Source organism: Serratia fonticola (assembly GCF_001006005.1).
Classification (GTDB): domain Bacteria; phylum Pseudomonadota; class Gammaproteobacteria; order Enterobacterales; family Enterobacteriaceae; genus Chania; species Chania fonticola.
This window is the reverse complement of record NZ_CP011254.1, coordinates 2,706,238-2,763,908: the sequence shown is the minus strand read 5'-3', so window position 1 is coordinate 2,763,908 and position 57,671 is coordinate 2,706,238. Positions and strand designations below refer to the sequence as shown.

Below are 57,671 nucleotides of genomic sequence, written 5' to 3'. Positions count from 1 at the left end.
GCCCAGGCGCTGAGTGAAGATCTTGGGGGAACCGTAGATGCCGAGCGCGATATCACCGCACAACTGCTACCCGCAGATAAGCAGGCCAATGCCACGGTGATCACCCGTGAACCCGGCGTTTTCTGTGGCCGCCGCTGGTTGGAAGAGGTGTTTATCCAACTGGGTGGACAGGTGAAGATCGAGTGGTTGGTGGAAGATGGCGATAAGCTGGTGCCCAACCAGCCGCTATGCCACCTGAGCGGCCCTGCGCGTATATTGCTGACGGGCGAACGTACCGCGCTGAACTTTGTGCAAACGCTGTCCGGCGTAGCCACGGCGGTAAGCCGCTATGTAGCGTTGCTGCAAGGCACACAAACCCGGCTGCTGGACACCCGCAAGACACTGCCTGGCCTACGCACCGCGCTGAAATATGCCGTGCTGTGCGGCGGTGGCAGCAATCACCGTCTGGGCCTCTCGGATGCTTTCCTGATCAAGGAAAACCACATCATTGCTTCTGGCTCGATCAAAAACGCGGTAGAGAAAGCCTTCTGGCTGCATGCCGACGTGCCGGTAGAGGTGGAGGTCGAATCGCTGGATGAGCTGCAACAGGCGCTGGATGCCGGTGCCGATATTGTGATGCTGGATAATTTCAGCGTCGAGATGATGCGTGATGCCGTTGCCCTGGCCCAGGGACGCACGCAGTTGGAAGTTTCCGGTAACGTCACCGATCAAACCCTGCGCGAGTTTGCCGAAACCGGGGTGGATTATATCTCTGTCGGGGCGCTGACCAAACACGTTACCGCGCTCGATCTGTCAATGCGTTTTCACTGATCCTGGTATTGGCAACGCCTCTTCCTGGGGCGTTGTTGAACCAGGAAAATCAAGAGTCACGTCATAACGTGTTGCATTCTACGCCCAAATTATACAGCCCTCCGAGCTTATCACCTGCCGCCGCAATCTACTGAACCGCTCCTGACCAAAACGGAAGTATAACTAATTTGCATCGCCTATAAATTAATATTATCTCCCCAAAATCAAAGAATGATCCTATAGTGCCAATCATTGATAAAGCAGAAATATCCTAGTCATTAATCAAGTCACTACCCTATATCTTTTTGATGTTTGCTGAATATTTTGATCATGGATTGAACTCATTCCAAATAACCTTTTTTGAGGGTTATTTGTATAAAGCTCAGTAATAAACGCAGGAGACGTTTCTTAACGATAAGGACGTCAAAAACATTTAATAAGGGAAAAACATGAAAAAGATCCTTCTGTCTGTAGTCGCTGCTGCCATTCTGTCATCCACCGTGGCTAACGCCGCCCCCGGCATCAACAAAAAAATCTCTATCGTTGCCACCATTAACGATGCGATTTTTGTTTCTAAACCGGATGGCAGCACCTGGTACGACACAGAGGAACTGTTCGCCAGCGATCGCTACCAGACTACTTTTGCTTCTAACGATCTGCCGGTGCGTATTTATAGCACCACGGACAAAGTTGATGTGACCATGGTTCAACCTTTGACCGTGACCCGTGCAGATAGCGCGCAGTTAGACGGCGTAAAAGTGACTCTAGGCGGCATGGAGTTGAGCACTGCAACTGCTGCAGAACTCACTCAGACCACTCCAGTAACAGGCGGTTTTGATAACACCTATACCCTGAAGATCACTGCTGATGCGCCAACCAACGTTGCTGCTGGCACGACTACCAATGGTGACTACCAGGGCGATTTGGTGATGCTGTTCGAACCAATGCCATAAGATCCAACCTTTGGTAAGCTGATTATATTTGACCTGATCGTTAGCCAATAAATGGATGAGAACCAGGCTATAATATAGAAGTAAAAATAGGGTTAAAACTCTAACCCTATTATTCAATCGTTATCACTCCTATTGTTTCACCATGGTGATTACGGTTTGGCATCCGTTACCCTGTTATAAAAGCATAAAAAACCATTCAATAACGGGTTGCTTAATTTAACCGGACATTTTGGTTAAGCAATTATTCGCGGCACTTTTTAATCTACTTATGGAACGGACTCTCCATGGCCAAAGCTATCCCAGGATGGGCAACCGGATTATTGCTGTTGGCCCCATCAGCAGCAACCTATGCAGATAATGCCCAAATTGAATACCAGGTTCCCGCGGGTTTTTCTGAAGCTGAGCAGGATAAATCCATGCAGTTTCTCGCCACGCTGGATGGCAAGCCCTTACCAGGTGCGATCAGTTGGTCCGCACAAAAAAGCCGCCTGACTTTTGATGAAGCACTGTTCCTCCAGAACGGTATCACAACGAAGCAGATAGACTTGTTGAATAAAGTGTTGATGAAAATACCCTACTCCCTCTGCCCTGGTGGCTGCGACTATAGCATCAGCGGTCAGACAGTTTCTCTGGATAAGGTCAAGCAGTCGATCAGCATCGCCGATGGCAAGCAGCGTTACGTGCAGCCACAGACCATGATGGGATTCATTCATAACCAGTCGCTAGATGTGCGCACCGCGTCCAACAACTACCACTCGGTTGCGGCAACGGGTCAGGCCTATCTTGGCATGCCATTCCAGAGCTATGGCTACCTGAATTGGTATTACAACGAGAGCAAAAGCTACGATACCCAGACTAACGATCAGGGTGTCAGTACCTGGTATCTGCAGAAAAACTTCTCCAGTACTTACCTGCGCAGTGGCCGCCAGGACAGCCGGGATTTTGCGGCCGGCAGCGTCAGCACCACTATCAGCCCGAGCTTTGACCAGTTTATCACCCTCGGCAGCCAGGATAACCTCAAACGCGATAACCAGTCGGCTGGCAAGATGGTGTTGTTCGCCACCAGCGATGGTGACTACGAGTTCTACCGCGACGGACGCCTGATCCGCCGCTTACCTGCCACAATTGGCCGCAACGAGATTGACTACAACCAGTTGCCGGGCGGCTTCTACAATGTGGAAATCCGTCTGATCAACCGGAGTGGTCAAGTGGTTAGCCGCGAAAACCAACAGATTGCCAACCTGAACTATGGGGCGAATGCTGGCTGGTTCGTGACCTTGGGTAAGGAGCTGGATACCCAGGAAAATCTGGCAAGCGCCGGAGCCAACTTCAGCACCAACTGGTTTGCCATGAGTAGTGCATTACTCAAGGGGACGGGTAGAAAATGGGCAATGGAACACAATGTCACCCGCCCCATGCAGGTTGGTGATGTGGATATTACCCCTACCGCAGGCGTCATGGCGGGCGAGAAGAGCGTCGGCGGCTATGCCAGCCTGAGCATTGGCAGCCCTCTATTAGGCTACCTGAGTGCCTCGCAGTACCAGAATACAACGGTATCCGAGTTCTATCGGGGCAATGACAGCACCACGCTGTCATACAGCCGGCAGTTCGGGGCGACGCGTATGGCTTATCACTACAGCCCTTTCGCGCGCAGCGAACGTCACCAGTTACAAAGCACCTGGAACTGGCGCGGTAACGGAGTCTGGGCGGTGATTTCTACCGGTTTACAGAAGGGGGGGTTTGATACCAGCAACAACAACTACGGGCTGTTTCTGAATACCACCATCATGTTGGACCGTAACACAGGTACGTTTAATGCCGCTTATAACAATGGCAAATTGCACACTGGCGGTAGCTATAGCCGTGAGTTTGAAGACGTTAACGGCACAACCTACGCCGGATTGGACTTCAGTGAAATCGGCCGTACCAACGCCATTGGCGTCAACGCCCGCCGCAGCGGCTCGCGTGGTGACGTATCCGGCCGCATCGGTGTAGACGATCGCATCACCAACACCAGCTTTAACTACAACGGCATGCTGGCAGCAAGCCGCGACGGTATTGCCCTGGGGCGTACCAGCCCGAGCGGTGCCGCAATGCTGGTGACTACGCCTGCGTTAGGCGATGTGAAGTACGGTTTCAAGGTCGAAGGTTCTCCGGTTGCTGGTGGCAGCACTTATGCGGTGCCACTGGCCAGTTATCAGGACGTGGCCTTCGCCCGCGCGCAGTCGGTGGATGCCAATACGGATATGAACATTCGCCTGCCTGCCAACGTCCTTCGTGCCCATCCAGGGCAAGTCTACCCGGTGATGGCCGAGGTCGAAATGAACCTGCTGTATAACGGTTTTCTAGAGGACAACCATGGGTTACCGGTGAGTGGTACGTTGCAAGAAACCGGCGACACCGTCTACCCGAACGGCCTGTTCTCAGTCGCGACATCGATGATGCTGCAGGTGGTCACCGTCAATGGCAAACAGGGGCGTTATCAGTGCGATCTGAGTCAACGCCAGAATAACAACCGTTACCTCTGCCAGCACCTGTAAGGGTTGGCGATTAACGCATGGAATAGAGTAGAAAAATGAAACCTATAATCAGCCCCCTGCACATCACTCTGGCAAGTGCCCTGCTGGCTATGAGTGGGTTAACTCTGGCCGATGGCCAACTGATGGTGATGCCCGCACGCAGCACAGTTGAAGGCACTCAGAATCGTACCGTTCAGGTCAGCAATCTTGGAGATAAACCCCTTTATCTGAAAATCGATATGGTGCGCATTGAAAACCCCGGTGAGAAACCGGAGCGTAAAACACCGATTGGCGAGCTCAGCGTGCCGGAAATGATGGCCAATCCGGCCAAATTGACGTTAGGCCCAGGCCAAAAGCGTGATATCAATCTGGTGGTGTTGAAGGTACCAGCGAAAGAGACCCTCTATCGCTTATACATCGTGCCAATCAACAGCATCAAGGTAGTGGGTGAGAATAGCCAAGAGAAAATCAAGGCACCGATCACCTTTGGCATAGCCTATGGGGTACTGGTAAGCCACTTACCCTCCTCCGGCTCGCAAACCCACGGCTGGGCTCACCAATGCCAAGCCAACGGGCTGCAACTGACCTCCACTGGCAACATGCATACACTGTTTAGCGGTTTGCAGGTGGTCCCGGCAGACAGCATGCCTGGTGAACAAAAAATCTTCCCGGGATTACCGCGGGTATTCCCAGTGAAAGCCCTGAAAGGCCAAGCCGATGGTAAACCCTTTGATCTGCGCTGCCCGTAAGGCCGCCTCAGCGCTGGTGCTCTGTACGCTCCCCTGGGGAATGGCGCAGGCGCTGATTGATATCAGACCGAAAATCGTCGAAATGAAAGGCGAAGAGGCAGTGGTGAGCGTGATCAATACCGGCGATAAATCTGAGTTTGTCGAAGTTGGTCTGTTCGAACTGGTTAACCCCGGCGTACCGCCAGAACAGGAACAGCGGATACCTTTGGGTATCATCAAAACGCCTTACCTGTATGCCGCACCGTTCAAGCTGACGCTGGGCCCACGCCAGGAAAAACGGGTGCATTTGAAAACGTTGAAACAACCGGCTCAAGAAAAGGTGTATCGGCTCTCAGTTATTCCGCAGCAGAAGCTCAACATCAGCGGCCCCCGTGGAAATGTGATGGTGGTCAATTTGGGGTATATGGGCCTGGTGCGCCAATTGCCCGCCAATCCTACCGCCACCTGGCAGCACCGCTGCGGATCGGAAGGAATAGAGTTGGCAGCGACCGGCAACGTACGGGTTGAGTTCAGTGAACTGAAGCAGGATGGCAAGGCCGTGGACAGCTTTAACGTCTACCCTGGCACGCCGCGTCATATAGCTGGCAAAACATTACGCGGCAAGGCGCAGGACAACACTTTTACCCTGCAGTGTGGCGCATAAAAAGGAATGAGCACCATGAAGCTATGGCAACAGATGATAGCGGCGGCGTTGTTGCTGCCAGGCATTGCGGCAAATGCAGCCGACTCCCCCTTGGGTGGGGTGCCGATCACCATCAACCTGACCAACCTGCCACAAATTACGGTAGAAAAACCAGAGGGTGGTTGGTATGACACACTGGCGCTGGACAACAGCAGTGGTAGAGACGTCACCCTTTATCAAGCTCAAGTGCCGGTAAAGGTCAGTATCCGTAATGAAAGCGATTTCAGCGTGACGCTGGTTAACCCGTTGATCCTGACCCACAGTACGAACCCCTCGCTGACGTTCAGCACCGCACTGGTCGAATTTGGCAGTAGTACCACTACGCTGCAGGCACTAAGTGCTACGCCGATAGATTTCAGCAACTCGATCCCCCTGGGAGATACCTCAGTAGGGAATTATCTACTGTCGGTGTCAGCCCATCAACCTCCTGGTGTTCGGGGTGATATCACTGGCGACTATGTGGGTGAACTGATGTTGCTGTTTGAAGTCAATATATAGCGTTTATCCCTTGTGATGACGGCGTTTTGAACCAGATTTATTTTATTAAGGAATTATGATGAACAGACGTTTCCCAGGGTTCGCTTTTTCAGGGATACTCCTGCTGTGTTGCGCTACTCAACCCACAATTGCTGGCACTTTTTACCGACTGACCCCAAGCAATTGCTCTATTACCAGTACGGGGAGTAACAATGAATGGAAAGTCAGCTTTACTATTCAGAGTACAATGGGCGCAAGTGGTGCAAGCATTGGTAATAACTCTGTCAATAATTTTACAATTTCTGTGCCAACAGCAGCAAACGGTACAATAAGCCGTACCGGTAACCGGTTTGTAGTACCACCGCCGGCATCAAATTTTAATCTCTCTGCCGGACTGGCCATAACTAGCAATAGCCCGAACGCTAGTTCTATTACCATCGGTTCAAGCAATGCCTCTACTCCTGCAATAATTACATCGGGTGGCACCGTGACCTTTATCGTCTCACCAACAGAGGCGAATAATGCCTACCCAGCGGCCTTAATCTCGACAACCTCCCTGTCGGATAATGGCAGCAACGTATCGGGTGGCTATTACTGGTTTATCCCTACCATCACAACCAGTGCCTGTACACCATCTGCTGGCAATACACCACCCGCGGTAGTTCCCCCAATATCGGAATTAAATCCGATAGACCCCGAGTTTACAATGAATTCGGCTGAGTGGATGTTACAAACAACCGACTTGGTTGACTTACCCGATGTCACCTCTGCAAGCACTGGTTACCCAGTAACGATTAACAATATTAACAACAACAATTTATGCGTGCGATACGTGACGGCGGGAGTCACCAACAAGCAATATGCGTTGGCAGTCACCAATAGCGCTAGTTCACCAGGGGGGCGTAATCTGTTTGCGCTATCGGGCCCTGATAGCAGCCAATTATTCTATAATTTGCAGTTAGCGAGTAATGACGGCAATGCCGTTAACAACTTTAACTTCCCAACAGCAGGCACCCAAAATTATATCACTTTAGGACAAACGAATAATTACTCATCCGATCACAGCGAAATGTGTTGGACACCCAAAATAAACCTATTCAAAAATTCGTCAACCCAGCAAGGCCTTCACTCTGACACATTAAATTTTGTTATTACCCCAAAAGCATAAATGAGATAAGTCGTACGAGTAGGTGGTGTAATTCCCAGGAGATACCATGCTGAATAAAAAAGTAATCATTCAATGCCCCTGCCATTTTACCCGCAAGGGGATTGAAAGCGTTTTACAAAACATACAGCTTATGGTTGAACTCGACGTCATTGCCAGTTTAGCCAAGCTCAACCAGTGTATCAAGCAGTTAAATACAGGGACTGTACCAGATATCTTAATAATGACCTTGAGTAGCATGGTGAACAATCCATCATCCACCCTAAGCCTACTCGGTGAATATTGCCAAGTGAACCCAAGGGTAAAAACCATTCTCATTAATGATCTGGTCTCTTTCGGTGTTATGGGACGCTATATTTGCGAATTCAAGAATGTCTGGGCCATATTGGATACTTCAAGATCGGTGGAAGCACTGGAATTTCAACTACTCGATACTTTCCAGCCTTTCACAGGACGTTCCCCGCTACGGCATGCCACGACATCTTCTCTCTCGCCACGTGAAATAGCGGTATTACAGAGGCTACTAGATGAGAAAAAAATAGTTGATATTGCTAATGAGTTGCGTATCAGCCCAAAGACCGTAAGCAGTCATAAACGCTCAGCGCTGTTTAAGTTAGGCATCCGTTCATTACAACCACTGATGATCCAAAGCTACAGTAGAAAGGCTATAATCAACGTATTTTTATCAAATTACATAGAAAAATAAATTTAAATTCATGACGTAGCCTTATACTTTAAAATAAAAAACATGATATAACCATTAGCGGAAAGACTATAATTACAGCTATAAACCCTAGAATATTAAACATAATGAAATGCGGATGAACCCATTAAAAAATCTTATGGAGCATGGTGTTCACATGACTTATTTCTCTTCATTTTAATAAAGTTTTCAATAAATAAAAAGAGGTAATATGAGATACCTACCTAAACTGCAACAACTTCAAACGTTTCAAGCCATCCTTCTGCATGGCAGTATCCGCACTGCCGCCAAAGCTCTGGGTCAGTCACAACCAGGAGTGACACGCAGCCTGCAGGAGTTGGAGCAAATATTAGGTATCTCCCTGATAACAAGAGGAAGTACTGGTGTAGTCCTTACCGATATAGGGAGGCTATTTAATTCACGTATTGAGTTAGTATTAAATGAGTTAGATCGTGCGTTGGATGAAATCGAACATCACACTAGCTCTACATCCGGCCCCGTGACCATCGGGCTATCACTGTTACCTATTTTAACTATACTTCCTGGTGCAATAAAGCGTTTTAAAGTAAAACATACCAAGTCATGTGTGACCAATGTAGAGGGACAAATATCCGAACTATTACCCGGCCTGCGCAATGGCAAGCTGGATTTTATCATCTGTGCTCATGCTCCTTTAGAATATCTGGGGGGATTGATCCAAGAACCTTTAATGAGTACTCAATACTTTATCTATGCTCGTAAAGGGCATCCATTAGCGAATTGCAACTCATTAGTCGAACTACAGGATGCCGACTGGTTTTTGCCCGTAACAAAAATAGGATATTACGATAAATTAGATCAATTTTTGTTTAAGTCCAGTAATAGTCAACATAAATCGATCATGCGCGGAACGGGGTGTGCCGCGCTGCAAATGGTGATGAATGCTGATTATTTGACCATCGCCACCAGCCAGATGATTCACAACAGCCATTTAAAGCAGGATTTTTGTATTATTCCGGTAAAAGAAATACTGCCTACTGCCAAGTTTTGTCTTATCTACTCATCCGAACGCCCTTTAACTCTGGCCGCTAAAAATTTGATGCATGAATTCCGTTTGGAGAGTCAGTATTATGATTGGAGTGAGCCTATAATGCCCTAACGGTTCCCTAGGTTTATTACGCAAAATCCTTGCTTATACCAGAGACAATACCGTAATTATCAAACACCCTATCCTTCTCTACCATTGATACTATATGAGGATCGCCTACGGTGATAATAGGGTCTAAACCAGTCATCCACCTTTCGGGTTGATAAATTCAGCAATAATACCAAAGGCTTGGGGTCAGTTCCCCAACCATCTGGACTCCGTCATGGGGCAGCCAACTGTCGGTAAAGACGCTTTGTATCGCGATCAGTTGGGCATAGTGGCGGATCCCCAGCTTGTGCATGGCTATGCCCTTCTGTGTGGAGATGGTTTTGATACTGCGCTTCGTCAGCGCGGCAATTTCGGCGGGAGTCATCCCCTGTATCAGGTACTCGACCACTTGCCGCTCACCCATAGACAACGTTTCCTCATCACACCCCGGTAAAGTGCAGCCAGCCCGGCTATCCTCCCCCAACAGAATCTGACGCAATTGCGCATGCCATAAGACTAACGGTTGCCCCAGATCCACGATATGTCTCACCCCCAGACGGCGCAACCGAGTCACCAGATAAGGAATGGGGTCATCCAGAATAACCATCAGCGCGACGCCGGGAAAAGAGATACGCGCCTGCTGAATAAAGCGCAAGGCTAGCAATAAGTCTGCCTGTTGCCCAACGTGCAATGACATCACCAGCACATCCACCGGCTGTTCATCCAGATACCATTGTGCTTCAGCGGCTTTCTGGCAGTGCCAGACCCGCGATAGCGAATGGGTGTTGAGCAACGCCCAAATCCCAGCCTGAAAGAAACGGCACGGTGAAACTACTGCCACGCGGTACCGCTTCTGGTTAATCATGTCGTGACATACCAGGGGGAATTCGGCGTATTGTAGGGTGTGTCAGTGACCTGACTGCGTAAATGCTGGAATAGTTCCGCGTCATTGCGAACCCCCAACTTGCGCATGCTATTGCACTTATGTGCGCTGATGGTTTTAACACTGCGATGCAGTAAATCAGCCACGTCAGAAACGCTCATTCCTTGCTGCAAGTACTCCAGTACCTTATGTTCCGCCTGCGTCAACACCACCAAACTGTCCTGCACTTGCGCAGGAGTGGCACTGTGCAGCAGGTACATTGCCATACTGGGGCTACAAACCTTGGCACCGGTCAGCGCCTGTGCCATATCACGGCGAGTCTGCTCCTGCGACTCCTGGCGGGCAAGCAGGCTGATGTGCGGCCGGAGATTCAAACGCGTCAACAACGCAATGTCCCGGCAATAGGTGCACACCACAATGCGCAGCGCGGGCGCACGTTCAGAGAGCATCAGCAACTGTTGCGTGTCGCGAGCAATCTCCTGCGGCGAGCCACTGAGCACCACCGCCAACAGGTCAATTTGTGGCGGCGCCCATTGCGCCAGCAATTGCTCAAGCGAAGAGACCATCACCACCAGATGCATAGGGGGATCAAGGTTCTGAATAAAATGTGCCATCCCTGCCTGAAGCAAGGGTATAGGGGCAACAACGGCTAATTTGACAACCGATAAAGGCGTATTCATGAGCGACTCCTAGATCAGTAATCCATTACGCGCTAGATAATCTCCACGAGTATAGAGATCGCTATCACTATGGAAGCCGAGCTTAATCATGGCACGGCGTTTATGGGTGCTGATGGTGCGCACATCCCGAGCTAGCACCCGCGCCGTGTCGGTCACGGTTCTGCCAGCAAACAGGCACTCCAGTACGTCCATCTCACGTCCGGTTAGCGATAATGACGGCGCGCCATTGCCAATCAGGTTCACCGCTGACGGGCTAAGACTGGACAAACCCGCCATCGCGCAGAGGACGCCTTGTGTCAGTGATGACAAGGGATCCTGTTTAAGGTAGATACCGCTGACCCTCAACGTTCTCAACTGTGCAAGCAGGTGCGGTTCCTGCAAAGAGGTGGCAACGATAAGCGGCACCCGTGCCCAGTACTGACGTAAATGGCTAATCATTCGCAGCCCCTCCAATACCGATTCACCTTCGCCACACAGCTCGGTGATCACTACATCCACCTTGCCTTGCTGCATCGCCACTGGCAGATCGCACACCTTTTCTACGTGCACACAATCCATGACCTGAAACTGTGGTGGCTGGAATGCAGAGCAGATCCCGGCACGCGTTATCGGGCAAGCATCCATGAGCAATACCCGGTCGATGCGGCATGCCGTCTGCATTTTCGGTAGGGGTGTGTTGTTCCATACGGTTGATGTCATCATGATAATAGTTCCGTTATTAATGACTCAGCTTGTCCTGATAGGTGCTGGCACCCAAAATAGACTTGGGTGCCGATGTTAAAGCTTGCTACGCCAATACACACAGCGGCCAGGGAAACCAACGCCGGCCGTCTAAACTTGACCGTGTTTTACCCGCCGCGATAACTGACTTGGCTCATCAGTTATAGGTAAAGTCGACTGACATTACCGAAGCAATATTACCCGGCGTAACCACCCCTTTGGCATAAGCACTGGCTCTCAATGCGAATGTGGCCGTGGTTCCTACCACTGTCGTTTCCATGGTAGACCCCGGGTTTTGCAAGGTATACGGGGACACATCTTGCGCCACTTCTACCGCCACGTTATCTGCCATCCCCGTACCGCTAGTCGTCGCGTAACGCCCGCCAGCCGCGGTATCCGCCGTACCGCTAAACGAGGCGGTAACTTTGCTGGTTGTCGTCGGACAGTCCTTCACTACCAGCTTGAATGGCACCGCCGTGGAGGTGTTTCCTGCCGTCGCCAGGTCCTTCGCCTGAATACTGGTCCCCAGATTGACGTTCAAGTCTGAGTTGGTGGTATCTACCGTGCAGGGCGAAGCCACTACAACGCCGGTAATATTAACTTGAGTTGGAGCTGCCACTACTTGATTAACACCGGCCCCCAAAACCAATAAGGCCAGCAGCGTACGTTGAGTTTGTTTTTTCATGATGTTTCCTTACTGTTCCCGTCTATATTCCAGGCAGGGAATTCCTGCCTGATTTCCTTGAGTTAAAAAAACCTAGTTAATTTCGGCATTAATGGTGGCCACGGCATTAAACCGTCCCAGCGCCGGGGTATTACCCGTCACGTTCATTGGTGCCAGCGTCATAGAACTGGTACCAGTTTGTGCAGAATAGTCGAAGGTGACGGGCAGATTTCCATTGACCGGCGACACGATATTATTGTTTGCGTCGCGTACCCGGACCCCGATATCAGTATTATCGTAGGACTTCAATGCGGTTGGATCTCCACTCGCGGGCTCTCCACTAAAGGATAAGCTGACGACAACACCGTTAGAAATATTGTTACAGGCCAGCGTCATATTAACGACTTTGGGGGTAAACCCATTGGCAATGTCACCCTTGGTTTTGATGTCATTTGACATGATATTATCGAAATTGACATTAATGACCTGCCCGGCATTAATTTCACAAGATTGTGGTACCGTTACCGATCCGCTCATATAGATAGATGACATCGGCACCCCACCAAATGACTTATCGACTTTTGAACCATAAAGGTCCAGGATCTTAGTGTTTGGGATGACGACCTGCCCCACAAATGGCCTGGTAAAGTACAAAGACACAAAACCACTACTACCGGACGTCCAGTTGGTCATACCCTTGCAAGCGCTGGGATACAGGTTGCTTACGCTAGCGAATGGGGTAGCAATATTTTCCTGCTTACCCCCTCCGACCCACAATTCAGTGGCAACTTCCAAATATCTATTTATTGAATAAAAATGTAAGCCATCATAGTCCCTTGTAAAGGTCAGATTGCTGGGCACCTCTGCCTTATAGAAGGTTATGGGCGAGTCTGTACAATCACAATTGGCAGCATAATCACCACCTAAATTCCACTGATAGGTCTGCTTATAATACATGCCAGCCGAGTTATCCCCTGGATTTTCGAACTGTTTGACAAAGGGGAAGTTATATATCTTCGTGCCACCTACCGTGGTACACCACCCGGTTGCCGCAAAGCTTGATACGGAAAACAGGCACAGCAGGCCGCCCAATGTTAATTTAACTAACCTGATTAACTTCATCATCGTTCCTTACCGGCACTGCGCATTCAGCATCTGAATGCCAGCACTTTCCGTTGTCTGTTTTGTCAGTGAGTAACTCACCTGACACTGTTGGTCTGAACCGCTGCCCCACTTCACATTCAGGCTGCCGCTGTCTGCCATACCGGTCAGATAAACCTGGCCACCGTCCCCGACGATAAATCCCTGTGCAGTTTTCTGTGCCGGATCGCTCACTGTGGCACCGAACGGTACCGGTGCGCCACCCTGGCGTAACAGAGTCATCAGTATTCGCTGGCCCACGTTAGCCTGGAAGCTGGCTCGAACTACAGCACCGCGGGTTGGCACCACGTTCTGAGAGGTCAACTCCACCTCTACGTCATCCGCCATAGTCTCGGTGTTCAACTGCACCTGATTCTTGCGATAAGGGCTGACGTACGGCACGATGGCATAACCACGCCAGTCGGTTTTAACCCCGGTCTGGTTGTTAACCCCCGTGCCACCGGCTCCTGGTGCTTTCACCAGCGCAATGGTTTCCCCCAACGGCTGACCGAAGGTCACCCCGTCCTGGTGCGCTATAATGCCGCCCTGCAGGCCGTAGTTCAGTCGTTGACTGTTGCGATCGTAGGCATAACCCGCCAACACTTCCCCATAGGTACCGCGATAGTCGGCATTCAGGTTGCCGCCGTTGCCGATGCCCTTGTTGCCATAGCTTTGCTGTACGCCCCAACTCAGGTTGTTGTCCGCTAACGCCGTACCGTTCAGGCCGACAGAGTTGTTAGTGGACCCCTTCTGGCTGGTATTCAGGTTGTAGCTGGCATAAGTCCTGCTCAACCAACGATCCAGCGGCATGCTGACGTTAAGCGCAAAGATCTGATCGCGGTCATAAATGGCGCCACTGCTGTTGCCACTGGCCGTCGAGTTTTCGTTATAGCTGTAGCTCAACCCGTAGCTGATACCGTTCCAGCTGTTGTTATAGCCGACACCAATCGAGCGTAAGGTACGATCGCTGTTCCAGTAGTCTTCGCTGACCCAGTTTAATGACAGGGTTCCCGCCGCATCTCCCAGGTTCTGGCTGATGGTCAACTCGCTGCGGTTGCGCTTGCGGTCGGTGAGCCGGTAACTACTACCGTCACGGTAGGTGTCCAATACTTCCTGCAAACTGTAGTAGCCCGCGGTTGAGTAACGGTATCCGGCAATCGAGAAGTTGGTACCCGTCTGTATCAGGTTCTTGCTGTAACGAACTCGCCATGATTGGCCATCGGTTTTAGGTTGGTCTTGCATCGTAGACCATGCCTGGGTCACGTCTGCCGATATGGCACCGATGTCACCCATGTTCTTGCCCAGCCCCAAGGCCACAGACTGGTACTTACTGGCAAACTGGCCACCGCCGTAGGCAGTAAAGCCATTGGACAGACCATAAATCGCTGTACCCTGGCTAAACAGGGTCTTGTCTATGCTGTTGTCATAAGAACGGTACTGCCCGCTGGTGACTGAGTACTTCAAACGACCTTGACGCTGCAGCACGGGCAGCGAGGCAAACGGCACCACCATCTGCTGTTGGCTACCGTCGGCTTCCCTAATGGTCACCAGCAGGTCACCGCTGCCCCCGGTAGGGAACATGTCATTGATTTCAAACGCACCTGGCGCCACGTAGGTCTGGTAAATCACATAACCGTTCTGGCGGATAGTCACCTGCGCATTGGTTCGTGCAATACCCCGTACCATTGGCGCATAGCCCTTCAGGCTGTCCGGTATCATTTCGTCGTCCGAGGCCAACTGCCCACCACGGAACGGTACGCTGTCGAACACGTCCGAAGGTGAACTGCTATCCCCCAGCGTCATCTGACTTTTCAGCGCGATAATGTCACGCTGGGCATAGGTATAGATGGTGTCCCATTTATCCTGGCCGTCACTGCTTCGGCTCCAGGTCGTGTAGTTACGCAACCGCCACGCCCCGAGGTTGACACCTGGCCGCAGGTTGACGAACTGGCTGTTGCTGTCTTGGTTATTACCATTACGTGCATAAGTGTTGGCTCCGCTCATGCTGTAGTTGAGCAGCAATGCCGGAATACCTTGATCCCACTGGCTTTCAGGAACGTAACCACGTGCTTTCTGTGAGAGGGCTGCCTGAGGAATACTGATCAGTAATTGCTGTTCGCTGAAACGGAACTTGGCGCTGGCCTGGGGAATGGCACTGATGTTGGCGCATTGTGACTTGGCATCACCGAGCCCTGGGAATAAATCGGTTTTCACCCCCAAGGCATTAAGTTGCTCTACGCTCAGACAAGGTTGCAGATGCTCTTTGCCATCAGCCCCTTTTTGCATACTGAACGTCACATCCCGTGTGTCCTGCTGTTCGTTATTGAGATAGATATCGACCCGATAGGTGCCTGGTGCCTGACCTATGCCTTCCTCAAAAACCGTTAAATCTGTCGCGCCCTGGTTTGGGTTATCCATTTGCAGCAGTGCAGGGTTAAAATAGTCACGCGCCTGTACGCTAAAGGATAGGGTTCCCATCAATGCTAGCTGGGTAGCAATCAAATAAGCCAGCCTGCTGATGCGTGGCGAATGCCCGGCCTGGCTTTTATTGTTATTCATCCGTTTTACTCCATTGCCTGCAGGGTAAAATCCCCCCCTGTGTCCTGTGCCCCACGGCCTGTGGGGATGCCTATTCAATCAACGCTATACCTTGCAACCTGCTACAACGCTGCGAGTTGCTCTTTGCTTACCGCCCCGTAGTCATTGATAATCTTCCAACTAAGCGGGCCGCCGCTCACTCCGGTTGGCAGTGCAAAGCTTGCCGTACTCATCGGAGCCACATAGGTCACATCGCTCAATTTCTTGCCTGCAACCTTCACCTCATAGAAATTCATATAAAACGGCGTCGGGTTGGTCACCTGCAGGTTATTACCACTGCGTTGCCAGGTCAGTTTCTCTGTGACTTGCTCCGGCGTGCCTTTGATGCCCTCCGGGCGGTAAATCAGCTTGATGCGCGTCTTCACTGCAATTTGCAGCGTATTGCGGACTTCAGCTTTGCTGGCTGCGGGGATGGACTTGATGTTCATCCAATACAACGATTCTTTATCTGAGGGCAGATTGCCCCCGGCACGCACCACGCGCAGGACGTTTTTCTGGTCGCCATCCAGGCGGAACAGCGGCGGGGTCACCACAAAGGGGGCTTTCTCAGCGCCACCTGCGGTGGTCTCTACCCAAGTCTGGATGAGGTACGGCCCCTTGTCCGGGTTACTGACGCTCAGTGAAGACTCCTTTTTACCGCCTTCATAAATCAGGCGCGTACCGCCCACAACCACACCGGCCTGAGCAGCACAGCTCATCATCAGCAAGCTCGTCAGCACTGTGGCAGGAATAAATTTCATACAAACACCCCGTGAAATGAGACATAAAGGCCAGCTCAACTACCGCTGGCCTGAAATCAGAACAACTAATCTCTACGTCGAATTGGTAAAGTCTTAGTTGTAGTTAAGGGTGAAGCTAGCGGTGGAGTTCGCAACACCAGAAGTGATGGTGGCGGAGGTAGAGATATAACGTGCAACGAAGTTCAGATCGTTATTACCCGCAGCCAGTGGATATGCTTTAGATGCGGTAAACAATGGAACTACAGTGTTAGCGTCATCGCTCAGCTGAATACCAACACCTGTTGCGCCACCAGCAGCCAGTGCCAGAACGGTGTTGTCACCAGACACAGCGATACCGTCAAATTTGACTGCAGCTTGAGTTGCCGCAGCCGGGCAACCTGTCAATTTGATGGTGAAATTGGTAGCAGAAGATTTAACACCCGCAGTCGGAACGCCACCCACGTTGAAAGAAGTGGTAGCGACTTCACCCAGATTCACTTGCAGTGGGCTGCCTGGGTTGTTAGTCACAACACAAGCGTCGTCGGTGATTTTACCTACGAAATCCACTTGACCATCAGCAGCAGCAGCAGCGGTAACGGCAAACACAGAAGAGGCCAATACGGCAACAGCAATCAGATTCTTTTTCATACAACACTTTCCTTTAATGTAATGCACCCATGTGCATAGCAAAATTATTTGACATAGCCTTATGTCGTTCCCTGTTTATTTAGTTCCTAGCGATAACCTCGCCCGTTAAATAACTGCCTAGGCCGTTAAGCCTTGTCTAACCGACGAGTCATTTTGAACTAAAGTGTACCGTCCAAATATTTATGCTGAAAATTCTTAGTCACCAGCATTAAACTTCAACTGGCGAACAATTAATGAACAACCATAAAGCGTTAAGACTATCTTCAATGCCAAGGGGGATTTTTTAGACCAGTCAGGAGTGGGCTTGAACAGCCACTTATGGGGGAGAGCGCAATGATGAATAGCTGTCCAGAAATCAACTTAACTTACTGATGTTAATCATTATTTAAAAATTAGGAATGTTGCCACAACAAATTTGTTGACTCGCAAAAAGATAATCCTTAGAGTGCGTGACAGTTTAGTTCAAAGTGTACCGGGTGAATTAAATTATTACATTTTGTTTACCAGACTTCTTTAAATCTCCGCGCATTGCTGGCCGTATAAAGTACGGTGTGCTGAATATTCTTATGCCCAAGAAAATCCTGAATCAATCGAGTATCTATCCCGCGGTCTGCCAGCGCGAATCCACAACCATGTCGCAGCATGTGAGGATGGGCGTTAACCTCCAGACCAGCCAACTCGCTGTAATGACGCATTAACCAGTAGATACGCTGGCGGGATAGATGATTACCCTTCTCGGAAAGGAATAACCAGTCGCTTTCGGCACCTCGATAAGTGCGTCTGACTTTTAACCAGGCGCGTAACGCTTTATGTTCTTTGGCATATAAAGGATGAATGGTGGAAAAGCCGTTTTTCAGGCGATGGATATAAATGCTTTTGCCCTCCAAATCGATATCGGAAAGGCGCCAGCGGTTGATCTCACTGACACGACATCCGTGGATAAAACACATCCAAATCAAACAGTAATCGCGTTCAGCGTGTTTACCCTGCTGAGTAGCTCCTAGCAGACGCGCAACTTCGGAAGGAGTCAGATGCTTGCGATTATTCATAGTGCCTCACTGTGACTTTACTAAAAAATGTGCAGGGCTATTCATCCTTTTACATACCTACAAGATTCATAGGATCGCTGATGCAAGGGTTGCGACAGCTTCAACCTATCCCAGATCAGTATAGCGGAGAGGAAAAAAGACAACAGCCATGGAATTGCTAAGGATATCCGACAAAAAAAAAGAAATGCCATAGAAAAGCCAGTGATCTATGATTTAAAGGATTATCCTTTCTTAAGTAAGAGATAAATCCTAAAAAATTAAATCACAATATAATGAAACACCCCATTAATAATGAGTGCAGTAAACAATACTGGATTTATACATTACTCTTCATGACATTCTTATCCATGAACGCATGATAAATTAGAGGTGGCTATATATCTAATGTTAAACTCAACCAAGATTGGATGAGTCTAACAATCATAGATTAAATAAACTGTTTTTAAGCAGATTTTAATTATATTCTAATCGAGCGAAAGCGCCCCGCGTTACTGGCAGTATAAATTACCGTATTCTGAATATTTTTATGACCCAGATAATCTTGGATTAAACGAGTATCAATGCCGTCATCAGCCAGCGCATAACCACAGGCGTGGCGTAACATATGCGGATGCACGGGGACATTCAGTCCAGCAAGTTCACCGTACTCACGGAACAGGCGATGCATCTGCTGGCGAGAAAGTCGCCCCCCCTGGCGTGACAGAAACAGAAAATCACTGTCTGCTTCAAGATATTGTGGGCGCAGGGCCAGCCAACTGACCAGTGCGGAGTGCTCACGCGGCTGAATCGGATGTTGGACGGAAAAGCCGTTTTTCAGGCGATTGACATACAATTTTTTGCTGAGTAAATCCAGATCCTGCAGGCGCAGATTACAGAGCTCGGAGACGCGCAATCCATGAATGAAGCAAACCAGCAACATACATTTATCACGGACGGTATTCTTATGATCAGGAATTGCATCAAGTAAACGCTGTACTTCATCCATGCTCAAAAACTTACGATTGGTGTTAGCCGACATGCGGTATTTCCCTATACACGTTTTTTTTCAGATATTGGATTTAACGCTATAAGAAAATTCTGGTCAAGCTACAACCTGATGCTCAGCATAACTTTGTGGAATAAATCGAATTTCAGCGGTTTTAGTGCCATTTATTCATTTCCCCCTGTGGTAATAACGTGTGGGAAAGTCTATTTTTTGAACAGGAGATCTTAGCAACGGTGCTTTATTAACCGTGCAGATCGTAAGCTAGACTCACCATTTGATAGAAGGAGGGGCGATCGTGGATGCTCTGAGGTGAGGCAATAGGGGGTTATCGAAAGCACTTGGGGTATGCAGAGATACCCCAATAGAAGAGTAAACCAGGCTTGCCTTAGACGGTCAAACCCCCGTCAAGGATCAGGCTTTGGCCCGTCATATAACGGCTGTCATCACCGATGAGAAACGCGGTGGTACGCGCCACTTCGCTGGCTTTGCCCAGGCGGCGCAGAGGAATTTGCTTGCGCAGCGCCTTCAGCGCCTCCGGCGGAATGGCCTGCGTCATCTCGCTTTCGATAATCCCGGGCAGCAGGCAGTTCACCCGGATACCAAAACGGGCCACTTCCAGCGCCAGAGATTTCCCCATGCCGATCATCGCCGCCTTACTGGCCCCATAGGCCGTTTGCCCGGTATTGCCCTTGATGCCCGTCACTGAAGACATCAGCACCATCGCCCCCTCCCCCTGTGCCATCATGGCGGGCAGCAGGTGCCGGTTCCAGTAGAAGATGGCGTTGAGGTTGGTGTCGATCACCTGCCGCCAGCGCTCACCTGTTTGCTGGATATGCAAATCATCCAGCGTGATCCCGGCGTTGTGGATCACCGCAAAAGGCGCTCCGAGGCGTGTCAGCAACTGTGGAGCCACTAGGTTCACCGCCTGCTCGTCACTGCCGTCACAGACGCAGCTTTCCACCCAACCCGGCAAACCCGCGCAGGTTGCAATCACCGCCGCGCTGGCCGACTGGCCGCTACGGCAAGTGAACACCACGTTCCACTGCTTGGCCAGTTCTTCCACTAACGCGCGGCCAATCCCCCGGCTACCCCCGGTCACTAATACCCATTGTTTAGTCATAGGATTACTTTTGCGTGTCAGCCAGGCTTTGACAGAGCTCACCCAGCGTCATATTCGGCTGATTGATGAACATTTCGGCGTTGAGCGTGACTCCGAACTCACGCTTGGCCAGCACCATCAGCTCCACATAGTCCAGGCTGTCCAGCTTCAACTGCTGCAGAGGCATCTCTGGGGCCAGATCGGCCATCTCAAGATCTTTGGCATCACAAATCATTTCAGTAACGATGTCGTAAACCTGTTGGTAATTTCCCATGGTAATATCCCTATGTTTAGTTGTCGGCCATTGGCCATGTTTTTAAGGTCACCGAGGTGACAAGCAACGCTTGCCACTGCGTTCTGGCCTCGATCACCGCGCGTAACACAAATCCGCTGCTTCGGTCCCCGATCACCAGCATCGGCTGAATGCGGTAGTACAGCCGATCTTCGGGTGCAAATAGCGTTTCGGGGTTGAATAATCGGGCGCTGAAGTGGGTCTCATGGTGCGTCTGTACCACCGGGAGCTGGGCAAACACCTCAATCAACGTAGCGACCTGCAGTTCCGGCAGCGCCGTCGTCAGCGCCGCCAAGGTTTCCGGGGATTTCACCAGCAATTGGAACAGCAGGGCGTCAAAGAAACTCCACGCCTGAGTGGCCTCCGACGCCTGTCCCGGGAACCGCTGGCTGAGAGCCATCACCTCGTTAACGGTCAGCGCATGCTCATACTCAGAAGCTACCGGCTCTAACGACTGAGCCGGAGCCAGTTTGCTGTTGAAACAGCTTTCCTGCGTGACACTGTCCAGCAACTTGCCGGTGATCTGCTTGCCGCTGCCCGCTATCTGCAAGTGATACGGCGTCTGGCACAGCACCGGTCGGCGCATGCGAGCGCTGAAAACATAAAAGTCATGCTCCAGCGGAGTCGCAAGCAACACCTCACTCAGATGACGTTTCATGTCCAGCATCGCACGCATCCCGTGGACACTTAGCTGATCGGCCCCCATTTTGCGCACGTGCTGCAGATCAAAATGGATCGGGTTGTAGTCGCCGGAAAAGGCGGCCCACTCTTCAGCATCACGCAGGGTATAGTTGAGGATCATGCTCATGCCTGCCCGATAACCAACGCCGCGTTAGCACCACCGAAACCAAAGCTCAGATTCAAGATGTTCTGTAACCGGGCCGGGCGATGCCCTTCGCTGATGTAGTCCAGATCGCACTCCGGATCGGCATTTTTCAGGTGACAGGTGGCTGGCATCAGCTGATGCTGCAACGCTTGCAGACAGATGATGGATTCAAAGCTGCCTGCCGCCGCAATCAGATGCCCGGAGTAAGACTTGGTGCTGGAAAGCGGGGTGCTATAGGCCGCCTCGCCGAAGGCCAGCTTGATCGCTTGGGTTTCATTCAGATCGTTGAGAGGCGTAGACGTGCCATGCGCATTGATATAGTCAATCTCCTCCGCCGTTACCCCGGCCTGGCGCAAGGCATGCTGGATGGTTTTCACCCGGGCAATCTTGTCTTCCGCCGGTGCGGTAAAGTCGAAGGCATCGGAGTAATTGCCATAGCCCTTGATTTCCCCCAGGATGGTTGCCCCACGCGCCAGTGCGGCTTCGCGCTCTTCCAGGCACAACACGGCAGCACCTTCGGACAGGACAAAGCCGTTGCGATCGAGGCTGAATGGGCAGCAGGCCTTGCTGGCATCATCCTGCTCACTCGCCAAGGCGCGCAGGATATCGATGTTCCATACGGCGGCATCGGTACACAGCGACTCGCCAGCCCCGGCCAGCATCATCGAGGCACGGCCACTGCGGATCACCTCAAACGCATCGCCGATGGCGATCGTCCCGGTGGCACAGGCCGCAATCGGGCTATTTTGATAACCGCGCAGGCCCCAGTACAGGCTACAGGCCGCCGTTGCCGCATTCGGCATAGACAGGAAACAGCCAAACGGTGAGCCTAACCCCGTGCGCAGATAGCCTTCGTAATTAATATGGGTTTCATCCTGACCCGCCCAGCCGCTGCCGATGATGGTGCCGCACTCAAGCAGATCGTAATAGGCCGCCGGGCTCTCCCCGTGGAAGGCCATCTCCATCGCTTCGCGGGCCGCCCCCAACGCCAGGCGGGCAAAACGTGGCAGGCGGCGACGGATCGCCGCAGGAACGCCTTTCAGGCTGGGTTCATCGTCGATCACCCCGAAGAAACGTGACTGGATCCCTACGGCGGACCGATCGAAATAGCGGTAGCCCAACTGATAATCCATAATCGCCGCCCAGCTTTGCTCGGCATTCATCCCCAATGGCGTGACCGCACCAAAGCCTGTAACCACCACGCGACGTGACAAAGCATCTTTATTCATGATCTCATCCTGTTATATCACTGTCTTTTTCCACACCGCCGCCCAACGCCAACCACAGCTTCATGGTGGCATTGAGGTAGTTGTACTGCAGATCTGACAAATTGGTTTCGATGGTCAGCAGATCGTCCTCGGCATCCAGTAGGCTCTGGAAAGAGACGGCCCCCGCCTGGTACTGGCTTCTGGCCAATACCAGACGCTGCTGGCTAAGCTGCAGATTCTGTTGCTGATTGATTTTTTGCTGTTGATAGCTGAGCCGTTGCGACATGGCGTTATCCACGTCGGCAAGCGCGTTGTAGACCTGGCTGCGAAAGACGATCGCCGCCTGTTTGACGTCCAAATCCGACTTCTCAATGGTCAATTGCACCGTGTTCCATTGCACAAACGGCAACGCAGCGTTGGCTCCCAGCGTCCTGACCGGATTGCTGAACCATTGAGAGAAAATGCTGCTGGCAGAGCCGAGTGAGGCCGCCAGTGACAGCGATGGATAGAAGCTTAAACGCTCCACATCCGAACCGGCCAGGGCTGCTCGCAGACGCCCTTCCGCCGCCTTCACGTCTGGACGGCGGGCAATGACCTCAACCGGCAGCACTTTGGCAATTGGCACATCCTGATTGATGTCCAGCGAGCTGCGCTCTGCCTGACGATCGGTGGGCGAACGGTTAAACAGGATCGCCAGCGCATTACGGTTCTCTTCCCGCTGCTGTTGCAACGTGCGATAGGTGTTCTCACGATTAAGCAACGACTGTTTCGCCTGTAACAGATCGAGCTGTCCGGCAGCACCGGAAGCATAACGTGACTGCACCAGAGCCAGCGTCTGCTGACTGATTTCCAGACCCGCTTGCTGCTGTTTTATCTTCTGGTTAAGGCTGGCGATCTGCCAATAATACTGCGCCGTATTGCCGATCAGCGTCAGCGCGGTGTTTTGCCGATCCTGCTCCGTGGCTTCAACCTGCCACTGCGCCTGCTCCCTCGCTCGCGCCAATTTACCCCACAGATCCAGCTCATAGCTCAGCGACAACGTTGTGCTGTAAGATTCCGTCGGAGTCGTATTATTCCGCAGGTTTTTGTTGTTGTTAGCGCTACCCGTAACTGAAACATCAGGCGTTAAATTGGTATCGGTTAACCCAGCCGCCAATCGGGCCTGCTGCAGCTGTATGCCCGCGATGGCCAGATCGTTGTTGCTGGTTAGCGCGCGTCCGATCAGCATCGAGAGCTGTGGATCCTCGAAGTTATCCCACCAGTGGTCAGTGTGTTGCAGATAGCCTGAACCAGTATCCTGCACTCGCCACTCGGCGGGCACCGACAGCATTGGCCGCTGATAATCGCTTTTCGTCAAGGAACCACAGCCGCTCAGCAGCAGGGGCAACAAGATGGTCAGAGAAAGCTTTTTCATCATCATTCGCGCGCCAGCGCCTCCGTTGGATGAAGACGTGCCGCATTGCGCGCCGGGAAAAAGCCAAAACCCAGGCCGATCAGTGCAGAGAACCCGCAGGCAAGTACCAACGGTGGCCAGGTAAAGATCATCGAGAACTCTTGAGTCACCTGGGAGAAAATTACCCCGGCCAACCCGGAACCAATAATGCCAATCAACCCGCCCAGCGAGCAGATCACCATCGCTTCAATCAGGAACTGGCGCATTATGTCCGCTGGCCGTGCGCCGACTGAAAGACGGATGCCGATCTCGTGGGTACGCTCGGTGACCGAAACCAGCATGATGTTCATCACGCCAACCCCCCCCACCAGCAGTGAAATCCCGGCAATAGCGGTGATCAGCAGATTCATCGAATCCGACGCCTTGCGGATGGCCTGCGTCATCTGATCGTTGGTCTGGGTATAAAAGTCACGCTGGCCATGAGCCTGTTCTACTAGTTTTTCCACTCGTCCCTGTACCTCATGCGGTGAAAGCCCGTCACGTACACGCAAGGTCATGGACTCGATCGGCATATCGCCGGACATGCGCTCCAGCAGCGCGGTATAGGGCATCCAGGCGCCCAGCATCATGCCGCTGAATTTGCCGCCTTTACGCTCGGCAATGCCGATCACCCGGTAAGGCGTACCGCCAAGCTGGATGATTTCCCCTTCTGGTGTTTCATCCGTTTCAAACAGCGTATCGCGTAATTCCGGGTCAATAATCACCACCGGTTCCCGCTCGTCCAGATCGCGCTGGGTAAAACCGTTACCAGAGATAAAATGCAGGCCCTGCACGCGGAAATAGGCATTGCTGATGCCGGAAATCGCCACCATCACCTCTTTGCCACCGCGCACCGCAGCCACGGTTTTGCTGACGACTGGCGACACGCTGTCGACATACTGCTGGCGAGCCAACAGTTCTACATCAGAGACCTTCAGTGCACGGGCAAAGTCAGGCCGTACTTTCCCTCTCCCCTCACCAGGGCGGATCTCCAACGTGCTGTTGCCCAGTTGACCGATCTCCCTAAGAATATTTTGCCGTGCGCCCTCACCCACCGCCATTGACGACACCACGGAAGAGACACCGATAATGATGCCCAACATCGACAGGAAGGCTCTGGCACGGTGCCCCATCAGCGCACGCCAGGCCATCTTGATCGCCTCTTGTACGCTCTGCCAAAACGGCATGCGTCCTGTGGCAGCGACCACCGGTAATACGGGCCGGGTTTTCTGTGGCGCGACCGCTTCATTGCGCCTATCGGCAATAATTTCACCGTCGCTGATTTCAATAATACGCTGCGCCTGGTTGGCGACATCCCGATCGTGGGTGACGATAATGATGGTGTGCCCCGAGCGGTGCAGGGAGTGCAGGATTTCCATCAACTCCTGCCCACTGGCGCGATCGAGCGCACCGGTCGGTTCATCGGCCAGAATAATTTCCGCCCCGTTCATCAACGCGCGGGCAATACTGACGCGCTGCTGTTGCCCGCCGGAGAGCTGCGCCGGTTTGTAGTTCATCCGCTGTTGCAACCCAAGCCGGGTCAGCAGGTATTCGGCACGCGTCTGGCGTTCCGCCGCAGGCATCGCGGTATACAGGGCAGGAATGGCGACGTTTTCGCTGGCGCTCAGATAAGGCATCAGGTGATAACGCTGAAAAATAAACCCGATGTACTGGCTGCGTAACTCGGCCAACTGCTCACTGCTGGCGAGTTGGGTGGAGATACCTTTGATCTGCATCTCACCTTCGGTGGGTTTATCCAGGCAGCCGATGATGTTCATCAACGTGGATTTCCCCGAGCCGGACGCACCAACGATCGCCACCATCTCGCCCGGTTGGATGGAGAGGGAGACATTTTTCAGTACCGCTACGGTCTGCAACCCAGAAACAAAATGCCGGGAGATACCGCTCAGTGAGATCAACGCAGAAGATGGCTTAACCATTGCTAGCGCTCCCCGCCAATACCACGCGGTCGCCCTCTTTCAGCCCTTCTTTTACTTCGGCAAACTGGCGGTCGTTCAGGCCGATGCGCACCCAGCGTGACTCAAGCTGTTTACCGTTCATCACCTGTACCTGATAACGATCTTTACCCTGTTGTTCACCAAAGGCCGCCACCGGGACACGCAGGGCGTTCTTCGCCTGCTCGGTAATGATAAATACCTGGGCGGTCATCGAAGTTCGCAGCAGGCGCTTACTGTTGGCGATAGCAAATACGCCGCTGTAATACACCGCCGAAGCCTGCTGATTGGAGGAACTTGATGCGTTGTCTTCCTGCAAAGCCTCATTGGGGGCTTCCTGGATAGAGCCCATCACGCTTTCGTAGCGCTGTTTTGGATCGGCCACCACGTAAAACCACAGCGGTTGCCCTACGCGCACCTTCAGGATATCGGTCTCCGAAATACGGGTGTGTACCGTCATGGTGTCCACATCCGCCAGCACCAGAATGGTCGGGACGGTTTGTGACGACACGATGGTCTGCCCTTCCTTGGTCACAATACCCAGCACTTCACCGTCGATCGGCGCAACGATGCGGGTAAAGCCCAGATTGGCCTTGGCCGTTTCCAGCTCCATCTGCGCCTGGACGATCTGTGCGTCGTTGACCTTCAACTGGGCAACCTGAGTTTGGAGCTGTGCCTGCGCCCTCTCCAGATCGCTTTTCACGCCTGAACCATCACGATCCAGCCTCAACTGACGCTTCAATTCCTGTTGATATTGCTTGAGCGTTGCCTGGGTGACTTGCTTTTGCGCTTCGGCGCTTTGCAGGGCCGCTTGCGATTTACGCAGTGCGTTCTGTTGCAAGGTCGGGTCAATTTCCGCCAGCAACTGCCCGCGGGTGACACGATCGCCCTGCTTCACATACAGCTTTTGCAATTGCCCGTTAACCTGGGCACCAACGCTGACCTGCAGTGCCGGTTTAAGAATGCCGGTGGCCAGCACGGTTTTTTCGATATCGCCACGGGTGATCTCTTCGGTGTCATAGGTATGATCCTGCGCTGGTGTAGAGACGTACCAGACGATCGCGCCGATCAAGGCCACCAGGCACAGCAAGGCGAGCATTACCAGACGGCGAGCCTTGCCAAACATCTTCAGCTTCATCAGCACACCGCCGTAGTCAGTGTCGGTGATGTTTCGACGCTGGCCACATGGCCATTGCTCACGCGGAACACCCGATCAAACATCGGCAAGACGCTCTCGCTGTGCGTTACGGTGATCAACGTTTTATGGTGCTCACGACAATGTGTCAGCAGAGTGGCCATCACTTGATGCGCCGTTTCTTCATCCAGATTGGCCGTAGGTTCATCAAGCACCAGCACCGGGCGATCGCTGTACATGGCACGTGCTAGCAGCAGGCGTTGGCGTTGCCCCAGAGACAGCCCAGCATGGCTTTCACGGATCAGGGCATTCAGGCCGCCCGGCAATTTCTCGATCACCGGAGCAAGATTCAGCCCTTCCAGCGAACGCTCAATCTGCCGATGCTTTTGTTCATTAAAGTTCTCATCAAACAGCGTGATGTTTTCCAGCACCGTGGCATTGAACAAGATATCCTCCTGGCTTTGCAGGAAAAACAGCGCGTGCACCTGCTGATAATCGAGCGGTTGACCATCCACCATGACGTCCCCTTGCTGTGGTGGCATCAGGCCGGTCATCACCTTCAGCAAGGTGCTTTTACCCGCGCCAGACTCACCGACAATGGCAATGCTTTGCCCCGGCCTGAGCGACAGCGAAAGATCGTGCAGCACCGGTTGCTGGGCGTCATAGGCAAAGGCGATATGGTTATAACGCAGTTGCGAGGTGAACGACGGGATGGGCGCAGGAACCGCATCATTGCCTAACGCCGGTGCAGAACGTGACGGAAACAGATCCCGCGCGCGGGTATCAATCACGTTCAGCTGATTCTTTTGCAGGATGGAATAGAAAATCTTGGTGATGTAAGAGGTGAAGATTTCACGCACAAAGCTATAGGCAAAGAACTCCCCGAGCGTGATAGTTTCGTTTTTCAACAACGGCAGCGCCAGGAACATAAACAGCACCATCTCCAGGCTGCCGATCAACTGATACAGGCTGCTTTTGACCTGCTCGTACATTCTCTGCTGCTGGCGACAGGTAAACAGCGCCAGGGCATATTTGGCAAACAGGCCCTTACGCTGGCTATCGAGCCCAGCGGACTTGATGGTGGCGAACCCTTGAATGCTCTCCAGGATAAAGTCGCTCTGTTCGGCCGTTTTGACCTGCATTTGCTGGGTAAAATAGCGGTCACGATAGATGGCCCAGACGCTAACCAGCCCCATCAGGGTGACACTGATACCAGACACCATCGCCAGCAGCGGGCTCATATAGCACATCACCGCTAGCGCGATGGCACCGATGATCCAGTCGGTACGCAGGCCGTTATCCAGCTCGATTTTAATGCCCGAGGCCATCTGCCAACTGGCAAAACGGCTAAAGACGTCACCCGGCGCACGTTTATCAAAGAAATTCAGTGAATTACTGAGCAAGCGCGAGAAACCGGCCACGCTGTTGACCACCACGAAACGTTTAATAAATCGCTCGGTGATCCAGCGCACGCCGAAGGCCAGCGTGGTCGAAACGACAAACGCCAGCAGGAAGTAAAAATAGGGGAAATCTGTTTTTCCCGCAGAGGAAAAGACCTGGTTGATGGCGCTACTGACCATCGTCGGCATGATAAACAGGGTTAACGAGATCAGAAACGCCAGTATCATCAACCGGTAAATGCCGGGGATACGTGCCGTTTCTTTCAGACTCATGGTGTCGAACATGCGAAAGCGTTTACTGCGCTGCACGTTGGCTAGCGCCTGCGGATCGGGCTGGGTTTCATTGTCCAGCACCAGCGCATAACCGCTGATATCCAGTTTCAGCGCATCAATCGGCAACAGTTGCTGACCAATGCCCGGATTCATCACGCAGACATGGTTGCCTTTACGGTAGGCCAGCACCACGTAATGGCTGGCGCCATAATGCAAAATGGCGGGCAGCGGTAATTCTGCCAGCTCATTATGTTCAAAGGCCACGGGATAAGCGGGCATCGCCAATTCACCCATGATATCGCACAGCCTGGCCAATGAAGTGCCATGCTGTGAGGCCGGATAGCGTTCACGCAGGCTTTCCAGCGAGACATCAATCCCCTGGGTTTCCGCCATCATGGCGATGCAGGCCAGCCCACATTCGTTAGTTTCGCCTTGAAAGACCAGCGTCGGGATTATCTTTTCCATGATCTGACTTCTTCAATTTCCGGTTTATTCATTGATAAAAAATAACGAATGTGCGTGCCATAACAGCCAGTCCTCGGGGTGCCGGACGATCGAACTCTCAACAATTTCCGGCAGTCTGGCTTTCACACTGCGCGCCGGCATCGGCGGATCAATGTGGATTTTTATCTCTTTGTCGTAATACAGGTAATAAAACACCACCTGCGCCGACAGCGCTCGGGCAATGCGGATCACGCCGCTGTGCAAATTGGCCGGGCGATCAAACAGACGGCAACTGAGCTTTGCCGTTTGCGCCGTATTGGTATTGACGGTGTAATCCGGCGAAATATCCGGGAAAATAATGATATTGCGTTGATGATCGGCCGCTTCCATAATCGCGCCCATCAGATTGCCGGCAATTTCCCGGTTATCATCATGGATCGAGCAATAGGACAGGTTAACGCCCCCTAATTCCCGCGCCCTGGCGTGATACACCTCCACGCTCACGGAGACAATCGCCGTTGCCTGTCCCGGAAATACCCCGGCACCGACCATACCGGCCAGCACGTCAGAGAGCATATGCAGCGGTGCCAGCACCACTGGGTGCCCTGCCTGATGCAAAGGCTCGACGACCGCATTAAGCTCTGCCTGGCAGCGAGCCAGTTGGGCTGCGACCTGAGGGCTCTGACCATAGGTTGCGGCCAGCTCCAATAAACGGCGGCGCTGACTGGTGCGGGCAAAATTCCCTTGGTAGTCAGCCCCGAGCAGGGATTGCTTATTCGCCTCGGCCACAAAGGCACGCCGACGATCGCCCCGGTCATTTAATCGCAGCCAGCGCCCCAGCGCCCCCAGCCCAAGGAACCAACGGTAGTTGCCGTGATGCAGTAGCCAACAAACCGTCTTGCCGTATGCTCTGCGCAAGGGCAATGAACCGCGTGCTAGGGTTGTGAGCGCCTCTCTCCACGCCAGATACACCCACACGGCAAATAAACGCATTATTGCTCCAGCGGTTTGTCATGCTGTAACAGTGACAGCAGATGATCGGCAAACTCAGGGAAATCGCGATCCTGCACGGCCATCCACTTTTTGTTGACGATAAACGTTGGGGTCGCCTTGAGTTGGTAATGCCCGGATATTTTGGTCATATAGTCCAGTAGTTCTGCCACCTGCGGTGTCTGGCTGGCTTTGTTATAGGCAGCAAGATCGATACCGTTTTTCGTTAACCATTTATCGCGATTGACTGGATTACTCAGATCGATTTTATCTTTGATTATGGCGTTATAAGCGCTCTCACGGTGCTGTGGTTCAATACCCATCACCGTCAGGGTGGCAAACAACGGGGCAAAGCTCGCCAGGCCATCATTGTTCAGGTTGGCGATATGCACACGGACCAGTTGAGTCCCGGCTGGCATCCGCGCTTCCATCTTGGCTACATTCTCTTCGTTCAAGGCGCAATAGTGGCAGCCGTAAGAGAAGATCTCGACAATCGTATTATCCGTGTTTATCGGGCTGGTTTTAACGTCGCTCTCGCTGACCATAGTCAGAGCCTGTTGTTCTGGACCTGAGTTCTGATTCAGCACAAAATAGTGAAAATAAGCCGTGGTGATCAGCGAAGATATAATAATAACCAAAAGGGTATAGGCGAAAAGATAAAATGGCTTCTTGAACATGAGCGCTACGTCCTAAATTACATATACCCAAAATCTTTCAAGGTTGCATGTGAATAATCACAAACCTTAATGTATAAGGGTAAATCGATTAGCACTTAATAACGGAGGGATATTGATTGTTTTAGTCAGGCAGGCTGCAATAATCCTTGCAGCAGTCACATCCCTGTCCATTAAAAATGCACGAGAATCAAACAGGCTGATGCGATAAACCCTACCGCACCAGCACTGGCATTAGTTCCTGTTAAACAGGAAACCAACGTTTACATTATGGCTTCAGTGCACAATTGGCCAAAGAAACTGGCGCGCTGTCAACGCTAACAACCTTGCCATCTTTGTCTACACAAGTGGTAACGGCATTACAAGTAGATGGAGTCAGGTTTACATACTCAACGCTACAGGTTTTGCAGGTGCCGCCAACGATTGTGCTAGCTTCAGAAACGTTTAATTTTTTCACAACATCATCCTTATATAAAAGTGAAATAAATAGCCCTAGTTATGTCTATCATCAACGATAGAACAAATCTGCGCTCAATATAAAGGCACGATAACCCATGCCTTTATTAAAGCGCAGAATATATGATATTTATTAACTTCTCTGTTACGGCGAGGGCAAAGATACCGTGATCTCTAAAACAGATCAATGGTATTTTTATTGATAAATATTATATAAGAATTATATTACGGAATTATTGATAAAGGAGTATTCTTAGAAAGATCAGGGATCACACTCTAAAAATCAGGGTTAAACCCTACCTTTATCGCATTAATTAAAAAAAGCCAAATACAGGATTATTCTTACCTCATAAGAATAATCATATCTCATGAGTGGGAAATTTTAGAGAAAAAATGGACACTCCCCAGCTCAGTCAACGGCTCTAGCGGATGAGGTAATACGCAAACAGGCATCATTTCCTCCCGGTTGTGATGCACTACGCATTATTTTTCAACGCCGCGTAACACGGACGTATTGTGGTGGAACAGCCACGCATAATCCGCATTCCTCCCTCGCTACCCGCTGTTAGCCATTTTAACGTTGCCTCCTGATGACACGGAGGAAACAACAGATGGAAACACAACGCGGTTTTACCCTGATCGAATTAATGGTGGTTATTGCCATCGTCGCCATCCTCAGCGCCATTGGCATTCCCGCCTATCAGCGCTATATCCAGAAGGCCGCCATGACCGATATGTTGCAAGCCATGGTGCCGTACAAAATGGCGGTTGAATTGTGCGCATTGGAAGGCGGTGGCCCGTCTGGCTGCGATGCTGGCAGCAAAGGGATCCCTGCCGGGGCGACAACACGTTACGTCAGCAGTATCAAGGTCACAGGGGGAACCATCAGCCTGGTCGGCACACAAAGCCTGCAAGGCCTGACGGTGACGCTGGCTCCCACAATGGACGCTACCGGCCCGATGCGCTGGACACGCCAATGCAGCAGTAGTAACACCAGCCTGCAGGAAACCTGCCAGGAAGTTTTCCGTTTTGATGATGCAGCGCAGTAAAGGAGGGGCGGCATGGAAATCAGCGATGAAATCCACGCGCTGTGCCAACGCTATCAGGCACTGGCACTCAGCGAAGACGAGCAGCGGCTGACTATCGCCCTGCATGGTGAAATCCCTGCGGCACTGGTGAGCGCTCTGCGTTTTGCCACCGGCAAAAGCGTGGGGATTGAGCAATGGCCCGTTGCCCGGCTGGAACAGGCGCAGAACCAGCGGCAATCCCACGCTCTGGTTCCACCACCGGAAAATACCGAGGAGCGGCCCCCTTCGCTTAACGACGATAGCGACACGCCGGTGGTGCAATTTATTAATCAAACGCTGCGTAGCGCCATTCAACGGCGTGCCTCTGACGTGCATTTTGAACCCTATCAGCAGCGATTCCGCGTCAGACTCAGGATTGACGGAGTGCTGCAGGCAATCGCCTCTCCACCCTTTTCTCTGGCGGCCAGGATCACTGCCAGGCTAAAGATCATGGGGCAACTGGATATCGCCGAGCGCCGCCTGCCACAGGACGGCCAACTCAGCGTGCAACTGGATAATGCCAGTTTCTCAATGCGGATCTCCACCTTACCCACGCTGCACGGCGAAAAGGTGGTACTGAGGATCCTGCAAACCGATCGCCAGGAGCTGCCGCTCGAGCAGCTTGGTATGAGCCTGGAAGCACTTGGGTGGTATGCCAATGCCCTCTGCAACCCGCAAGGCATGATCCTGGTGACCGGCCCGACCGGCAGCGGTAAAACCGTGACGCTGTACAGCGGGTTACGCCAGTTGAACGATGCACAGAGCAACCTGTGCAGTGTTGAAGATCCTATCGAGATCCCGGTGTTCGGCATTAACCAGACGCAGATCAACAGCAAAACCGATCTGGACTTCGCTCGCGTGTTACGGGCCCTGCTGCGCCAGGATCCGGATGTCATCATGATCGGCGAGATCCGCGATAAAGAAACGGCAGAAATTGCCGTCAAGGCGGCACAAACCGGGCATTTGGTGCTATCGACCCTGCACACCAACTCCACCTGCGAAACGCTGACCCGCCTGACCCAAATGGGCATTCCCGGTTACCTGCTGGCGGCCTGCCTGAAACTGGTGATCGCCCAACGCCTGGTGCGGCGTTTGTGCCCCCATTGCCGCTATCCACAAGTTGAGATCCTGCACTTCCCGGCCACCATTTGGCCGGAACCCCTGATCCCGTGGCGCGCGGCCGGCTGTGAGCATTGCTTTGGCGGTTATTACGGCCGGATCGGCGTTTACGAACTGCTGAAGATCACGCCCGAAATCCAAAATGCCCTGATGCAAAATGCCTCGGTGATCCAGTTAGCCGATATCGCACAGCAGCAGGGTCAAACAACGCTGTTGCAAGCGGGCCTGGAGCTGGTCGCCCAGGGGATAACCTCGCTGGAGGAACTGTACCGCGTGGTCGGGGTGACCACACAGGGTGAGAGCACAGCATGAAAACTCGCCGTCTGTTTGCTTGGCAAGCCATCGACAGCCAAGGTGGAATTCGCCATGGCGAACTGCTGGCGGAGGAGAAAAACCAGGTCTATCAGCATTTGCTGGAGCAAGGATTGCAGCCTTACCAACTGGGGGCGGGGAAACGGATCTCTGCACGTCAATGGCGTGGCGAGCCAATGATCCAATTCACCCGTCAGTTGGCTACCTTGTTGCAAGCCGGGTTACCGCTGGTCAACAGCCTACAGTTGCTGGCTCAGGAGCATCAGTCGGCAGCCTGGCGCTGTCTGTTGCTGGAAATCAGCAATAGCGTGGCGATGGGGCAGCCCTTTTCCGAAGTGATTGCAGATCAACATCGCGTATTCCCCCTAATCTACCGCCAACTGATCGCCATCGGCGAATTGACGGGCAATCTGGATCGCTGCTGCCTACAGTTGGCACAGCAACAGGAAGCCCAGCAAAGGCTACAGAAAAAGGTGCTGAAGGCGCTGCGCTACCCGCTGTTTATCTGCCTGGTGGCCATTTCAGTCACCATTCTGATGTTGGTGATGGTGCTGCCGGAGTTTGCCAAGATTTATCAATCATTCGACGCCCCGTTGCCCTGGTTTACTCAAGGGCTGCTGGCACTGTCCGGCGCATTGATCGCTACCGGGCCTTATCTATTGCTCACAGTGGCTGGGCTGGCAGGATTTTATTGGCGCAGGTTGCATCCGTTAACAAATTGGCAGCAACGTGAGCAGGCGATGCTGCTACGCATCCCGTTGATTGCCTCGTTGGTCAAGGGCAATTGCCTGAGCCAGGTGTTCCGTATTCTGGCCATGACACAGCAGGCAGGATTGACGCTGGTGGCAGGGCTAAGCGCCGCGAAGCTATCGGTGAATATTGTGTTTTATTGCCAGGCGCTGACGGCGATCGAACAGCAGCTCTCGCAAGGGTATCCCTTCCACAGCGCGCTAGCTCAACAACCGCTGTTTCCTTCGCTATGCCAGCAATTAGTGCGGGTGGGAGAAGAGTCCGGCACGCTCGATATCCTGTTGGACAAGCTGGCGCTTTGGCACGAACAACAGACCTATGAGCTCGCCGATACGCTGGCACAAACGCTGGAGCCGTTGTTGATGATAGTGGTTGGCGGGATTGTAGGTACGTTGGTGATCGCGATGTATTTGCCGATATTCCAATTGGGGAATGTATTGGGATAATGCTTTCAATTTTCGCCCTGTTTGATACGGGCACAGCATTGCTGCGCCCCTACCAGGTCAGGCAATTATTTGCTGCCGAAAACGCGGTTTTCCTGCTCCGCAACGCGGATAAAGGTGGTGCGTTTGGTCAGCTCTTTCAGGCGCTCTGCGCCCACATAAGTACAGGCAGAACGCAGGCCACCGAGGATATCGCGCACGGTAAACTCGACTTCACCACGCAGCGGCAGCTTGACGGTTTTACCTTCCGCAGCACGGTAGCCGGCTACCCCGCCCACATGGCGTTTCATGGCAGACTCTGAGCTCATACCGTAGAACAGCATGAATTTCTCACCGTTCTCTTCCACCACGGTGCCTTCACATTCGTCGTGCCCGGCCAACATCCCACCCAGCATGACAAAGTCTGCGCCGCCGCCGAAGGCTTTTGCTACATCACCCGGTACAGAACAACCGCCATCACTGACAATCTGCCCGCCCAGACCGTGTGCGGCATCGGCACATTCGATCACCGCGGAAAGCTGCGGATAGCCCACGCCAGTTTTCACACGGGTGGTACAGACCGAACCAGGACCAATCCCGACCTTGACGATGTCGGCACCGGACAGCACCAGCTCTTCCACCATTTCACCGGTAACCACGTTACCCGCGCAGATCACATGGCTAGGGCAAGCTTCACGGGCTTTTTTCAGGAAGGCAACAAAGTGTTCGGAATAGCCGTTGGCCACGTCGATGCAGATAAACTTCAACGCTGGGGAAAGTGCCAGGATCTGCTTCATCTTGACGAAGTCGGCTTCAGAAGTACCGGTAGACACCATCACATGACGCAACACGGAGTCGGACGAGCGCTGAACAAACTCGGCCCATTGCTCAACGGTGTAGTGTTTATGAACGGCGGTGAGAACGTCGAAGGTTGCCAGGGCCTCGGCCATGCGGAAGGTGCCAACCGTATCCATATTGGCGGCAATAATCGGCACACCGGACCAGTTGTAACCTGAATGTTTGAAGGTAAACTGGCGCTCCAGTTCAACTTCCGAGCGGCTTTTCAGCGTGGAACGCTTTGGGCGGATCAACACATCTTTAAAGCCTAACTTCAAATCTTCTTCAATACGCATGACTTATGATTTCCTGGTTTTTGGCGACGGATCGCAAGGGGATTTCGAACCACTACCCTATGAATTTCAAGTTTTACCTTGAAAGGCGGCGGGTATTGTTATTGCCAGTTCCAGTGGTGTTATCATACGCACTAATAATCGCTCGGCAAGACTGCGATTTCGCCTTTATTTACGGTACAATCCCACAAATTTACCTGTGACATCCCAATGTGATTGCCGCCTCATTTTCCCAATCCCGCGGCTCAAATTACCCCTCTCAAAACACCAGGCGCAGGGCAAGTCACACGCACCCGCTTGCACTTCTGCGCGATCGCTTTATGATTCGTTTATAATTTTTGGTGAATATCAGGATCCCTTCGGCCATGTCCTACACTGTTGCATTAACCGGCGGTATCGGCAGCGGTAAGTCCACCGTTGCCAACGCCTTTGCACGTTTTGGCGTGGCCATTGTGGATGCGGATATCATTGCTCGCCAGGTGGTTGAGCCTGGAACCCCGGCATTGGACGCCATTGCAGCACATTTTGGTAATGAAATGTTGCTGATGGACGGATCCCTCAACCGTGCGGCTTTGCGTCAGAGGATCTTCAGCGATCCCGACGAAAAGCGCTGGCTAAACCAGTTGCTGCACCCGCAGATCCAGCGGGAAACGCAACGCCAACTAGCCAACGCCCAGAGTTGTTACGTACTATGGGTAGTCCCCTTGCTGGTAGAAAACGGCCTGCAGGATCGTGCCGACCGCGTTTTAGTGGTGGATGTCGACAGCGAAACACAATTAGCCAGAACCATGGCCCGCGACGGCATCAGCCGTCAGCAGGCACTGAATATTCTGTCTGCACAGGCCACGCGCGAACAACGTCTGGCCGTGGCGGATGACGTAATTGACAATAGCGGTAGCGCACAAGGAATTGAATCCCATGTCGCCGCATTGCATCAACACTATCTTGAGCTGGCAACCTCAGCGACCCGACAGGATCACACCGAATGAGTGACGCTTCCCCGACCGTTCTCTTTGAACACCCGTTAAACGAAAAAATGCGCACCTGGCTGCGGATCGAGTTTTTATTACAACAACTGCATGGCCAAAGAGCACTGAGCGAAACCGCTATCGCCCTGACCTTTTTCCGTACCGTTGCGGACCTGCTGGACGTATTGGAACGTGGCGAAGTACGCACCGAACTGCTCAAAGAGCTGGAACGCCAGCAGCAAAAATTACTGCAGTGGGCAGAATTGCCCGGTGTGGATATCTCGGTGGTCAATCAGCTACGCAGCCAGCTGAAAGGCTGTGCATCTGCGCTGATGTCTGCCCCGCGTATGGGCCAGGCGCTGCGTGAAGACCGGCTGATTAGCCTGGTTCGCCAACGTCTGAGCATCCCTGGCGGTTGTTGCAGCTTTGATTTGCCTACGCTGCATATGTGGATGCACGTAGCGCAGCATGAACGTGATGCGGACGTGGCAGAGTGGTTGCAAACCCTCGAACCCTTGAATCAGGCGCTGACCATCGTGTTGGATCTGGTGCGCCAGGCCGGGCCGTTTCGTAATCAGATCAGCCTCAACGGCTTCTTCCAGGATAACGCCGAAGGGGCAGATCTGTTACGCTTGCGTATTAATCTGGCTTACCAGCTTTACCCGCAGATTTCCGGCCACAAGACGCGCTATGCCATCCGTTTCCTGCCGCTAGACAGCGAAAACGGCACAGTGCCGGAGCGTCTTACCTTTGAGCTGGCCTGCTGCTAACACACTGAATTACCCCCTTTAACTATCCGAGGGAGAAAGGAATGAATATGACCGTAGTAAAATGCCCAACCTGTGGCAAAGGCGTGGTTTGGGGTGAAGTCAGCCCGTATCGCCCGTTCTGCTGCAAGCGCTGCCAGTTGATCGATCTCGGTGAATGGGCCGATGAAGAGAAACGCATTCCCAGCAATAATGAGCTGAATGAAAGCGAAGATTGGAGTGAAGAGGATAAGGATAGTTAAAACGACGTCATTAGGCCTGGCGCTGCCAGGCCTAAAATGCATTACGCGGCACTGGCCTGCGCCACCAACAGTCTAATGATACTGACGTTGGCTTCGGGGAACTCTTCCTCGCGCAGGTCGGCCTGTTTCACCCAGCGCATCGGCTGGCCTTCACGGCCATAGGGCTCGCCCTTCCAATCCTCTACCAGATAGAAATTCAGCGTCACGATCCGATCGGTAAAGCGGTGCTCCAGCACTTCCAGTAACCGTGCCTGATTGGCGTGGATCCCGGTTTCTTCCAGCAACTCGCGGCCTAATGCCTGCTCTGGCGTTTCGCCCTGCTCAATCTTGCCGCCAGGGAATTCCCAAAAGCCGGCCATATGCGAATCCGCAGCGCGGCGTGTGATAAAGATTTCCTGCTGCGGGTTACGGATAATCCCTACGGCGATGTTCAGGTGCTTCATCGCATCCTCCAGATGTTACCACTTAAAAAAAGGGCTCAGCATGCTGAGCCCTTCGACTGATGTCATATACAAGGGCGCAGCAGGCGGCGCCCCTATGTTGTGACCCGGCTTACTTTTGCAAGCGGCCGTGGCACTGCTTGTATTTCTTACCGGAACCGCATGGGCAAGGATCGTTACGCCCTACTTTACGTTCGGCGACAGCCGGAGCGTTCGGATCGGTGACCGCCAGGGCATTTTCTTCCTGGTGGCTCAGCTGTTGCTGGCGTGCCAGACGCTCTGCCTCTTCACGACGTTGCAGCTCCAGGGCTTCAACCTCTTCCGGCATGCGTACCTGAACCTTGCTCAACACGCTGATCACTTCATATTTCAGCGATTCCAGCATGGTGGCAAACATGTTGAAGGACTCACGCTTGTATTCCTGCTTCGGATCTTTTTGCGCATAGCCACGCAGGTGGATACCCTGACGCAGGTAATCCATCGCCGCCAGGTGCTCTTTCCACAGGGAATCCAGCGTCTGCAGCATCACGCCTTTTTCGAAGTTGCGCATCATTTCGGCGCCAACAACCTCTTCTTTGCGCAGGTAATCTTCCTTCGCCTTCGCCATGATGCGCTCACGCAGCGTTTCTTCGTGCAGCTCAGGCTCTTTATCCAACCACTCGGCGATCGGCATATCCAGATCGAAGTCGTTTTTCAGGCGTTCTTCCAGCCCTTTCACGTCCCACATTTCTTCCAGCGACTGCGGCGGAATGTAGCTGTCGATGGTGGTTTTGAACACGTCTTCACGGATGCTGTTGATGGTTTCGCTCACATCGGACACGTCGAGCAATTCGTTACGCTGGCTGTAGATCGCACGGCGCTGATCGTTGGCCACATCATCATATTCCAGCAGTTGCTTACGAATATCGAAGTTACGGCTTTCAACCTTGCGTTGCGCATTGGCAATGGCTTTGGTGACCCACGGGTGCTCGATGGCTTCGCCATCCTTCATACCCAGTTTACGCATCATGCCAGAAACACGATCCGAGGCGAAAATACGCATCAGCGCATCTTCCATTGACAGGTAGAAGCGGGAAGAACCGGCATCACCCTGACGGCCAGAACGGCCACGCAACTGGTTGTCGATACGGCGTGATTCGTGACGTTCGGTACCGATAATGTGCAGGCCACCAGCGGCCAGTACGGCGTCGTGACGAATTTTCCAGGCCGCTTTAATTTCGGCAATCTGCTCTTCCGTCGGCTCTTCCAGATGGGAGAGTTCACTCTGCCAGCTGCCGCCCAACACGATATCGGTACCACGACCGGCCATGTTGGTGGCGATGGTTACTGCGGCAGTCTGACCCGCATTGGCCACAATATCCGCTTCCATGGCGTGGAATTTGGCGTTCAGAACCTTGTGTTCGATCCCTGCCTTGGTCAGCTCACGGGAAACCACTTCGGATTTCTCAATCGAGATGGTCCCCACCAGCACAGGCTGGCCGTTGGCAGTACGCTCACGGATATCTTCGATGATCGCCGCGATCTTCTCTTTTTCGGTCATGTAGACCAGATCCGGCATATCTTTACGGATCATTGGGCGGTTGGTCGGCACCACGATGGTATCGAGCTTGTAGATGGAGCTGAATTCGAAGGCTTCGGTGTCCGCTGTACCGGTCATCCCGGCCAGCTTCTCGTAGAGACGGAAGTAGTTCTGGAAGGTGATCGAAGCCAGCGTCTGGTTCTCGTTCTGGATCTCTACGCCTTCTTTGGCTTCTACCGCCTGGTGCAGACCGTCGGACCAGCGGCGGCCCTGCATGGTACGGCCGGTATGTTCGTCAACGATAATGACTTCACCGTCTTTAACGATATAGTCAACGTCGCGGGTGAACAGCACGTGGGCACGCAGCGCGGCGGTGACGTGGTGCATCAGCATGATGTTGGTTGGTGAATACAGCGATTCGCCCTCATCCATGATGCCCGCTTCCATCAGCATCTCTTCGATCATGATCAGGCCGCGTTCGGTCAGGTGCACCTGGCGCGCTTTTTCATCGACTGAGAAGTGCCCTTCACCCTGGAAGGTGTCGGAGTCTTCTTTTTCCTGACGGATCAGCTGTGGGATCAGCTTGTTAACACGCTTATACATCTCTGAGCTGTCTTCGGCCGGGCCGGAGATGATCAGCGGCGTACGCGCTTCGTCGATCAGGATGGAGTCAACCTCATCCACCAGCGCATAGTGCAGCTTACGCTGTACGCGCTCTTCCGGGCTGAACGCCATGTTGTCACGCAGGTAGTCAAAGCCGTATTCGTTATTGGTACCGTAAGTGATATCTGCAGCATAAGCTTCACGCTTGGCCGGAGCAGGCATGCCAGGCAGGTTGATACCCACGCTCAACCCCAGGAACTCGAACAACGGACGGTTGTTTTCGGCGTCACGCTGGGCCAGGTAGTCGTTGACGGTAACCACGTGCACGCCACGGCCGCTCAGGGCGTTCAGATAGGCAGGCAGGGTTGCGGTCAGGGTTTTACCTTCACCGGTACGCATCTCGGCGATACAGCGGTCGTTGAGCACCATCCCGCCCAGCAGCTGTACGTCGAAGTGACGCATGCCGAAGACTCGCTTACTGGCCTCACGCACTACGGCGAAGGCTTCCGGGATCAGGCTTTCCAGCACTTCGCCCTTTTTCAGACGCGCGCGGAACTCATCGGTCTTGGCCTGCAGTTCGCTATCAGACAGTTTTTCCATGTCTGGTTCCATACGGTTGATCATCTCAACCGCTTTGCGCATGCGGCGCAGGGTACGATCGTTGCTGCTACCAAAAACTTTGGTCAATAGTTTGATTAACATGATTCTTTATATCTCTTACGCGACGACACCATAATGGCCGTCAACAAGCTGTTGTGTTGTTTGTTTTTTTGCTGCCCTGAGGGCAAAGATTAGCCGAGGGCTGCAGGCCCGGCGCGAATACCTTGCACCTGAGCGAGCCACAGCCCGGCCTGATGCTGCGCCAAAGAAGGAACGATGGGGTGATGGGTATCACGAATGATAGTCGGTGGTTTTGGCTCGTGCGTCAGTAGCGCATTGAGCGTGGAGAGCAGAGCAAGCTGAGCCACCTGTAATGGAGGTTCAACCGCAACGGTCTCCGCTTCTTGCACCCGGGCATAGACGGCCTGAGGCGCCAAAGCAAAAGAGAGGTGACGGATGACGGTTCGAAGCGCATGCTGGTGCCAGTAATCAACGTTAAACGTTGGGCGACGATGCACTTCTTGCAGTAACGCCAGGCTGTTAAAGGCGTGACTGACGGAATTTTGCCGGTTAAGACTGGACGAGGTGCTCGGTAATGCGCTTTGATCGACGGTGCCGGACAGATTTTGCGGTACGCCAAGCGTGGCCGCTACCATCCCCAACAGGAGATGAGGCCAGAAATAACGTCTGCCAAATTGTCGCCAACGATTTAGAATACCGATCACGTGTTTATTATCCGCCGGAGCCCATTATGCGCGATAGCCGTCCACAATTATTAGATATCCTGTTTGACGACGCGTCAGCAACAGAAAAAGGACCGCTGCATAACGTTCAGCAACGCGCTACCGCGCTACTGAAACTCAATCGTGCCGTGAAGGGGTTATTGCCCGCTCAGTTGCACCCTTGGTGCCGTGTCGCCAACTTCAGACAGGGTATTTTAGTGCTGGAAACCGCCAATGCCAGTTGGATGATGCGCTTACGCTATGAACAACCCAGCCTGCTATCCGCACTACGAGCGCAAATTCTACCATCTTTGTCGTCAATCGACATCAGGATTAATCCCTCGTTGATGGCAAAAGGCAGCAGCCAGGTACAAAACCACGGCAAAAGTACGGAAAATGGCCAGCAGGCAGAGGTGCCTATGCGTCATTTGAGCCTGGAAAGTGCGGATGCATTACGGGGATTGGCGGCGCAGAGCCCAGAAAAATTGCGCAAGATATTAGAACGACTGGCCGCGTTGGCAGGAGAGAGAGCCAACGAGACCGGTCGTGATAAGTAATTGACGTCTTGGCAGCTTAGGCCAGTACGGTTGACGGAGCCTTGAATGCCAACGGCATTTCGGCTTCATCCTGGAATGTCACGAATTCCCAAGCTTCCTGTTTCGCCAGCACGGCTTGCAGCAGCTTGTTGTTCAGCGCATGGCCTGATTTGTACGCGGTGAACGCGCCAATGATGTTATGGCCGCACATGAACAGATCGCCGATGGCATCCAGCATTTTGTGGCGTACGAATTCGTCTTCGAAGCGCAGGCCGTCTTCGTTGAGGACACGATAGTCATCCACCACAATCGCGCAATCGAAGCTGCCGCCCAGGGCCAGGCCACGGGACTGCAGATACTCGATATCACGCATGAAACCGAAGGTACGCGCACGGCTGATTTGGCGTACGAACGAATCGGCTGAGAAATCCAGACGATAGCGTTGGGTACTGGCATCAATCGCCGGGTGGTTGAAGTCGATGGTGAAGTCCAGGCGGAACCCGTTATGCGGGGACAGCTCTGCCCACTTGTCGCCATCTTCAACGCGTACAGTGTCTTTCAGACGCAGGAATTTCTTCGCCGAGTTCAGCTCTTCGATGCCGGCATCCAGCAACAGATAGACAAACGGGCTGGCACTACCGTCCATGATCGGGATTTCGGCAGCGTCAACTTCAATAATGATGTTGTCGATACCCAAGCCCGCCAACGCAGCATTAAGATGCTCAACGGTGGAAATACGCACGTCTGACTCATTCACCAGGCAAGTACAGAGCATGGTATCACGCACGGATTTTGCATCAGCCGGGAAATCAACCGGTGGATTCAAGTCAGTGCGACGATAGATGACCCCGGTATTAGCCGACGCTGGGCGCATTGTCAGCGTGACTTTCTTGCCGGTATGTAAACCGACACCAGTCGCCTGCACAATACGTTTTAATGTCCTTTGTTTGATCATCGTTTTATCTCGCAATGTTATCAATCCAACCAGCCCAGCATACAGCAAGGCTGGCGGGACAGTTTAGCACAAAGAGCGGAGATTCCAAATTATCAGCTTATTCCTAGTCTGCCTGCTTACGCAAGAAGGCCGGGATATCCAGATAATCAGGCTCTTTGTTTGGTTGCGCGCTCTGATCGTTCACCACCTTGGCGGCAGGTTTCACTTCCTGCTGCAGCGGTGACATACCATGCTGCTGGTAACGGTGATCCATCACTGGCTGGCTGGCCTGTTTATTGGTTACCAGGGTGATTTCAGGACGTTTGTCCATACCGATGCCGGTCGCAACTACGGTCACGCGCAGTTCGTCGTTCATTTCCGGATCCAGCGAGGTACCGATTACCACGGTCGCATTGTCGGAAGCGAAAGCACGAATGGTGTTACCCACGGTTTCGAACTCATCCAGACGCAGGTCGAAGCCAGCGGTGATGTTGACCAGCACGCCACGGGCGCCGGACAGGTCGATATCTTCCAGCAGTGGGCTGGAGATCGCCATTTCCGCCGCTTCTTCGGCACGGTCTTCGCCACAGGCAACGCCAGAACCCATCATCGCGTAGCCCATTTCGGACATCACGGTGCGAACGTCAGCAAAGTCGACGTTCATCAGGCCTGGACGGGTGATCAGTTCGGCAATACCCTGCACGGCGCCTTTCAGCACGTCGTTGGCCGCGCCGAACGCGTCCAGCAGAGAAATGCCACGGCCCAGAACTTTCAGCAACTTGTCGTTCGGGATGGTGATCAGCGAGTCCACGTGCTTGGACAGCTCGGCGATACCCTGCTCCGCGAATGCCATGCGCTTCTTGCCTTCAAAGTTGAAAGGCTTGGTCACCACGGCCACGGTCAGAATACCCAGATCTTTTGCGACTTCTGCCACCACTGGTGCAGCACCGGTACCGGTACCGCCACCCATGCCGGCCGCGATGAAGACCATGTCTGCACCTTCCAGGGCGGCGCGCAGGGCTTCACGGTCTTCTTCCGCTGAATTACGACCCACTTCCGGGTTCGCGCCTGCACCCAGACCTTTGGTAATACCGCTACCAATCTGGATGGTTTGGCCAACTGCCGTTTTACGCAGCGCCTGAGCGTCTGTATTAACGGCGAAGAATTCAACACCTTCGATGCGCTCGCGCACCATGTGTTCAACGGCATTGCCACCGCCACCGCCGACGCCGATGACTTTAATCACCGCGTCATTGGTTAGTTCCATTGGTTCAAACATAGTTTCTCTCCGTTTTGTGCCTGTCGCTGCGAGATCATAAAAAGATTACTCAGCATGATCTCTTTGTCTAAACATTAAAACTCTTTTCTCAGCCAGCTATTGATGCGTTTAAACCAATTGCCCACCGAGGCGCGTTTTTCTACTTCTGCCTCACCGCTCAGGTGAGACTCTTTACCATAGTGCAGTAGCCCGACCGCTGTAGAATAGTAAGGCTCTTGCGCGTAATCCGTCAGACCCGTGATGTTCAAGGGTTGGCCGATGCGTACCTGGGTATGGAATACCCGTTGCGCACAGGCTGCCAGGCCATCAATCTGGGCGGCACCGCCGGTCAGCACAATACCCGCTGCCAGATGATGCTTCACCCCTTGCTGACGCAGTTGCTCCTGCAATTGCAATATTTCATCGTTAACCAGATTCAACAGTTCGGTGTAGCGCGGCTCAATCACTTCAGCCAATGTCTGTCTTTGCAGACTCCGAGGAGGCCTTCCCCCCACGCTAGGAACCTCAACACTTTCATCCTTGCTAACAATCGACCCAAGTGCACAACCGTGTCGAACTTTAATCGCTTCCGCGTCGGTCGGCGGCGTGCCGAAGGCGTAGGCGATATCGCTGGTGACCACGTTCCCGGCGTAAGGGATCACTTTGGTGTGGCGCAGAGCACCGCCGGTATACACCGCCATATCCATGGTGCCCCCGCCGATATCTACCACACAGACGCCGAGCTCGCGCTCATCTTCGGTCAGCACCGCATAACTGGCGGCCAGACCGGCGAAAATCAGTTGGTCCACTTTCAGACCACAACGTTCTACTGCTTTGACAATGTTCTTGGCCATATCGTTATGGCAGGTGATCAGGTGCACCTTGGCCTGCATACGCACGCCGGATAACCCAACCGGGTTTTTGATGCCTTCCTGATAGTCGATGGCATATTCCTGAGGGATAACGTGCAGGATGCGGTGTTCGTCACGCACACGCACCGACTTGGCGGTATGCACCACGTTCTCCACGTCTTCCTGCGTCACTTCCTCTTCGGAGATCGGCACCATCCCGATCTCGTTCTGACAGCTGATATGCTTACCCGACAAGGCCAGGTAAACCGAAGAAATCTGACAATCCGCCATCAGTTCGGCCTGATCGATAGCGCGCTGTACGCACTTGACTACCGATTCCAGATCGTTAACGCCACCCTTATCCATACCGCGAGACGGGCAACTGCCCACCCCGATAATGTTGACCATGCCATCGGGCAAAACTTCCCCCACCAATGCGGAGACTTTTGCGGTACCGATCTCCAGTCCAACTACCAGTTTTCTGTCCGTCGACTTGATCATTGTTGTTTTGCCTGTGCCTGATTCTGTTGCTGATTACTGTTTGGTCGATCGCCCATGGCTGCCTGCGGGTCGATAAACGCCGGAGCCCAGCCGACTGAGGCACCGGAGTCATAGCGTAAATCGACATAGCTGACGCGCTTGTTTTCCGCCTGCGCCTGCTGCAACAGCACCGGATAAAGCCCGATGAAGCGTTGCAAGCGACCCATGCGATCGTCACGTCCCAGTTCCAGCCGAACATCGTTATCCAAAGCCAACTGCCACGAATGGCGGGCCGTCATGGACGCCATCTTAAGCTGGTACTTGCTGGCTGCCAGCACGCCGTTCATCGCGCGGTAACCTTCCAGAACATCCTGTTCGCTGCCTTCCGGACCATAGAGCAACGGTAATTTCTGATTGCCCAAACGCTGCGCCGGAATGCTGAACGACTTGCCCTCGGCATCAACCATGTGCAAATCATTCCAATGCGCCACCGGGACATACTCCACCAGGTGGATTTTCAGCTCATCCGGCCACTGTTTACGTACGCTGGCCTGCTTGACCCACGGCAGACGCTCGATCTGCTGCTGGATGATGTCCACATCCTGCGTCATAAAGGTGCCCGGTGCTCCCAAAGCCAAGATCGCCTGGCGAACATCGTCGTTAGTGGTGAAATGGCGTTCACCGGTCAATACCAGCCTTGAGAGCGGCAAACGGCTGGCATCTTGCATCCAACCTACCACTACCCAGCCGCACCACAGGATGGTGCCTAACACCATCAGCAGGAAAATTACCCCTGCCAGTTGGGTACCATTGCTGCGGCGTGGGCCGTTATCCGCCTCGCGATCGCGTGCATTCAGAGCCGCTTGCGACATCTCAGTCAGCCAACGCCAGAATTCCCGCAACCAACTGCGAGAAAGTTAATCCGGACTGCCGGGCCGCCATCGGGACCAGACTGTGGCTGGTCATGCCCGGTGAAGTGTTCGCTTCCAGTAGGTAGAAGCTGCCATCGCTGTCTTGCATGACATCAACACGCCCCCAGCCGCTGCAATCCAGCCCACGGTAGGCCCGCAGTGCCAGCGCAGCCATAGCGGCTTCCTGCTGTGCATCCAGGCCGCTCGGGCAAAAATACTGCGTATCGTCGGAAATATATTTGGCCTGGTAATCGTAAAACACGCCAGCGGGCTGAATACGAATGGAAGGCAGCACCTTGTCACCCAGGATCGCCACGGTGTATTCCGGACCGCTGAGCCATTTCTCTACCAGCACATCCTCATCATGACGGAACGCTTCTTCCAACGCCCCTTCCAGGGCTGCGCGTTCGGTCACTTTGCTCATGCCAACGCTGGAACCTTCGCGGCTTGGCTTCACAATCAGCGGTAATCCCAGAGCTTCAATGGCAGCCAGTTGGCTTTGCCGATCGTCGCCCAGATACTGGCGGCGGCTCAGCGCCACGTAAGGCGCCACTGGCAGCCCCATCGACTGCCACACCATTTTGCTGCGCCATTTATCCATGGTCAGCGCCGAAGCCATCACGCCGCTGCCGGTATAAGGCAACTGCAAAAACTCCAGCAGGCCTTGCAATGTACCATCTTCACCGCCACGCCCGTGCAGCGCGATGAACACTTTGGTGAACCCCTGCGCTTTCAGTTCGGTGACAGGGAAGTCACGGGTGTCGATGCCATGTGCATCAATGCCCGCTTCTCGCAACCCGGCCAGCACGGCCGCGCCAGATTGCAGTGAAACTTCACGTTCTGCGGAGGTACCACCCAGCAATACGGCGACTTTATCAGCCATGATGATCCTCCTCTTTGATCTGTGGTTGCAGTTTTAGTTCAGCCAGCCGGCGCGCGATTTTACCGACATTGCCGGCCCCTTGCACCAGCACCAGGTCGTCCCCTTGCAACAGCTGCGCCAACAGCGTTGGCACGGTATCCGCATCGGACACCAGGATCGGATCCAGTTTGCCGCGATTGCGAATGGTACGGCACAGGCTACGGCTATCAGCGCCAGGGATCGGAGCTTCACCCGCCGGATAGACATCCAGCATCAGCAACACGTCAACCTGCGACAATACGTTGGCGAAATCGTCATACAGATCGCGAGTACGGGTATAGCGGTGCGGCTGGAAGATCATCACCACCCGCTTGGTTGGCCAACCGGCACGCGCGGCCTTGATGGTCGCATCCACTTCCGTTGGGTGGTGGCCATAATCGTCCACCAACATGGCACTACCCTGTTTTTCGTTCACCGCAGCCAGTGGGAATTCCCCCAGGAAATCGAAGCGACGCCCCGTCCCCTGGAAACCGGCCAGCGCACGCAGAATGGCTTCGTCGTCAATGCCTTCTTCCGTCGCCACGGCAACCGCCGCCGCCGCGTTCAAGGCGTTATGGCGGCCCGGTGCATTCAGGGTCACCGTCATCAATGGCTTGTCCTGACGGCTCAGGGTAAAGTGCCCCTGCGGCCCGATCTGGCTATAGCTCTCGATGCGCACATCCGCATCCTCGCTAAAGCCGTAGGTGGTGATATGGCGACCCACGCGCGGCAACAACTCACGCACGACCGGATCGTCGATGCACATTACCGCACGACCGTAGAACGGCAGGTTATGCAGGAAGGTGATAAACGTCTGCTTCAAATTCTCGAAGTCGCCATGGTAGGTATCCATATGGTCGGCTTCGATGTTGGTGACAATCGCCACCATCGGTTGCAAATGCAGGAACGACGCGTCGCTCTCATCCGCTTCCGCAATCAGGTAACGGCTAGAACCCAAACGTGCGTGGGTACCCGCCGCCTTCACCAGCCCACCGTTAACAAACGTTGGGTCAAGACCGGCTTCGGCATAAATGCTGGACACCATCGCCGTGGTGGTGGTTTTGCCGTGCGTACCGGCGATGGCAATGCCATGGCGATAGCGCATCAGCTCGGCCAGCATTTCTGCCCGCTGGATCACCGGAATGCGCGCCTCACGGGCTGCGACGATCTCCGGGTTGTCTGCCGGGATAGCGGTCGACACCACTACCACGCTGGCATCCAGCACGTTTTCCGGGCGGTGATGAAAGTAAATCGTTGCCCCAAGCTCGCTCAACTGCTGGGTGACCGGGTTCGGTGCCAGGTCTGAACCGCTGATCTGATAACCCTCGTTGGCCAACACCTCGGCGATACCACCCATGCCGGCACCACCGATGCCAACAAAGTGAATGTGCCGGACGCGTCGCATCTCGGGCACGAAAGTACGTAGTTTCGCCAATTGTTGTGTATTCATCACTTCTCTATCTATCAGGTTCGATTTAGCTCAACAGGGGTAACCCCGACGGCCTTACAGGGCTGCACGAATAATTTCTGCCGCCACACGTTCTGTTGCATCCGGGATCGCTACCGCTCGGGCCTTTTCGGCCATCTTCAACAGCGTTGGGCGATCCCAGCTTGCCAGCAGTTCCGCCACGACATCGGCAGTAAACTGCGGCTGTTCAATAATTTTGGCTGCACCGGCCTCTTCCAGAGGACGCGCGTTCCAGTATTGCTGACGATCTTTGTGCTGGAACGGCACAAAAATGGCCGGTAGTCCCGCCGCCGCCACTTCGCTGACGGTCAGCGCGCCAGAACGGCACACCACCACATCCGCCCAGGCATAAGCCTCTGCCATGTCATCAATAAACTCGGTCACCTTGTGCCCGGTCTGCCCTACCCTCTCGTAGTCTTGCAGTACCGTTGGCAATGCGCCCTTACCTACCTGATGCCAGAGAGCTATTCTATCGCCCAGCAGCGCGGCGACTTCAGGAACTGTCTGATTCAGCACGCGTGCACCTTGGCTACCGCCGATAATCAGCACGCGGATTGGCCCTTCACGCCCGTTCAAACGCTCAGCGGGCAGCGGCAGCGCCAACACATCTGTACGCACCGGGTTACCCACGACGTCCGCATTCGGGAACGCACCTGGGAACGCCTGTAACACTTTCTTGGCGATCCTGGAGAGCCAGCGATTAGTCAGGCCCGCAATGCCGTTCTGCTCATGCAGCACTACCGGGATACCGCACTGCCAGGCGGCCAAACCGCCAGGGCCAGAAACGTAACCGCCCATCCCCAGCACTACGTCCGGCTGATAGCTGCGCATAATCGCTTTCGCCTGACGCACCGCCTGCCAGATACGCACCGGTGCGGTCAACTGCGCTTTTAGGCCTTTGCCACGCAGCCCGGAGATGCGGATAAAATCAATCTCGATCCCGTGCTTTGGCACCAGATCGGCTTCCATTCGGTCTGCGGTGCCGAGCCAGCGAACCTGCCAGCCCTGCGCCATCAGATGATGCGCGACCGCCAGCCCCGGAAACACGTGCCCGCCGGTACCGCCTGCCATCACCATTAAACGCTTAGCTTTACCGCTCATCCGCTACCTCTTCACAAACGCCTGCGCTTTGGTCAGGCGCGTTTCATAATCAATTCGCAGCAACAGCACGATCGCCGTCGACATAATGATCAGGCTCGAGCCACCGTAGCTTATCAGTGGCAAGGTCAAGCCTTTGGTTGGCAACATCCCCGCTGCCGCCCCGACGTTCACCAATGCCTGGAAACTGAACCAGACACCGATCGAACACGCCAGAAAACCGGAAAATCGCTGGTCTATCTCCAACGCCCTGCGGCCAATCGACATGGCGCGAAAAGCGACGAAGAATACCATTAACAGGGCGAAAACCACACCGATATAGCCCAGTTCTTCGCCCAAAATGGAGAAGATAAAGTCGGTATGCGCCTCGGGTAAATACTCGAGTTTCTGTACCGAGTTACCTAGGCCTTGCCCCCAGAACTCGCCGCGGCCAAACGCCATCAGCGACTGGGTTAACTGATAACCACTGCCAAACGGATCGGCCCATGGATTCCAGAACGAAGTCACACGGCGCATACGGTAAGGTTCCGCGATGATCAGCAACCCCACGGCAAACACGCCCGATCCGATGATCGCCAGGAACTGCCACATCTTTGCCCCGGCCAGGAACAGCATCGCCAGCGTGGTGATAAACAGCACCACCACCGTCCCCAAATCCGGCTGGGCCAGCAGCAGCACCGCCAGCACCACCATCACGCCCATTGGCTTACAGAAGCCCCAGAAGTTGCTGCGGACCTCCTCTACCTTGCGCACCAGATAGCTCGCCAGGTAGCAAAACAGCGACAGCTTGGATAACTCAGCGGGCTGAATACGCAACGGGCCCAGTGAAATCCAGCGTGAAGCCCCGTTGACCGAGCTGCCAACCACCAGCACCACCAGCAACAAGACTATCGATAACAGCAGCATGACGTTGCTATAGCGCTGCCAAACGGCCATCGGGATACGCAGCGTCACCAGCGACAGGCCGAACGCCAGGCCAAGGTAAAGTGCATCACGCTTGGCAAACAGGAACGGATCCTCTGCCAGGCGCTGGCCGATAGGCATTGAGGCCGACGTCACCATCACAAAACCAACAATCGCCAGGCCAAAGGTCAGCCACAGCAGGGTACGGTCATACAGCACCATGCTGCTCGTATCGCTTTCACGCGATCCCATCACCCAGTCTTTCAGCTTGTTGGTCAGGCCGAACGTCGGCACCCGTAATCTCATCCGCCCAGCTCCTGTGCCAGACGGGCAAACTCGTTGCCACGCACTTCAAAATTACGGAACTGATCCAGGCTGGCGCAGGCCGGTGACAACAGCACCATATCGCCTGATGTCACCTGGCGGGCAATGGCCTGCATCGCCTGCTCCATCGTTTCTGTCTGGGTCGCGACTTCCGGACGCAGCTGCGCCAGTTGTGCGCCATCACGGCCAAAGCAGTACAGGCGCACGTTGTCACCTTGCAGATAGCGCGCCAGCGGCGAGAAGTCCGCAGACTTGCCATCACCGCCCAACAGCAGATGCAGCGTGCCCTTAACCTGCAGGCCGTTCAGCGCAGCCTCGGTACTGCCGACGTTGGTGGCTTTGGAATCATTAATCCAGCGCACGCCGTTGTGTTCCCACACCAGTTGGAAGCGGTGCTCCAGGCCGGTAAAGGTTGTCAGCGCTTTCAAGCTGGACGCACGCGGCAGCTTGACGGCATCAGCCAGGGCCAGAGCCGCCAACGCATTAGTAAAGTTATGGCGACCGGTGAGCTTCATCTCGCTGGTGTTGAGGACTTTCTCACCATTCACCCGCAGCCAGATTTCACCCTGCTGGCGATTCAGATGATAGTCCCCCACGTCGGCACCAAAGCTGACGCAGCGCTCATCGGCACCGCGCACCGGCATGGTCAGCGCGTCGTCCGCATTCACTACGCAGACTTCGGCATTTTCATAGACGCGCAACTTGGCGGCACGGTATTGCTGCAGGCCAAATGGATAGCGATCCATATGATCTTCGGTCACGTTCAAAATGGTGGCCGCGGCGGCATGCAGGCTGTGAGTGGTTTCCAATTGGAAGCTCGACAGCTCCAGCACGTACAGCTGGCACTCCTGGCGCAGCAGGCTCAGCGCTGGCAGGCCGATATTGCCCCCAACGCCCACGGCCCAACCGGCGGCCTTGGCCATTTCGCCCACCAGCGTGGTGACGGTGCTCTTGCCGTTGGAACCGGTGATCGCCACGATTGGCGCCTGGGCTTCACGGCAGAACAGCTCAACGTCACCGACGATCTCAACCCCGGCATCGGCGGCAGCGCTCAAAGCCGGAGTCGCTAATGCCATGCCTGGGCTAGCCACAATCAAATCCGCAGACAGCAACCATTCCTGGTTCAGGGAACCCAGATGACGTTCAACGCTCTCGGGCAGTTGATCCAGCCCCGGCGGCGAAATACGGGTATCCATAACCCGCGGCGTCACGCCACGGGTCATAAAGAAATCAACGCAGGACAGGCCGGTGAGGCCCAACCCGATGATGACCACTTTTTTACCCTGATAATCCACCATAATCAGCGCACCTTCAGCGTCGCCAGGCCAATCAGCACCAGCATCAGCGAAATAATCCAGAAGCGCACGATCACCCGTGGTTCTGGCCAGCCTTTCAATTCATAGTGATGGTGGATCGGCGCCATGCGGAAAATACGTTGCCCGCGCAGCTTGAACGATCCCACCTGCAGGATCACCGACAGCGTTTCAACCACGAACACGCCGCCCATAATCAGCAATAAGAACTCCTGGCGCAGCAGCACGGCGATGGTGCCCAACGCGCCGCCCAGTGCCAGTGAACCCACGTCACCCATAAACACCTGAGCCGGATAGGTGTTAAACCACAAGAAACCTAAACCGGCCCCGACGATCGCGGTGCAGACAATGACCAACTCACCGGCATGACGCAGATACGGTATATGCAGGTAGTTGGCGAAGTTCATGTTACCGGTCGCCCAGGCCACCAGCGCAAAGCCCGCCGCCACAAACACGGTTGGCATGATCGCCAGGCCATCCAGCCCATCGGTCAGGTTGACCGCGTTGCTGGTGCCAACAATCACGAAGTAGGCCAACGCCACGTACAGCAAGCCCAGCTGCGGCATGATGTCCTTAAAGAACGGCACAACCAGCTCGGTGGCTGGCGTGTCTTTTCCTACGGCATACATGGCAAAGGCCACGACCAGGGCAATCACCGATTGCCAGAAATATTTCCAGCGGGCAATCAACCCCCTAGTATCTTTGCGCACCACTTTGCGATAGTCATCGACAAAGCCGACGATGCCGTAACCCACCAGTACGAACAGTACGCACCACACGTAAGGGTTGGACGGATAGGCCCACATCAGCACCGAAATGGTGATGGAGGTCAGGATCATGATGCCGCCCATGGTCGGCGTGCCGCGCTTGCTAAAGTGCGATTCTGGGCCGTCGTTACGCACTACCTGACCAAAGGACATTTCCTGCAGGCGTTTGATCACCTTCGGCCCCATCCACAGGGAAAGGAACAGGGCGGTCAGCAGGCTGACAATGGCCCGGAACGTCAGATAGGAAAAGACGTTGAAGCCTGAGTAATATTTGACCAAATGTTCGGCCAGCCAAACTAACATGGTGCTTTCTCCTGTAACGCGCGTACTACCTGCTCCATTGCGGCACTACGTGAACCTTTGATTAACACGGTAATTACCGCATGTGCTGAGAGTAGTTCCGCTACGCGCGCGGTCACTGCTGTTTTATCCTGATAATGTTCACCGTTACCGGCGGCGGAGCTCAATACCTGGCTCAGCCCACCCACGCTGATGACTTTATCAATACCGGCCAGACGGGCAGCTTCACCCACCTGACGATGACACTCTTCGGCCTCTGCACCCAACTCGGCCATATCGCCAACGACCATCACGCGATAACCCGGCATTTCTGCCAGCACCTGCGCTGCTGCCGTCATGGAGCCGACGTTGGCGTTATAGCTGTCATCGAGCAACAGCTTGCCTTGCGCCAAGGCGATCGGGAACAAACGCCCTGGCACTGCCTGAAGCTGTTGCAAGCCTGCACTCACGGCGGCCAGCGTAGCGCCAACCGACATCGCCAATGCTGCTGCCGCCAACGCATTGGCCACGTTATGGCGGCCCGGCAATGGCAACTCAATCGCCACCGTGCCGAACGGGCTGTGCAGGGTGAAGTGAGTCACGCTCCCTTTCACCTGGATATCGCTGGCAAAGAAATCCACTGATTCCGCAGCCTGGGGGGAGAAACGCCAGACTGTCTTGCCCTGTAACTGTGCCTGCCAGTGCGGCCAGTCGTTGCTATCGGCGTTGAGGATCGCCACGCCATCCGCCGGCAAACCGGCAAAGATTTCGCCCTTGGCCTGCGCAACGCCTGCCAGTGAGCCAAAACCTTCCAGATGGGCAGCGGCCAGATTATTCACCAGCGCGCTCTGCGGTTGCGCCAAGGCGGTGGTATAGGCAATCTCACCGATATGGTTGGCACCCAGTTCAACCACCGCAAAATCATGCTGCGGCTCTAAACGCAGCAACGTTAGCGGCACGCCAATCTCGTTATTGTAATTCCCGGCGGTATGCAGCACTTCGCCACATTCACGTAAAATGGCCGCGGTCATCTCTTTCACCGAGGTCTTGCCCGATGAACCGGTCAGCGCCACCACTTTGGCTGGCACCTGCTGACGTACCCAAGCGGCAAACTGCCCCAGTGCCAGACTGGTATCTTTCACCACCAGTTGCGGAGCCTCCACCAATAAGCGCTTACTTACCAGCAAAGCGCCTGCGCCAGCGGCGACAGCATCGGCGGCAAAGTTGTGAGCATCGAAACGCTCGCCTTTCAGGGCCACAAACAGGCAACCCGCAGTGACCTGACGAGTATCCCTCGTCACTTCTGTAATGATGCAGTCGGTGCCAATCAGCTCGGCATCCAATACCGCCGCCAGCGTCTGGAGGGAGATCGGGATCATGCCAGCACCCCCAGCAAACGTGCGACGGTGGTGCGATCGGAGTAATCCAGACGGCGGTTGCCCACCAGTTGGTAATCCTCGTGGCCTTTACCTGCTACCAGCACCACATCCTGCTCTTTGGCTTGCATGATGGCGCTGGTCACGGCTTCGGCGCGCCCGTGGATCACCTGCACATGTCCGGCATCCAGCAGCCCGGCCAGAATATCCTTGATGATTGCCTGCGGTTCTTCGGTGCGCGGATTGTCATCCGTTATCACCACCCGGTCGGCAAACTGTTCGGCAATGCCACCCATAAGTGGGCGCTTACCTCTATCACGGTCGCCACCGCAGCCAAACACGCACCACAGTTGCCCTTGGCAATGCAGGCGAGCGGCTTCCAGCGCTTTTTCCAGGGCATCCGGGGTGTGGGCATAATCCACCACCACCGTCGGCTTGCCTGGCGCATTGAAGACTTCCATCCGGCCACAGACCGGCTGTAGCTGATTGGCCGTGTTAACCAGCTTCTCCAACGGGTAACCGAGTGACAGCAGCGTCGCCAATGCCAGGATCAGGTTACTGACGTTGAAGGCCCCCATCAGGCGGCTTTCGATTTCGCCGTTACCCCAGCTTGAGCTGAAGTGGATGGTGGCACCGTTATCGTGATAGTCCACCGCAGTGGTTTTCAGCCAGCGGCCATGGCAGCCAGGCTGCAAATTGTCCTGCATGGTGACGGCCACCGCGTCTGGCAATTTGGCCAGCCAACGCTGCCCGACTTCATCGTCGGCGTTAATGATCGCCTGACCAACGTCGTGGCCCGCAAATAGTGACCATTTGGCCGCTTCGTAGCTGGCCATGTCACCGTGGTAATCCAGATGATCGCGGCTCAGGTTGGTGAATACGGCTGCGGCAAAGGGTAAAGCCGCCACGCGGTGTTGCACCAGGCCATGAGACGAAACTTCCATCGCGGCAAAAGTGGCCCCTTGCTGCGCCAGATCGTTAAGCACGTGCTGCACGTCGACGGCAGAGCCGGTGGTATTTTCCGTTGGGCAAACCTGGTCTAACAAACCGTTGCCCACGGTGCCCATCACGGCGGCAGTTTCACCCAACAGTTGGCTCCACTGGGCTAACAGTTGGGTGGTGGTGGTTTTACCGTTGGTCCCCGTCACGCCAATCAGGCGCAGACGTTCGGCAGGCTGATGATAGAAACGCCCGGCCAACGCCGACAGGCGCTGGCCAAGTTGGCTCAGGTAAATCACCGGCACGCCATGCATTTCGCAAATTTTACCGTCTTCAGCTTCGCCTTCCGCTTCAGCGATAACGGCGGCAACCCCTTGGGCGATGGCTTGCGGAATATAGCGGCGTCCATCCGTTTGATGGCCAACTACGGCGACAAACAGATCCCCGGCAGCCGCAATACGGCTGTCTAATATCATTTCCCGCAGCGCGCGCTCGGGTGCCGTTGGCACCCACGGAGCGAGTAAATCGCGCAAATTACGATCGGCCACCTGAACCCTCTTTGTTATTAATCACTAATTCGCTTTTGTCACCGGTGGGCAACGCATCTGGCTGAACGTTCATGATCCGCAGCGCGCCCCCCATGATGGCACCAAACACCGGCGCGGAAATCGCACCACCGTAGTATTTCCCACCCTGTGGGTCGTTGATGACCACCACCAGAGCAAAACGAGGCTGGCTTGCTGGCGCCACCCCCGCGGTATAAGCGATATATCGGTTGACGTATTTACCATCCGGCCCGACCTTTTTGGCGGTACCGGTTTTAATGGCAATACGATAACCCTTGATGGCGGCTTTCACCCCACCACCGCCCGGCAAGGCGACGCTTTCCATCATGTGCACTACCGTACGCACGGTAGCCTCAGGGAAGACGCGTTCACCGGCAACCGGAGGGTCAACCTTGGTGATCGACAGCGGGCGATAAACGCCCAGGCTGCCGATCGTGGCATAGACTCGCGCTAACTGTAACGGGGTTACCATTAGCCCATAGCCGAAAGAGAAGGTGGCCCTCTCTATGTCAGACCACCGTTGTTTTTTTGGGTATAAGCCACTGCTTTCTCCGACCAGCCCCAAATTGGTCGCTTTTCCCAGCCCAAAACGTGAGTAAGTATCTACTAACGCTGAGGACGGCATCGCTAACGCCAGCTTTGAAACACCGACGTTACTCGACTTCTGCAAGATCCCGGTCACGGT

At 53.9% G+C, this 57,671-nt stretch carries 54 protein-coding genes (2 of these 54 only partly in view); 16 read left to right on the top strand and 38 right to left on the bottom strand.

The genetic code is table 11. From position 1 onward, the window contains the following. The 9 genes from nadC to WN53_RS12250 all read left to right on the top strand — a co-directional run. Nucleotides 1-810, top strand: partial view of a carboxylating nicotinate-nucleotide diphosphorylase gene (gene nadC / locus WN53_RS12290; protein ID WP_024483484.1) — the 3' portion only. Its footprint begins 81 nt before the window's first position; only the last 810 of its 891 coding nucleotides appear in the window; the start codon falls outside the window, past its left edge; its stop codon occupies nt 808-810. 428 nt (nt 811-1,238) lie between these two features. Beyond that, the gene (locus WN53_RS12285) at nt 1,239-1,742 is read left to right on the top strand and encodes a CS1 type fimbrial major subunit (protein WP_024483485.1); all 504 of its coding nucleotides are present in this window, start codon (nt 1,239-1,241) and stop codon (nt 1,740-1,742) included. Between the two features lie 284 nt (nt 1,743-2,026). Further along, entirely contained in the window at nt 2,027-4,282 is a 2,256-nt protein-coding gene (locus tag WN53_RS12280; protein WP_024483486.1) for a TcfC E-set like domain-containing protein, read from the top strand. Between the two features lie 35 nt (nt 4,283-4,317). Next, the gene (locus WN53_RS12275; RefSeq protein WP_024483487.1) at nt 4,318-5,010 is read left to right on the top strand and encodes a hypothetical protein; all 693 of its coding nucleotides are present in this window, start codon (nt 4,318-4,320) and stop codon (nt 5,008-5,010) included. Further along, nucleotides 4,979-5,653 (top strand): fimbrial biogenesis chaperone, encoded by a 675-nt coding sequence (locus tag WN53_RS12270; protein ID WP_024483488.1) that lies wholly within the window; start codon nt 4,979-4,981, stop codon nt 5,651-5,653. Before WN53_RS12275 ends, WN53_RS12270 begins: the two co-directional genes overlap by 32 nt. 15 nt (nt 5,654-5,668) lie before the next feature. After that, complete coding sequence (locus WN53_RS12265; protein ID WP_024483489.1) at nt 5,669-6,190, top strand: hypothetical protein; 522 nt, start codon at nt 5,669-5,671, stop codon at nt 6,188-6,190. A gap of 55 nt (nt 6,191-6,245) precedes the next feature. After that, nucleotides 6,246-7,337 (top strand): hypothetical protein, encoded by a 1,092-nt coding sequence (locus tag WN53_RS28655; protein WP_158645279.1) that lies wholly within the window; start codon nt 6,246-6,248, stop codon nt 7,335-7,337. Between the two features lie 46 nt (nt 7,338-7,383). Beyond that, the gene (locus tag WN53_RS12255) at nt 7,384-8,040 is read left to right on the top strand and encodes a helix-turn-helix transcriptional regulator (protein ID WP_024483490.1); all 657 of its coding nucleotides are present in this window, start codon (nt 7,384-7,386) and stop codon (nt 8,038-8,040) included. A gap of 208 nt (nt 8,041-8,248) precedes the next feature. Then, nucleotides 8,249-9,175: a LysR substrate-binding domain-containing protein gene (locus WN53_RS12250; protein WP_024483491.1), complete on the top strand. Its 927-nt coding sequence runs from the start codon at nt 8,249-8,251 to the stop codon at nt 9,173-9,175. A gap of 157 nt (nt 9,176-9,332) precedes the next feature. On the opposite strand, the gene WN53_RS26820 is transcribed toward WN53_RS12250, so the two are convergent. From WN53_RS26820 to WN53_RS27275, 21 genes are all read right to left on the bottom strand, one after another. Further along, the gene (locus tag WN53_RS26820; RefSeq protein ID WP_024483492.1) at nt 9,333-10,016 is read right to left on the bottom strand and encodes a helix-turn-helix transcriptional regulator; all 684 of its coding nucleotides are present in this window, start codon (nt 10,014-10,016) and stop codon (nt 9,333-9,335) included. Next, nucleotides 10,013-10,714, bottom strand: coding sequence for a helix-turn-helix transcriptional regulator (locus WN53_RS12240; protein WP_024529781.1), 702 nt, complete (start codon nt 10,712-10,714; stop codon nt 10,013-10,015). The genes WN53_RS26820 and WN53_RS12240 overlap by 4 nt, the downstream gene beginning before the upstream one ends. A gap of 9 nt (nt 10,715-10,723) precedes the next feature. After that, nucleotides 10,724-11,416: a LuxR C-terminal-related transcriptional regulator gene (locus WN53_RS12235; protein WP_080660661.1), complete on the bottom strand. Its 693-nt coding sequence runs from the start codon at nt 11,414-11,416 to the stop codon at nt 10,724-10,726. 175 nt (nt 11,417-11,591) lie between these two features. Further along, entirely contained in the window at nt 11,592-12,119 is a 528-nt protein-coding gene (locus WN53_RS12230) for a fimbrial protein (protein ID WP_051346236.1), read from the bottom strand. 72 nt (nt 12,120-12,191) lie between these two features. Beyond that, nucleotides 12,192-13,223: a fimbrial protein gene (locus WN53_RS12225; RefSeq protein ID WP_080660662.1), complete on the bottom strand. Its 1,032-nt coding sequence runs from the start codon at nt 13,221-13,223 to the stop codon at nt 12,192-12,194. A 6-nt stretch (nt 13,224-13,229) separates the two neighbouring features. Then, nucleotides 13,230-15,797 carry a fimbria/pilus outer membrane usher protein gene (locus WN53_RS12220; RefSeq protein ID WP_024483497.1) on the bottom strand — a complete coding sequence of 856 codons (2,568 nt, stop codon included), beginning with the start codon at nt 15,795-15,797 and terminating at the stop codon, nt 13,230-13,232. Nucleotides 15,798-15,898: 101 nt separating this feature from the next. After that, entirely contained in the window at nt 15,899-16,576 is a 678-nt protein-coding gene (locus WN53_RS12215) for a fimbrial biogenesis chaperone (protein WP_024483498.1), read from the bottom strand. Nucleotides 16,577-16,669: 93 nt separating this feature from the next. Beyond that, entirely contained in the window at nt 16,670-17,203 is a 534-nt protein-coding gene (locus WN53_RS12210; RefSeq protein ID WP_024483499.1) for a fimbrial protein, read from the bottom strand. Nucleotides 17,204-17,703: 500 nt separating this feature from the next. Beyond that, entirely contained in the window at nt 17,704-18,252 is a 549-nt protein-coding gene (locus WN53_RS12205) for a tyrosine-type DNA invertase (protein ID WP_024483500.1), read from the bottom strand. 457 nt (nt 18,253-18,709) lie between these two features. After that, nucleotides 18,710-19,270 carry a tyrosine-type DNA invertase gene (locus WN53_RS12200; protein ID WP_024483501.1) on the bottom strand — a complete coding sequence of 187 codons (561 nt, stop codon included), beginning with the start codon at nt 19,268-19,270 and terminating at the stop codon, nt 18,710-18,712. Nucleotides 19,271-19,622: 352 nt separating this feature from the next. Beyond that, nucleotides 19,623-20,357, bottom strand: coding sequence for an SDR family oxidoreductase (locus WN53_RS12195; protein WP_024483502.1), 735 nt, complete (start codon nt 20,355-20,357; stop codon nt 19,623-19,625). 4 nt (nt 20,358-20,361) lie between these two features. Next, nucleotides 20,362-20,610, bottom strand: coding sequence for an acyl carrier protein (locus WN53_RS12190; RefSeq protein ID WP_024483503.1), 249 nt, complete (start codon nt 20,608-20,610; stop codon nt 20,362-20,364). A 16-nt stretch (nt 20,611-20,626) separates the two neighbouring features. Continuing rightward, nucleotides 20,627-21,430: a hotdog family protein gene (locus WN53_RS12185; RefSeq protein ID WP_051346238.1), complete on the bottom strand. Its 804-nt coding sequence runs from the start codon at nt 21,428-21,430 to the stop codon at nt 20,627-20,629. 2 nt (nt 21,431-21,432) lie between these two features. Further along, entirely contained in the window at nt 21,433-22,683 is a 1,251-nt protein-coding gene (locus WN53_RS12180; protein ID WP_024483505.1) for a beta-ketoacyl-[acyl-carrier-protein] synthase family protein, read from the bottom strand. Nucleotides 22,684-22,687: 4 nt separating this feature from the next. Then, nucleotides 22,688-23,992, bottom strand: coding sequence for an efflux transporter outer membrane subunit (locus tag WN53_RS12175; protein ID WP_425313911.1), 1,305 nt, complete (start codon nt 23,990-23,992; stop codon nt 22,688-22,690). A gap of 86 nt (nt 23,993-24,078) precedes the next feature. Further along, a complete protein-coding gene (locus WN53_RS12170) occupies nt 24,079-26,034 on the bottom strand; it encodes a MacB family efflux pump subunit (RefSeq protein WP_037411478.1) in 1,956 nt (651 codons plus the stop codon). Next, the gene (locus WN53_RS12165) at nt 26,027-27,187 is read right to left on the bottom strand and encodes an efflux RND transporter periplasmic adaptor subunit (RefSeq protein WP_024483508.1); all 1,161 of its coding nucleotides are present in this window, start codon (nt 27,185-27,187) and stop codon (nt 26,027-26,029) included. Before WN53_RS12165 ends, WN53_RS12170 begins: the two co-directional genes overlap by 8 nt. Continuing rightward, on the bottom strand, nt 27,187-29,322 hold the full coding sequence (locus WN53_RS12160; protein ID WP_024483509.1) for a peptidase domain-containing ABC transporter: 2,136 nt from the start codon (nt 29,320-29,322) through the stop codon (nt 27,187-27,189). Before WN53_RS12160 ends, WN53_RS12165 begins: the two co-directional genes overlap by 1 nt. Nucleotides 29,323-29,346: 24 nt before the next feature. Next, a complete protein-coding gene (locus WN53_RS12155) occupies nt 29,347-30,294 on the bottom strand; it encodes a lysophospholipid acyltransferase family protein (protein WP_024483510.1) in 948 nt (315 codons plus the stop codon). Then, nucleotides 30,294-30,968, bottom strand: a complete 675-nt coding sequence (locus tag WN53_RS12150) for a DsbA family protein (protein ID WP_024483511.1) — start codon at nt 30,966-30,968, stop codon at nt 30,294-30,296. Before WN53_RS12150 ends, WN53_RS12155 begins: the two co-directional genes overlap by 1 nt. A 265-nt stretch (nt 30,969-31,233) precedes the next feature. Further along, nucleotides 31,234-31,422, bottom strand: a complete 189-nt coding sequence (locus WN53_RS27275; protein ID WP_071784939.1) for a DUF4762 family protein — start codon at nt 31,420-31,422, stop codon at nt 31,234-31,236. Between the two features lie 610 nt (nt 31,423-32,032). Here WN53_RS27275 and ppdD point away from each other — a divergent pair. From ppdD to hofC, 3 genes are read left to right on the top strand one after another with little or no spacing between them, the layout of a single operon-like run. Then, the gene (gene ppdD, locus WN53_RS12145; protein ID WP_024483512.1) at nt 32,033-32,470 is read left to right on the top strand and encodes a prepilin peptidase-dependent pilin; all 438 of its coding nucleotides are present in this window, start codon (nt 32,033-32,035) and stop codon (nt 32,468-32,470) included. A gap of 12 nt (nt 32,471-32,482) precedes the next feature. Continuing rightward, nucleotides 32,483-33,919 (top strand): type II secretion system protein GspE, encoded by a 1,437-nt coding sequence (gene gspE / locus WN53_RS12140; protein WP_024483513.1) that lies wholly within the window; start codon nt 32,483-32,485, stop codon nt 33,917-33,919. Continuing rightward, nucleotides 33,916-35,115 carry a protein transport protein HofC gene (gene hofC / locus WN53_RS12135; RefSeq protein WP_024483514.1) on the top strand — a complete coding sequence of 400 codons (1,200 nt, stop codon included), beginning with the start codon at nt 33,916-33,918 and terminating at the stop codon, nt 35,113-35,115. Before gspE ends, hofC begins: the two co-directional genes overlap by 4 nt. A 65-nt stretch (nt 35,116-35,180) precedes the next feature. On the opposite strand, the gene WN53_RS12130 is transcribed toward hofC, so the two are convergent. Continuing rightward, nucleotides 35,181-36,224 carry a GMP reductase gene (locus tag WN53_RS12130; RefSeq protein ID WP_021179338.1) on the bottom strand — a complete coding sequence of 348 codons (1,044 nt, stop codon included), beginning with the start codon at nt 36,222-36,224 and terminating at the stop codon, nt 35,181-35,183. 362 nt (nt 36,225-36,586) lie between these two features. On the opposite strand from WN53_RS12130, the gene coaE reads away from it, so the two are divergent. The 3 genes from coaE to yacG are packed head-to-tail and all read left to right on the top strand — an operon-like array spanning nt 36,587 to nt 38,198. After that, nucleotides 36,587-37,210: a dephospho-CoA kinase gene (coaE, locus tag WN53_RS12125; protein ID WP_024483515.1), complete on the top strand. Its 624-nt coding sequence runs from the start codon at nt 36,587-36,589 to the stop codon at nt 37,208-37,210. Next, nucleotides 37,207-37,959 (top strand): cell division protein ZapD, encoded by a 753-nt coding sequence (gene zapD / locus WN53_RS12120; protein WP_024483516.1) that lies wholly within the window; start codon nt 37,207-37,209, stop codon nt 37,957-37,959. Before coaE ends, zapD begins: the two co-directional genes overlap by 4 nt. A 41-nt stretch (nt 37,960-38,000) precedes the next feature. After that, a complete protein-coding gene (yacG, locus tag WN53_RS12115) occupies nt 38,001-38,198 on the top strand; it encodes a DNA gyrase inhibitor YacG (RefSeq protein WP_235166935.1) in 198 nt (65 codons plus the stop codon). 41 nt (nt 38,199-38,239) lie between these two features. Here yacG and mutT read toward each other — a convergent pair whose 3' ends face one another. The 3 genes from mutT to secM all read right to left on the bottom strand — a co-directional run bounded on the left by mutT (nt 38,240) and on the right by secM (nt 42,085). After that, nucleotides 38,240-38,641 (bottom strand): 8-oxo-dGTP diphosphatase MutT, encoded by a 402-nt coding sequence (gene mutT / locus WN53_RS12110; RefSeq protein WP_024483518.1) that lies wholly within the window; start codon nt 38,639-38,641, stop codon nt 38,240-38,242. A 109-nt stretch (nt 38,642-38,750) separates the two neighbouring features. Further along, the gene (secA, locus tag WN53_RS12105) at nt 38,751-41,462 is read right to left on the bottom strand and encodes a preprotein translocase subunit SecA (protein WP_024483519.1); all 2,712 of its coding nucleotides are present in this window, start codon (nt 41,460-41,462) and stop codon (nt 38,751-38,753) included. An 89-nt stretch (nt 41,463-41,551) separates the two neighbouring features. Next, on the bottom strand, nt 41,552-42,085 hold the full coding sequence (secM, locus tag WN53_RS12100; protein WP_024483520.1) for a secA translation cis-regulator SecM: 534 nt from the start codon (nt 42,083-42,085) through the stop codon (nt 41,552-41,554). Nucleotides 42,086-42,111: 26 nt separating this feature from the next. Between secM and WN53_RS12095 the strand changes: the two genes are divergently transcribed. Then, the gene (locus WN53_RS12095) at nt 42,112-42,639 is read left to right on the top strand and encodes a DUF721 domain-containing protein (RefSeq protein ID WP_024483521.1); all 528 of its coding nucleotides are present in this window, start codon (nt 42,112-42,114) and stop codon (nt 42,637-42,639) included. A 16-nt stretch (nt 42,640-42,655) separates the two neighbouring features. Here the strand turns inward: WN53_RS12095 and lpxC are convergent, their stop codons facing one another. The 13 genes from lpxC to WN53_RS12030 all read right to left on the bottom strand — a co-directional run. Further along, entirely contained in the window at nt 42,656-43,573 is a 918-nt protein-coding gene (gene lpxC, locus WN53_RS12090; RefSeq protein ID WP_021179330.1) for a UDP-3-O-acyl-N-acetylglucosamine deacetylase, read from the bottom strand. A 103-nt stretch (nt 43,574-43,676) separates the two neighbouring features. Further along, nucleotides 43,677-44,831, bottom strand: coding sequence for a cell division protein FtsZ (ftsZ, locus tag WN53_RS12085; RefSeq protein WP_024483522.1), 1,155 nt, complete (start codon nt 44,829-44,831; stop codon nt 43,677-43,679). 74 nt (nt 44,832-44,905) lie between these two features. After that, entirely contained in the window at nt 44,906-46,162 is a 1,257-nt protein-coding gene (ftsA, locus tag WN53_RS12080) for a cell division protein FtsA (protein ID WP_004950148.1), read from the bottom strand. Then, on the bottom strand, nt 46,159-47,013 hold the full coding sequence (gene ftsQ, locus WN53_RS12075; RefSeq protein ID WP_024483523.1) for a cell division protein FtsQ: 855 nt from the start codon (nt 47,011-47,013) through the stop codon (nt 46,159-46,161). The genes ftsA and ftsQ overlap by 4 nt, the downstream gene beginning before the upstream one ends. A gap of 1 nt (nt 47,014) precedes the next feature. After that, nucleotides 47,015-47,935, bottom strand: a complete 921-nt coding sequence (locus tag WN53_RS12070; protein WP_024483524.1) for a D-alanine--D-alanine ligase — start codon at nt 47,933-47,935, stop codon at nt 47,015-47,017. Next, nucleotides 47,928-49,403, bottom strand: a complete 1,476-nt coding sequence (gene murC, locus WN53_RS12065; protein ID WP_024483525.1) for a UDP-N-acetylmuramate--L-alanine ligase — start codon at nt 49,401-49,403, stop codon at nt 47,928-47,930. Before murC ends, WN53_RS12070 begins: the two co-directional genes overlap by 8 nt. Before the next feature lie 54 nt (nt 49,404-49,457). Then, the gene (murG, locus tag WN53_RS12060) at nt 49,458-50,522 is read right to left on the bottom strand and encodes an undecaprenyldiphospho-muramoylpentapeptide beta-N-acetylglucosaminyltransferase (RefSeq protein ID WP_024483526.1); all 1,065 of its coding nucleotides are present in this window, start codon (nt 50,520-50,522) and stop codon (nt 49,458-49,460) included. A 3-nt stretch (nt 50,523-50,525) separates the two neighbouring features. Beyond that, nucleotides 50,526-51,728 carry a cell division protein FtsW gene (gene ftsW, locus WN53_RS12055; RefSeq protein WP_024483527.1) on the bottom strand — a complete coding sequence of 401 codons (1,203 nt, stop codon included), beginning with the start codon at nt 51,726-51,728 and terminating at the stop codon, nt 50,526-50,528. After that, nucleotides 51,725-53,044 carry a UDP-N-acetylmuramoyl-L-alanine--D-glutamate ligase gene (gene murD, locus WN53_RS12050; protein WP_024483528.1) on the bottom strand — a complete coding sequence of 440 codons (1,320 nt, stop codon included), beginning with the start codon at nt 53,042-53,044 and terminating at the stop codon, nt 51,725-51,727. Before murD ends, ftsW begins: the two co-directional genes overlap by 4 nt. Nucleotides 53,045-53,046: 2 nt before the next feature. After that, on the bottom strand, nt 53,047-54,129 hold the full coding sequence (gene mraY, locus WN53_RS12045) for a phospho-N-acetylmuramoyl-pentapeptide-transferase (protein ID WP_021179322.1): 1,083 nt from the start codon (nt 54,127-54,129) through the stop codon (nt 53,047-53,049). Further along, complete coding sequence (gene murF, locus WN53_RS12040) at nt 54,123-55,484, bottom strand: UDP-N-acetylmuramoyl-tripeptide--D-alanyl-D-alanine ligase (protein WP_024483529.1); 1,362 nt, start codon at nt 55,482-55,484, stop codon at nt 54,123-54,125. The genes mraY and murF overlap by 7 nt, the downstream gene beginning before the upstream one ends. After that, nucleotides 55,481-56,968 (bottom strand): UDP-N-acetylmuramoyl-L-alanyl-D-glutamate--2,6-diaminopimelate ligase, encoded by a 1,488-nt coding sequence (gene murE, locus WN53_RS12035; protein WP_024483530.1) that lies wholly within the window; start codon nt 56,966-56,968, stop codon nt 55,481-55,483. Before murE ends, murF begins: the two co-directional genes overlap by 4 nt. Then, nucleotides 56,955-57,671: the 3' end of a peptidoglycan glycosyltransferase FtsI gene (locus WN53_RS12030; protein WP_024483531.1), read on the bottom strand. Its footprint extends 1,050 nt past the window's final position; the window shows 717 of its 1,767 coding nt (coding positions 1,051-1,767); its start codon lies off the right edge, out of view — the gene reads right to left on this strand; it ends in the stop codon at nt 56,955-56,957. The genes murE and WN53_RS12030 overlap by 14 nt, the downstream gene beginning before the upstream one ends.

Coding starts and splice junctions, on each gene's coding strand:
- hofC (WP_024483514.1), top strand. CDS start 33,916: ATGAAAACTCGCCGTCTGTTTGCTTGGCAAGCCATCGACAGCCAAGGT.
- ppdD (WP_024483512.1), top strand. CDS start 32,033: ATGGAAACACAACGCGGTTTTACCCTGATCGAATTAATGGTGGTTATT.
- WN53_RS12240 (WP_024529781.1), bottom strand. CDS start 10,714: ATGAATACGCCTTTATCGGTTGTCAAATTAGCCGTTGTTGCCCCTATA.
- WN53_RS12285 (WP_024483485.1), top strand. CDS start 1,239: ATGAAAAAGATCCTTCTGTCTGTAGTCGCTGCTGCCATTCTGTCATCC.
- WN53_RS12275 (WP_024483487.1), top strand. CDS start 4,318: ATGAAACCTATAATCAGCCCCCTGCACATCACTCTGGCAAGTGCCCTG.
- WN53_RS12230 (WP_051346236.1), bottom strand. CDS start 12,119: ATGAAAAAACAAACTCAACGTACGCTGCTGGCCTTATTGGTTTTGGGG.
- WN53_RS12130 (WP_021179338.1), bottom strand. CDS start 36,224: ATGCGTATTGAAGAAGATTTGAAGTTAGGCTTTAAAGATGTGTTGATC.
- mutT (WP_024483518.1), bottom strand. CDS start 38,641: ATGAAGCACCTGAACATCGCCGTAGGGATTATCCGTAACCCGCAGCAG.
- WN53_RS12160 (WP_024483509.1), bottom strand. CDS start 29,322: ATGGAAAAGATAATCCCGACGCTGGTCTTTCAAGGCGAAACTAACGAA.
- murG (WP_024483526.1), bottom strand. CDS start 50,522: ATGAGCGGTAAAGCTAAGCGTTTAATGGTGATGGCAGGCGGTACCGGC.
- WN53_RS28655 (WP_158645279.1), top strand. CDS start 6,246: ATGATGAACAGACGTTTCCCAGGGTTCGCTTTTTCAGGGATACTCCTG.
- ftsQ (WP_024483523.1), bottom strand. CDS start 47,013: ATGTCGCAAGCGGCTCTGAATGCACGCGATCGCGAGGCGGATAACGGC.
- WN53_RS12250 (WP_024483491.1), top strand. CDS start 8,249: ATGAGATACCTACCTAAACTGCAACAACTTCAAACGTTTCAAGCCATC.
- murC (WP_024483525.1), bottom strand. CDS start 49,403: ATGAATACACAACAATTGGCGAAACTACGTACTTTCGTGCCCGAGATG.
- WN53_RS12190 (WP_024483503.1), bottom strand. CDS start 20,610: ATGGGAAATTACCAACAGGTTTACGACATCGTTACTGAAATGATTTGT.
- WN53_RS12175 (WP_425313911.1), bottom strand. CDS start 23,992: ATGCTGTCGGTGCCCGCCGAGTGGCGAGTGCAGGATACTGGTTCAGGC.
- WN53_RS12095 (WP_024483521.1), top strand. CDS start 42,112: ATGCGCGATAGCCGTCCACAATTATTAGATATCCTGTTTGACGACGCG.
- WN53_RS12215 (WP_024483498.1), bottom strand. CDS start 16,576: ATGAAATTTATTCCTGCCACAGTGCTGACGAGCTTGCTGATGATGAGC.
- gspE (WP_024483513.1), top strand. CDS start 32,483: ATGGAAATCAGCGATGAAATCCACGCGCTGTGCCAACGCTATCAGGCA.
- WN53_RS12150 (WP_024483511.1), bottom strand. CDS start 30,968: ATGTTCAAGAAGCCATTTTATCTTTTCGCCTATACCCTTTTGGTTATT.
- zapD (WP_024483516.1), top strand. CDS start 37,207: ATGAGTGACGCTTCCCCGACCGTTCTCTTTGAACACCCGTTAAACGAA.
- lpxC (WP_021179330.1), bottom strand. CDS start 43,573: ATGATCAAACAAAGGACATTAAAACGTATTGTGCAGGCGACTGGTGTC.
- WN53_RS12185 (WP_051346238.1), bottom strand. CDS start 21,430: ATGATCCTCAACTATACCCTGCGTGATGCTGAAGAGTGGGCCGCCTTT.
- WN53_RS12210 (WP_024483499.1), bottom strand. CDS start 17,203: ATGAAAAAGAATCTGATTGCTGTTGCCGTATTGGCCTCTTCTGTGTTT.
- WN53_RS12265 (WP_024483489.1), top strand. CDS start 5,669: ATGAAGCTATGGCAACAGATGATAGCGGCGGCGTTGTTGCTGCCAGGC.
- coaE (WP_024483515.1), top strand. CDS start 36,587: ATGTCCTACACTGTTGCATTAACCGGCGGTATCGGCAGCGGTAAGTCC.
- WN53_RS12195 (WP_024483502.1), bottom strand. CDS start 20,357: ATGACTAAACAATGGGTATTAGTGACCGGGGGTAGCCGGGGGATTGGC.
- WN53_RS12280 (WP_024483486.1), top strand. CDS start 2,027: ATGGCCAAAGCTATCCCAGGATGGGCAACCGGATTATTGCTGTTGGCC.
- WN53_RS12155 (WP_024483510.1), bottom strand. CDS start 30,294: ATGCGTTTATTTGCCGTGTGGGTGTATCTGGCGTGGAGAGAGGCGCTC.
- murF (WP_024483529.1), bottom strand. CDS start 55,484: ATGATCCCGATCTCCCTCCAGACGCTGGCGGCGGTATTGGATGCCGAG.
- yacG (WP_235166935.1), top strand. CDS start 38,001: ATGAATATGACCGTAGTAAAATGCCCAACCTGTGGCAAAGGCGTGGTT.
- ftsA (WP_004950148.1), bottom strand. CDS start 46,162: ATGATCAAGTCGACGGACAGAAAACTGGTAGTTGGACTGGAGATCGGT.
- WN53_RS12205 (WP_024483500.1), bottom strand. CDS start 18,252: ATGAATAATCGCAAGCATCTGACTCCTTCCGAAGTTGCGCGTCTGCTA.
- WN53_RS12170 (WP_037411478.1), bottom strand. CDS start 26,034: ATGGTTAAGCCATCTTCTGCGTTGATCTCACTGAGCGGTATCTCCCGG.
- WN53_RS26820 (WP_024483492.1), bottom strand. CDS start 10,016: ATGATTAACCAGAAGCGGTACCGCGTGGCAGTAGTTTCACCGTGCCGT.
- WN53_RS12235 (WP_080660661.1), bottom strand. CDS start 11,416: ATGATGACATCAACCGTATGGAACAACACACCCCTACCGAAAATGCAG.
- murD (WP_024483528.1), bottom strand. CDS start 53,044: ATGGTGGATTATCAGGGTAAAAAAGTGGTCATCATCGGGTTGGGCCTC.
- WN53_RS12180 (WP_024483505.1), bottom strand. CDS start 22,683: ATGAATAAAGATGCTTTGTCACGTCGCGTGGTGGTTACAGGCTTTGGT.
- WN53_RS12070 (WP_024483524.1), bottom strand. CDS start 47,935: ATGGCTGATAAAGTCGCCGTATTGCTGGGTGGTACCTCCGCAGAACGT.
- WN53_RS12270 (WP_024483488.1), top strand. CDS start 4,979: ATGGTAAACCCTTTGATCTGCGCTGCCCGTAAGGCCGCCTCAGCGCTG.
- mraY (WP_021179322.1), bottom strand. CDS start 54,129: ATGTTAGTTTGGCTGGCCGAACATTTGGTCAAATATTACTCAGGCTTC.
- ftsZ (WP_024483522.1), bottom strand. CDS start 44,831: ATGTTTGAACCAATGGAACTAACCAATGACGCGGTGATTAAAGTCATC.
- ftsW (WP_024483527.1), bottom strand. CDS start 51,728: ATGAGATTACGGGTGCCGACGTTCGGCCTGACCAACAAGCTGAAAGAC.
- WN53_RS12200 (WP_024483501.1), bottom strand. CDS start 19,270: ATGTCGGCTAACACCAATCGTAAGTTTTTGAGCATGGATGAAGTACAG.
- WN53_RS12255 (WP_024483490.1), top strand. CDS start 7,384: ATGCTGAATAAAAAAGTAATCATTCAATGCCCCTGCCATTTTACCCGC.
- WN53_RS12220 (WP_024483497.1), bottom strand. CDS start 15,797: ATGAATAACAATAAAAGCCAGGCCGGGCATTCGCCACGCATCAGCAGG.
- WN53_RS12165 (WP_024483508.1), bottom strand. CDS start 27,187: ATGAAGCTGAAGATGTTTGGCAAGGCTCGCCGTCTGGTAATGCTCGCC.
- WN53_RS12225 (WP_080660662.1), bottom strand. CDS start 13,223: ATGATGAAGTTAATCAGGTTAGTTAAATTAACATTGGGCGGCCTGCTG.
- secA (WP_024483519.1), bottom strand. CDS start 41,462: ATGTTAATCAAACTATTGACCAAAGTTTTTGGTAGCAGCAACGATCGT.